The organism is Shewanella sp. 3_MG-2023, from assembly GCF_030548765.1.
Lineage (GTDB): Bacteria > Pseudomonadota > Gammaproteobacteria > Enterobacterales > Shewanellaceae > Shewanella.
Window position 1 is genome coordinate 1 of sequence record NZ_JAUOSH010000018.1, and the last position, 57,671, is coordinate 57,671.

General features: G+C 42.3%; 50 protein-coding genes and 2 pseudogenes (1 of these 52 running past the window's edge). 17 read left to right on the plus strand and 35 right to left on the minus strand.

What is annotated here, in order from left to right; all coding sequences use genetic code 11:
* Positions 1-171: 171 nt before the first annotated feature.
* Entirely contained in the window at positions 172-1,599 is a 1,428-nt protein-coding gene (gene ccoG / locus Q4591_RS11485) for a cytochrome c oxidase accessory protein CcoG (protein ID WP_303461127.1), read from the minus strand.
* Positions 1,600-1,767: 168 nt separating this feature from the next.
* Here ccoG and Q4591_RS11490 point away from each other — a divergent pair, with 168 nt between their 5' ends.
* The 3 genes from Q4591_RS11490 (at position 1,768) to Q4591_RS11500 (ending at position 3,505) form a co-directional block, all read left to right on the plus strand.
* Complete coding sequence (locus Q4591_RS11490; protein ID WP_102475837.1) at positions 1,768-2,115, plus strand: hypothetical protein; 348 nt, start codon at positions 1,768-1,770, stop codon at positions 2,113-2,115.
* 87 nt (positions 2,116-2,202) lie between these two features.
* Positions 2,203-3,105, plus strand: coding sequence for a 1,4-dihydroxy-2-naphthoyl-CoA synthase (locus tag Q4591_RS11495; RefSeq protein WP_102520252.1), 903 nt, complete (start codon positions 2,203-2,205; stop codon positions 3,103-3,105).
* Between the two features lie 190 nt (positions 3,106-3,295).
* Positions 3,296-3,505, plus strand: a complete 210-nt coding sequence (locus Q4591_RS11500; protein ID WP_102439900.1) for a DUF2061 domain-containing protein — start codon at positions 3,296-3,298, stop codon at positions 3,503-3,505.
* 50 nt (positions 3,506-3,555) lie between these two features.
* Here the strand turns inward: Q4591_RS11500 and Q4591_RS11505 are convergent, their stop codons facing one another.
* Positions 3,556-4,761, minus strand: a complete 1,206-nt coding sequence (locus tag Q4591_RS11505; RefSeq protein ID WP_303461129.1) for a potassium/proton antiporter — start codon at positions 4,759-4,761, stop codon at positions 3,556-3,558.
* 641 nt (positions 4,762-5,402) lie between these two features.
* Here Q4591_RS11505 and Q4591_RS11510 point away from each other — a divergent pair.
* The 4 genes from Q4591_RS11510 to pstB all read left to right on the plus strand — a co-directional run bounded on the left by Q4591_RS11510 (position 5,403) and on the right by pstB (position 8,823).
* Positions 5,403-6,212 (plus strand): phosphate ABC transporter substrate-binding protein, encoded by an 810-nt coding sequence (locus Q4591_RS11510; protein ID WP_303461131.1) that lies wholly within the window; start codon positions 5,403-5,405, stop codon positions 6,210-6,212.
* Between the two features lie 74 nt (positions 6,213-6,286).
* A complete protein-coding gene (gene pstC, locus Q4591_RS11515; RefSeq protein ID WP_076541861.1) occupies positions 6,287-7,198 on the plus strand; it encodes a phosphate ABC transporter permease subunit PstC in 912 nt (303 codons plus the stop codon).
* Complete coding sequence (gene pstA, locus Q4591_RS11520) at positions 7,198-8,061, plus strand: phosphate ABC transporter permease PstA (protein WP_076541860.1); 864 nt, start codon at positions 7,198-7,200, stop codon at positions 8,059-8,061. The genes pstC and pstA overlap by 1 nt, the downstream gene beginning before the upstream one ends.
* A 12-nt stretch (positions 8,062-8,073) precedes the next feature.
* A complete protein-coding gene (pstB, locus tag Q4591_RS11525; RefSeq protein WP_102475842.1) occupies positions 8,074-8,823 on the plus strand; it encodes a phosphate ABC transporter ATP-binding protein PstB in 750 nt (249 codons plus the stop codon).
* Positions 8,824-8,958: 135 nt separating this feature from the next.
* Here pstB and Q4591_RS11530 read toward each other — a convergent pair whose 3' ends face one another.
* Both Q4591_RS11530 and Q4591_RS11535 read right to left on the minus strand, forming a co-directional pair.
* Positions 8,959-11,109 carry a heparinase II/III family protein gene (locus Q4591_RS11530; RefSeq protein ID WP_303461134.1) on the minus strand — a complete coding sequence of 717 codons (2,151 nt, stop codon included), beginning with the start codon at positions 11,107-11,109 and terminating at the stop codon, positions 8,959-8,961.
* A 4-nt stretch (positions 11,110-11,113) separates the two neighbouring features.
* The gene (locus Q4591_RS11535) at positions 11,114-13,249 is read right to left on the minus strand and encodes a heparinase II/III family protein (protein WP_102475844.1); all 2,136 of its coding nucleotides are present in this window, start codon (positions 13,247-13,249) and stop codon (positions 11,114-11,116) included.
* Positions 13,250-13,685: 436 nt separating this feature from the next.
* On the opposite strand from Q4591_RS11535, the gene Q4591_RS11540 reads away from it, so the two are divergent.
* The 3 genes from Q4591_RS11540 (at position 13,686) to Q4591_RS11550 (ending at position 15,680) form a co-directional block, all read left to right on the plus strand.
* Positions 13,686-14,018, plus strand: a complete 333-nt coding sequence (locus Q4591_RS11540; protein ID WP_102437243.1) for a cupin domain-containing protein — start codon at positions 13,686-13,688, stop codon at positions 14,016-14,018.
* A gap of 18 nt (positions 14,019-14,036) precedes the next feature.
* Positions 14,037-14,978 carry a sugar kinase gene (locus Q4591_RS11545; protein ID WP_102437245.1) on the plus strand — a complete coding sequence of 314 codons (942 nt, stop codon included), beginning with the start codon at positions 14,037-14,039 and terminating at the stop codon, positions 14,976-14,978.
* A 78-nt stretch (positions 14,979-15,056) separates the two neighbouring features.
* Positions 15,057-15,680: a bifunctional 4-hydroxy-2-oxoglutarate aldolase/2-dehydro-3-deoxy-phosphogluconate aldolase gene (locus Q4591_RS11550; protein WP_303461137.1), complete on the plus strand. Its 624-nt coding sequence runs from the start codon at positions 15,057-15,059 to the stop codon at positions 15,678-15,680.
* Positions 15,681-15,936: 256 nt separating this feature from the next.
* On the opposite strand, the gene Q4591_RS11555 is transcribed toward Q4591_RS11550, so the two are convergent.
* From Q4591_RS11555 to Q4591_RS11580, 6 genes are all read right to left on the minus strand, one after another.
* Positions 15,937-16,647 (minus strand): 3'-5' exonuclease, encoded by a 711-nt coding sequence (locus Q4591_RS11555; RefSeq protein ID WP_102437249.1) that lies wholly within the window; start codon positions 16,645-16,647, stop codon positions 15,937-15,939.
* Positions 16,648-18,513 (minus strand): DUF294 nucleotidyltransferase-like domain-containing protein, encoded by a 1,866-nt coding sequence (locus tag Q4591_RS11560; RefSeq protein WP_102475846.1) that lies wholly within the window; start codon positions 18,511-18,513, stop codon positions 16,648-16,650. It abuts the gene before it with no gap.
* A 204-nt stretch (positions 18,514-18,717) separates the two neighbouring features.
* Positions 18,718-19,434: a FadR/GntR family transcriptional regulator gene (locus Q4591_RS11565; protein ID WP_076541842.1), complete on the minus strand. Its 717-nt coding sequence runs from the start codon at positions 19,432-19,434 to the stop codon at positions 18,718-18,720.
* A gap of 601 nt (positions 19,435-20,035) precedes the next feature.
* Entirely contained in the window at positions 20,036-20,860 is an 825-nt protein-coding gene (locus Q4591_RS11570) for a hypothetical protein (protein ID WP_102475847.1), read from the minus strand.
* A 50-nt stretch (positions 20,861-20,910) separates the two neighbouring features.
* Positions 20,911-22,530 carry a chondroitinase-B domain-containing protein gene (locus tag Q4591_RS11575; RefSeq protein ID WP_303461140.1) on the minus strand — a complete coding sequence of 540 codons (1,620 nt, stop codon included), beginning with the start codon at positions 22,528-22,530 and terminating at the stop codon, positions 20,911-20,913.
* 50 nt (positions 22,531-22,580) lie between these two features.
* Positions 22,581-24,140 (minus strand): polysaccharide lyase 6 family protein, encoded by a 1,560-nt coding sequence (locus tag Q4591_RS11580; protein WP_102475849.1) that lies wholly within the window; start codon positions 24,138-24,140, stop codon positions 22,581-22,583.
* A 283-nt stretch (positions 24,141-24,423) separates the two neighbouring features.
* Between Q4591_RS11580 and Q4591_RS11585 the strand changes: the two genes are divergently transcribed.
* The 3 genes from Q4591_RS11585 (at position 24,424) to Q4591_RS11595 (ending at position 28,124) form a co-directional block, all read left to right on the plus strand.
* Positions 24,424-25,383 (plus strand): polysaccharide lyase family 7 protein, encoded by a 960-nt coding sequence (locus Q4591_RS11585; RefSeq protein ID WP_102436352.1) that lies wholly within the window; start codon positions 24,424-24,426, stop codon positions 25,381-25,383.
* Between the two features lie 345 nt (positions 25,384-25,728).
* Entirely contained in the window at positions 25,729-26,979 is a 1,251-nt protein-coding gene (locus Q4591_RS11590; RefSeq protein WP_102475882.1) for an alginate lyase family protein, read from the plus strand.
* Between the two features lie 74 nt (positions 26,980-27,053).
* The gene (locus Q4591_RS11595; protein ID WP_102436354.1) at positions 27,054-28,124 is read left to right on the plus strand and encodes a polysaccharide lyase family 7 protein; all 1,071 of its coding nucleotides are present in this window, start codon (positions 27,054-27,056) and stop codon (positions 28,122-28,124) included.
* 170 nt (positions 28,125-28,294) lie between these two features.
* On the opposite strand, the gene Q4591_RS11600 is transcribed toward Q4591_RS11595, so the two are convergent.
* Together Q4591_RS11600 and Q4591_RS11605 are read right to left on the minus strand one after the other, a co-directional pair.
* Positions 28,295-28,729, minus strand: a complete 435-nt coding sequence (locus tag Q4591_RS11600; RefSeq protein ID WP_303461144.1) for a hypothetical protein — start codon at positions 28,727-28,729, stop codon at positions 28,295-28,297.
* 311 nt (positions 28,730-29,040) lie between these two features.
* Positions 29,041-30,819 (minus strand): transporter, encoded by a 1,779-nt coding sequence (locus Q4591_RS11605; RefSeq protein ID WP_102436358.1) that lies wholly within the window; start codon positions 30,817-30,819, stop codon positions 29,041-29,043.
* Between the two features lie 545 nt (positions 30,820-31,364).
* Between Q4591_RS11605 and Q4591_RS11610 the strand changes: the two genes are divergently transcribed.
* Entirely contained in the window at positions 31,365-31,616 is a 252-nt protein-coding gene (locus Q4591_RS11610; RefSeq protein WP_102475883.1) for a hypothetical protein, read from the plus strand.
* Positions 31,617-31,790: 174 nt separating this feature from the next.
* On the opposite strand, the gene deoD is transcribed toward Q4591_RS11610, so the two are convergent.
* From deoD to Q4591_RS11625, 3 genes and pseudogenes are all read right to left on the minus strand, one after another.
* Positions 31,791-32,501 (minus strand): purine-nucleoside phosphorylase, encoded by a 711-nt coding sequence (deoD, locus tag Q4591_RS11615; protein ID WP_102436360.1) that lies wholly within the window; start codon positions 32,499-32,501, stop codon positions 31,791-31,793.
* A 56-nt stretch (positions 32,502-32,557) separates the two neighbouring features.
* On the minus strand, positions 32,558-33,784 hold the full coding sequence (locus Q4591_RS11620) for a NupC/NupG family nucleoside CNT transporter (protein ID WP_102520260.1): 1,227 nt from the start codon (positions 33,782-33,784) through the stop codon (positions 32,558-32,560).
* Between the two features lie 474 nt (positions 33,785-34,258).
* A pseudogene (locus Q4591_RS11625) lies at positions 34,259-34,915 on the minus strand (hypothetical protein); the annotation flags it as partial.
* A 26-nt stretch (positions 34,916-34,941) separates the two neighbouring features.
* Here Q4591_RS11625 and Q4591_RS11630 point away from each other — a divergent pair.
* The 3 genes and pseudogenes from Q4591_RS11630 (at position 34,942) to Q4591_RS11640 (ending at position 37,148) form a co-directional block, all read left to right on the plus strand.
* A pseudogene (locus tag Q4591_RS11630) lies at positions 34,942-35,150 on the plus strand (hypothetical protein).
* A gap of 203 nt (positions 35,151-35,353) precedes the next feature.
* Entirely contained in the window at positions 35,354-36,160 is an 807-nt protein-coding gene (locus tag Q4591_RS11635) for a helix-turn-helix transcriptional regulator (RefSeq protein WP_303461192.1), read from the plus strand.
* 112 nt (positions 36,161-36,272) lie between these two features.
* On the plus strand, positions 36,273-37,148 hold the full coding sequence (locus Q4591_RS11640) for a hypothetical protein (protein ID WP_303461149.1): 876 nt from the start codon (positions 36,273-36,275) through the stop codon (positions 37,146-37,148).
* A gap of 112 nt (positions 37,149-37,260) precedes the next feature.
* Here Q4591_RS11640 and arsJ read toward each other — a convergent pair whose 3' ends face one another.
* From arsJ to mnmG, 20 genes are all read right to left on the minus strand, one after another.
* A complete protein-coding gene (gene arsJ, locus Q4591_RS11645; RefSeq protein WP_303461152.1) occupies positions 37,261-38,490 on the minus strand; it encodes an organoarsenical effux MFS transporter ArsJ in 1,230 nt (409 codons plus the stop codon).
* 17 nt (positions 38,491-38,507) lie between these two features.
* Positions 38,508-39,530, minus strand: a complete 1,023-nt coding sequence (locus Q4591_RS11650; RefSeq protein WP_303461154.1) for an ArsJ-associated glyceraldehyde-3-phosphate dehydrogenase — start codon at positions 39,528-39,530, stop codon at positions 38,508-38,510.
* Positions 39,531-39,595: 65 nt separating this feature from the next.
* Positions 39,596-40,453, minus strand: coding sequence for a metalloregulator ArsR/SmtB family transcription factor (locus tag Q4591_RS11655; RefSeq protein ID WP_303461156.1), 858 nt, complete (start codon positions 40,451-40,453; stop codon positions 39,596-39,598).
* A gap of 174 nt (positions 40,454-40,627) precedes the next feature.
* Positions 40,628-42,457: a glutamine--fructose-6-phosphate transaminase (isomerizing) gene (glmS, locus tag Q4591_RS11660; RefSeq protein ID WP_102436372.1), complete on the minus strand. Its 1,830-nt coding sequence runs from the start codon at positions 42,455-42,457 to the stop codon at positions 40,628-40,630.
* Between the two features lie 39 nt (positions 42,458-42,496).
* Positions 42,497-43,267, minus strand: coding sequence for a DeoR/GlpR family DNA-binding transcription regulator (locus Q4591_RS11665; RefSeq protein ID WP_102436374.1), 771 nt, complete (start codon positions 43,265-43,267; stop codon positions 42,497-42,499).
* A 211-nt stretch (positions 43,268-43,478) separates the two neighbouring features.
* Positions 43,479-45,599, minus strand: coding sequence for a TonB-dependent siderophore receptor (locus Q4591_RS11670; protein ID WP_303461158.1), 2,121 nt, complete (start codon positions 45,597-45,599; stop codon positions 43,479-43,481).
* Between the two features lie 163 nt (positions 45,600-45,762).
* Positions 45,763-47,127, minus strand: a complete 1,365-nt coding sequence (gene glmU, locus Q4591_RS11675; RefSeq protein ID WP_303461160.1) for a bifunctional UDP-N-acetylglucosamine diphosphorylase/glucosamine-1-phosphate N-acetyltransferase GlmU — start codon at positions 47,125-47,127, stop codon at positions 45,763-45,765.
* Between the two features lie 211 nt (positions 47,128-47,338).
* Positions 47,339-47,767 (minus strand): F0F1 ATP synthase subunit epsilon, encoded by a 429-nt coding sequence (locus Q4591_RS11680; RefSeq protein WP_303461162.1) that lies wholly within the window; start codon positions 47,765-47,767, stop codon positions 47,339-47,341.
* A gap of 33 nt (positions 47,768-47,800) precedes the next feature.
* On the minus strand, positions 47,801-49,192 hold the full coding sequence (gene atpD / locus Q4591_RS11685; RefSeq protein ID WP_102436380.1) for a F0F1 ATP synthase subunit beta: 1,392 nt from the start codon (positions 49,190-49,192) through the stop codon (positions 47,801-47,803).
* 34 nt (positions 49,193-49,226) lie between these two features.
* Positions 49,227-50,087: a F0F1 ATP synthase subunit gamma gene (gene atpG, locus Q4591_RS11690; RefSeq protein ID WP_102436382.1), complete on the minus strand. Its 861-nt coding sequence runs from the start codon at positions 50,085-50,087 to the stop codon at positions 49,227-49,229.
* A gap of 49 nt (positions 50,088-50,136) precedes the next feature.
* The gene (gene atpA, locus Q4591_RS11695; protein ID WP_102436384.1) at positions 50,137-51,678 is read right to left on the minus strand and encodes a F0F1 ATP synthase subunit alpha; all 1,542 of its coding nucleotides are present in this window, start codon (positions 51,676-51,678) and stop codon (positions 50,137-50,139) included.
* Positions 51,679-51,692: 14 nt separating this feature from the next.
* Complete coding sequence (gene atpH, locus Q4591_RS11700) at positions 51,693-52,226, minus strand: F0F1 ATP synthase subunit delta (RefSeq protein ID WP_102436386.1); 534 nt, start codon at positions 52,224-52,226, stop codon at positions 51,693-51,695.
* Between the two features lie 16 nt (positions 52,227-52,242).
* Complete coding sequence (atpF, locus tag Q4591_RS11705; protein WP_076541804.1) at positions 52,243-52,713, minus strand: F0F1 ATP synthase subunit B; 471 nt, start codon at positions 52,711-52,713, stop codon at positions 52,243-52,245.
* 28 nt (positions 52,714-52,741) lie between these two features.
* Positions 52,742-53,011 (minus strand): F0F1 ATP synthase subunit C, encoded by a 270-nt coding sequence (gene atpE / locus Q4591_RS11710; RefSeq protein ID WP_303461164.1) that lies wholly within the window; start codon positions 53,009-53,011, stop codon positions 52,742-52,744.
* A gap of 32 nt (positions 53,012-53,043) precedes the next feature.
* Positions 53,044-53,865, minus strand: a complete 822-nt coding sequence (gene atpB / locus Q4591_RS11715; protein WP_076541877.1) for a F0F1 ATP synthase subunit A — start codon at positions 53,863-53,865, stop codon at positions 53,044-53,046.
* A 12-nt stretch (positions 53,866-53,877) separates the two neighbouring features.
* On the minus strand, positions 53,878-54,261 hold the full coding sequence (locus Q4591_RS11720; RefSeq protein ID WP_102436388.1) for an ATP synthase subunit I: 384 nt from the start codon (positions 54,259-54,261) through the stop codon (positions 53,878-53,880).
* Between the two features lie 226 nt (positions 54,262-54,487).
* Positions 54,488-55,387, minus strand: coding sequence for a ParB/RepB/Spo0J family partition protein (locus Q4591_RS11725; protein ID WP_102520266.1), 900 nt, complete (start codon positions 55,385-55,387; stop codon positions 54,488-54,490).
* A 22-nt stretch (positions 55,388-55,409) separates the two neighbouring features.
* Positions 55,410-56,192: a ParA family protein gene (locus Q4591_RS11730; RefSeq protein ID WP_076541796.1), complete on the minus strand. Its 783-nt coding sequence runs from the start codon at positions 56,190-56,192 to the stop codon at positions 55,410-55,412.
* Between the two features lie 56 nt (positions 56,193-56,248).
* A complete protein-coding gene (rsmG, locus tag Q4591_RS11735) occupies positions 56,249-56,872 on the minus strand; it encodes a 16S rRNA (guanine(527)-N(7))-methyltransferase RsmG (protein ID WP_303461166.1) in 624 nt (207 codons plus the stop codon).
* A gap of 121 nt (positions 56,873-56,993) precedes the next feature.
* Positions 56,994-57,671, minus strand: partial view of a tRNA uridine-5-carboxymethylaminomethyl(34) synthesis enzyme MnmG gene (gene mnmG, locus Q4591_RS11740; RefSeq protein WP_102436394.1) — the final stretch only. 1,212 nt of this gene lie beyond the right edge of the window; only the last 678 of its 1,890 coding nucleotides appear in the window; its start codon lies off the right edge, out of view; it ends in the stop codon at positions 56,994-56,996.

Here is a 57,671-nt window from a genome sequence, read left to right on the forward strand (position 1 = left end):
TTGAGGCTATTGGCCTGTCGCCGTGTCAGTGGATGCGCATTATAGGCAAGTTAAGATTTAGCGCAAGGGCTTTTATGAAGAAAACGATAGAAAATGGCTTGTTCGTTGCTATTTCAAACGAAACGCACAAAAAAGGGACTAACCGTCCCTTTTAAGACGCTATATCAGGCTTTACTCACCAAAGAATCTTGATTCTTGTTTGATGACAACGGCCTTATCATCAATGGTCGCGGCTACGATTAAGTTAATTTTAGTCACGGTTCGCTCTAACACCCCTGGATCGACAGCAATACTAATAGGTAAGGTGAGCACTTCACCCGCTTGCACTGATACGGTTTGTGGACCGCTCCATTCATATCCTTCAATACCATCCATCGAAAGTGCATATTGCTGTGCTTGCTCAGTTTTATTAAGTAGCTTTAAGGTATAGGTGTTCTGCACTAAGCCATCGTTGGTTATTCTATATAAAGCATTTCGGTCTCGGATAACATCCATTCGCACAGGGGCAATTGTGGCGCTGGCATAGATAAACACTAAGATCATGACTGTTAACGCCACACCATAACCCACCAATTTCGGTCTTATGATGCTTTCTTTAACGTTTTCTAATTTATTTTCGGTGGTGTAGCTGATAAGTCCCTTGTCATAACCCATTCGCTCCATTGTGGTATCGCAGGCATCAATACAGGCGCCGCAGTTAATACACTCATATTGCAGCCCATTACGAATATCAATACCGGTAGGGCAAACTTGGACACATAGGTCACAGTCAATACAATCACCTAAGCCCATTTCTTTAGGGTCTGCTTTGCGTGAACGTGGGCCACGGGTTTCACCACGTTTTGCGTCATAACCGACTATATAAGTGTTCTTATCAAACATGGCTGCTTGGAAGCGCGCATAAGGGCACATATGAATACACATGATCTCACGCATCCAGCCAGCATTACCGTAGGTTGCTAAGGTAAAAAATACTACCCAGAAATAAATGCCAATATCGGCATTAAGGGTAAATACATCAATATAGACTTCACGGCTTGGCACAAAGTACGACACAAAGGTCATCGCTGTAAGTAATGATATGAGTAACCAAGAAGTGTGTTTGGCTGTTTTACGCCATAGCTTATTAAAGCTCCAGGGCATCTGATCTAGCTTGATACGTTTATTTCGCGCACCTTCAAACTTCTCTTCTAACCAGATAAAGATAAATGTCCACACGGTTTGCGGACAAGTGTAGCCACACCAAACTCGCCCGAGATAGGTGGTAACAAAAAACAGTCCAAATGCGGCAATAGTAAAGAGTGCTGCCAATAGGGTTAAATCTTGCGGCCAAATAGTGAGATTAAAGATGTGGAACTTCTGTTCACCCAAATTAAACCACACGGCTTGTCTATCACCCCAAGGCAACCAAGGCAGGATAAGAAAGAAAGATAAAGTCGCCCAGCCAATACGGCGTCTTACCGTGGTCCACAGTCCTGTGACAGCACGGACATAGATACTGTTACTCGGATTAAAGCGATCCGCTTTACTGGCGTCGGGTTGATGAATCTTGATCCGGGCTTGCTTAGCGTAATCTTTAGTTTGAGATTCTTGTGTCATCTTGATGCCTTACTACTCAAAAAAGGGGCAAATTCTGTTTAGGTTACAGAAAACGTTATTAATTTAGATAAAAATAGCCTGTAACTGCTACGCACTCGTTTATAGAGTGTTAATTGAGTGTATTATACTCGCATTGTTTAAACTTATTCACTTTAATTGGACTAAAAGATGAGAGGCTGGATCCTTATAGCACTGATTGGCGGCGTTATTTACTACTTTGCCACCGAAACCGACAAATTAGATGAACCTATTGCTGCAGTTGAGTCGGTATTCAACGATACAGAAAAAAAACTAAAATCAATGACGGGCACTAAGATCACCAGAAAGGAAGATATCATCCCCACCATTCCCAGTGAGGTGATTGAAAGACTGACAGCTAAAGAACTCACTGAACTGAAAAGCGTGTTTACTGACAATGAGTCTGTGAGTGCATTTAAAGATGAGTATTGCGGTTTTGGGCTGACACATCCTGCTATTAGTAAACAAAACCTGCAATTTATCTGCGATAAAATATAATTTTTGGCTTTCCTGCCCTATGTCAATTGACCTGAGAATTATTTCAGCCTAGCCTTTGGATAATCTATTGAAAAAGGCTAGCAAAAAATGACTCAGCAGGTTTCCGACATATTCGACCCAACACTTTGGGACACTGTAACTGACTTCGATTTTGAAGACATCACTTATCATCGCGCAAAAGATCAAGGTACGGTGCGTATCGCGATTAACCGCCCCGACTGTCTTAATTCATTCCGCCCAAAAACCGTTGATGAACTCTACACTGCGTTAGATCATGCCCGCCAATGGTCTGATGTCGGCTGTGTATTAATTACAGGTAACGGCCCATCAGCAAAAGGTCAGCACTCTTTTTGCGCCGGTGGCGATCAGCGTATCCGAGGTAAAGATGGCTATAAATATGAAGGCGCAGAAGAAGGTAAACCTGATGTGGCACGCATGGGCCGCTTGCACATATTAGAAGTACAACGCCTTATCCGCTTTATGCCTAAAGTGGTTATTGCTGTAGTACCTGGCTGGGCTGTTGGCGGCGGCCATAGCTTACATGTTGTGTGCGACCTCACCTTAGCTTCTAAAGAACATGCGGTATTTAAGCAAACGGATCCTGATGTAGGCAGTTTTGACTCAGGCTATGGTAGTGCTTATTTAGCGAAAATGATCGGCCAAAAACGTGCTCGTGAGATTTTCTTCCTTGGCTTTAATTATACCGCTGATGAAGCGTTTGATATGGGCATGGTTAACCGCTCTATCCCCCATGCTGAACTTGAAACTGAAGCATTAAGCTGGGCGAAAGAAATCAACAGTAAATCCCCAACCGCGATGCGTATGCTCAAATATGGCTTTAACTTGCCAGATGATGGTTTGGTTGGGCAGCAATTATTTGCTGGTGAAGCCACTCGTTTAGCTTATGGCACAGACGAAGCGCAAGAAGGCCGTGATGCATTTTTAGAAAAGCGCGACCAAGACTTTTCTAAGTTCCCTTGGCATTACTAATACTTACTCTTGCTTACTATCGTTAACTTAGAAGATGTCAGCCACTCATAGTAATAGCAGCAAATTAAGCCGACCATTTCTCGGTCGGCTTAATTGAAAAATCAAATAACGCCTATCGATAAACTGACCTTTACAACCTAGATGATAACAATTATCATTTGCATCAGGTTAATAAAACAGGTCATTTATCATGAAAAAAACAATCACTTTCGCCATCTTACATTTCTGTGTCGCTTTTACTGTCACTTATCTATTAACAGGCAGTATTGTTATCGGCGGCGCTATCGCACTATTAGAACCTGCTGTAAATACCGTAGTATTCTATTTTCATGAGAAAGTCTGGAAACGCATTGAGCAAGCTAAAGCTGAAGATACCTTGCAACAACTCAGCGCAGCTTAACCCCCATTTATAATGGCTTAGCCAATTACAGTATCAAATGATCTGATCGATCACTCTGCTTTATGCTGCTCTTTTTGCTCTAACCCAAGTTTATTGGCCAAGGGTGCAATAGCGCCGCCCTGAATAAACACAGACATCAATACAAAAAAGAATACCATGTGGACGATTTCTATCGCACCTGGTACGCCTGCCGCTGCAGGTATTAAGGCAAACACAATCGGAGTTGCCCCTTTTAGGCCTATTATTGAAATAAATAAACGCTTTTTCCAGCTGGCCTTCACAAACGGCAAGTAACATAACTGCACCGCTAACGGTCTCGCGACCAAGATAAGTAATAGCCCCGGAATAATAGAAATCCAAAAGACGTTCATTAATGTCTGCGGGAATATCTGCAGTCCGAGCACGATAAACATCAACGCCTGCGCCAACCAAGATAAACTATTAAAAAAGTGTAAATTAACCAGTTGGCCGCGCTTAATGCCATTACCTATCACCACACCAGCAATATAAGACGCCAGTAAAATATTACCGCCAAGCATCTCGGCGCTATAAGTAGCAATAATAAAGCTCGCTAACACAAATACCGGAATAAGCCCGAATTCAGCCAAACTAATTCGATTAAGCAGTAATACTGCTAATTTACCAATTAAGAAGCCCACCACAATGGCAACCAAAATCTGGCTCGCTAGGTGCAGTGATAAGGTTGAAATAGCAACCGCTTGATGAGAAGCCAGTGTCATATCGGTTAATACAATCACCATTAGCATTGCCACAGGGTCATTGGTGGCTGACTCGAACTCCAGCACAGTATCGGTTTGCTCTTTTAACTTAAGCTTTTTAGACTCTAAAATTGAAAATACTGCCGCCGCATCAGTTGAAGATACGATAGCGGCAAATAACAAGCAGGTGATTAGATTAAAATCCAGCAGTCCATAAAGAATTGCCGCAAAGATGAGCGTGGTAAATATCACCCCAAATGACGCTAATACTCCGCCTTCTTTATAGGCCACTTTAATTTTATCGGTGGAGGTATTTAAGCCACCGACAAATACAATCACATTAAGTGCCAACCCCCCTATCCATGCAGTTTGGTCGAGATTGTCATACACGAAATTAAACTCACCATTACCCAAGGATAAACCGACCCCCATAAATATCAGCAACGAAGGTATGCCTAAGGTGCGAGATGGATGGTGCAATAAAATGCCAATAACAATGAGTACTGAGATGCCAATCATGACCATTTCTGTTGTCATACATTTACCTTATATAGTGTGAATAATGTCGATGCACTCTGCTGTTAGAGTGGGCGTTGCATGCGGTGTGCATATCTTAGTTGCTCGTAAACTTGGCAATGAAAAGGTAAAAAGACGATGTTGCAGTGTACATTGCGATGACTTAACCCCACTCAAACGGCGGTTTAGCTTACTAATTGTATATTATTTTAGCGCCTTAATTGATTGTCATAAAACTTTCATATTAGCCCAAATGTTAATAACCACTGCATAAAGAAAAACCCAAATATCGACACAAGGTTAAAATAAACTTAATTCACAATTAACTTAACACAGCAAAACAACTAGCTGACAAGCGCCGAACGCACCCAAGCACCCACTACAACTATATCCACATAAAGCCTGCAAATTTAAGAAATTAAAAGCCAACTTCCAAAATGCCTCACTCGACCACCCGTTACCGGTAACAACCAATTAACACCAACAAAACAACAACCTAACCACAATTAATCCAAATTAATTTGCTCGCTTTTGACTGTAACTTAACTGTCATATTGATCTGTCTTAATGCACTCGCTTCAAATCGAACCTTAAAAGAGAAGCGCCCTAATGTTGATATCCAAATGGATTAAACGAACTACCTATATTAAGTGGAACTTGTGATGAAAAAAGTGATTGGTTTACTAACAGCTGTTGGTTTAATGGCAGCACCTCTTGTTCAAGCTGGTACAGTTACAGTGTCTGGTTCAACCTCTGTTGCCCACGTTATGGAAGTGCTGGCAGAAAATTATCAAAATACGACAAACAAAAATGTTGAAGTACAGGGCACCGGCTCATCAGCAGGTATTCGCGCCGCTAAAGATGGCACCAGTATGATTGGTATGTCATCTCGTAATATCAAACCAAATGAATTAACGCCAAAAACAAAAGAAATCGTTATCGCTCGTGATGGTATTGCTACTGCAGTAAATAAAGCAAACCCAGTTAAAGACCTGACTCAAGAACAAATTTCTAAAATCTACCGTGGCGAAATCAAAAACTGGAGCGAAGTTGGCGGCGAAGCACGTCCAATCGTTGTTGTTACTCGCGAAAATGGTTCAGGTACTCGTGGCGCATTTGAAGAAATCATGCAGCTACAACGTAAAGTTAATGGCCACACAGTAACTGCTATTACTCCTTCCGCTCAAGTCGGTAACGGTAACGGCATGATTAAAACCATCGTTGCTAACAACCCATACGCTATTGGTTATATTTCACTAGGTAGTGTTGATGATTCACTCAACGCATTATCAGTCAATGGTGTTGCAGCTACCGATAGCAACATTGCCGCTGGCGACTATCAAATTGCCCGCCCTTTCATTGCGTTAATAAATGAAGACGCACCAGCAACAGCAAAATCATTTATTGAATTCATTATGTCTGCAGACGGTCAAGGTATCGTTGCAGAAGAAGGCTACATCCGCGTTCAGTAATTACTGATTGAATGCATGGCATAAGAAGGCCTAGACCTTCTTATGCTGCTTTTTGTTTATATAGAGGTTGTAACATGGAAACGGCTAGCAAAATAGACATGACGACAAAGGTGTCACTGTCTCCTGCCAAGAAAATTGATTGGGTAGAACTACTCTTTCACGGGTTATTTTTTCTCAGCGCCATGGTCGGCGTGGTATCGGTCATCACTATTGGCTGGTTCGTTTTCTATGAAGGATTACCCGCATTTAAAGAAGCGGGAGTGTTAAACCTCATTTTTGGTAAAGAATGGCTACCACCTGCGCTTTACGGTATCGCCGCCATGATTGTCGCCTCGCTTGCTTCAACCATGGGCGCGGTAATGATTGGCGTACCCGTCGCAATATTAACCGCAGTCTTCTTAGCGGAAATTGCCCCAAAGTGGCTCGCCAACATTGTTAGACCTGCTGTTGAGCTATTAGCGGGTATTCCGTCGGTGGTTTATGGCTTTTTCGGTTTGATTGTTATCGTGCCAGCTATTGAAAGCATTTTTAATATTCCTGCAGGTAACACTCTATTAGCGGGGATTATCGTGTTGGCGATTATGATTTTGCCAACCGTTATTACGATTTCAGAAACATCGTTAAGAGCACTCACCCCGACTTACAAAGAAGGTGCTTTAGCCTTAGGGGCATCGCACATTTACAGTATTTTTAATGTGTTAATTCCTGCAGCTAAAAGCGGAATTTATACCGGTGTGGCTTTAGGTGTCGCCCGCGCCATTGGTGAAACCATGGCCATTATCATGGTGATGGGTAATGCCCCTGCTATGCCAGGCTCGCTACTTGAACCTGCACGTTCATTAACGGCTAACATCGCAATGGAAATGTCTTATGCAACCGGCATCCACTCAAGTGCTTTATACGCTACAGGCATTGTATTACTGGCCTTTATCGTTTGTTTAAATGCTGGACTACTTTATCTAAACCGTAAAAGAGGGCATGCATAATGACTCAAGTATCAAACAAGCAATCCCGAGTGTTTAAAGACAAGGCTGCACTGGCAGGCGTTTGGGCATCTGCAGCGCTCACCATCGTATTTTTACTTTGGGTCGTGTGGCACATTTTATCTAACGGCTTAAGCCATGTCAGTTGGGAGTTTATTACCAGTAGCTACACACGCATTGGCGAAGCATCAGGTATTTGGGCGATGATTGTATCAACCGTTTATATGGTTGGATTGTCACTGGGTATCGCAGCGCCACTGGGGATTATGACCGCTATTTACTTAACCGAATACGCCAAACCTGGCAGTAAATTGGTTGAAGTGATCCGTTTTTGTATTGAATCATTAGCCGGTATTCCATCGATTGTTTACGGTCTGTTTGGTATGACCTTCTTTGTGACAGTACTCGGCCTTGGGTTCTCTATCCTTGCTGGCGCGCTGACACTGTCAATGCTGATTTTACCTGTGATAATCCGCACCACTGAAGAAGCGCTAATGGCGGTACCTATGAGCTACCGTGAAGGGGGTTATGCACTGGGCAGTTCAAAGATTTATACCATTTGGCGCCTCATTTTACCTAACGCATTACCGGGTATTGTGACCTCAATTATTTTGAGTACAGGCCGCGTTATTGGTGAGTCGGCACCGGTATTTTTAACCGCAGGCATGGTGACACAAATTCCTGAATCAGTATTAGATTCTGGCCGCACCTTAACCGTGCATTTATATAAACTCACCCAAGAATTATTTACTCAACATGAGTGGGATCAGGCCTATGCCACAGCCACCATCTTGATTGTATTAGTGCTAGTACTCAATCTAGCCACCAAAATTATCGCAGCTCGATTTGATAAACATTCACATTAAGGCAATTTAAAAATGAACAAGCTTGAAGTCAATAATCTCAACCTTTTCTACGGCGAAAACCAAGCGCTGAAGAATATTTCATTGCCTATTCCTGCTAAACAGGTCACGGCGTTAATTGGTCCATCTGGTTGTGGTAAATCAACCTTATTGCGCACCTTAAATCGCATGAACGACTTAGTGGCAGGGGTAAAAATTGATGGTGATGTGTTATTTGAAGGCGAAAACATATATTCAGACATTGATGTAAAACAACTGCGGATGCGCGTGGGCATGGTATTTCAAAAACCCAACCCATTCCCGATGAGTATTTATGACAATGTTGCCTTTGGCCTAAAAGCGCAAGGCGAAAAAGACAAGCAAGTCATTGCTGATATGGTTGAAGAATCATTACGTGGTGCAGCATTATGGGATGAAGTGAAAGAACGCCTTCATAGTCCAGCACTTGGTTTATCAGGCGGTCAGCAGCAACGTTTGTGTATTGCCCGTGCCATTGCTATGCAACCTGAAGTGATTTTGATGGATGAACCAACCAGTGCGCTTGATCCTATCGCTACCCATAAAATTGAAGAGTTAATGGACGAGCTACGTAAAAAGTTCACCATTGTAATTGTGACTCACTCAATGAATCAGGCAAAACGGATTTCAGATAAAACCGCCTTCTTCTGGATGGGCGAGTTAGTTGAACACGCGGATACCGCCACCTTATTCCAACACCCAGTAGATAGCCGCACTCAAGGTTATGTTAGCGGTGAATTTGGTTAAGCTGTCTACTAAATAGTTTATCCAAGCCTGCTTATACTGCCCGCTAAAGACAAAAAGCCCGAGACTAACATGGTTAGCTCGGGCTTTTTTGATTGGTAATAAATAAGACTGCTTATTAGGCAGCCTTATTGGCCATTAACCAATATGCACTTCACCTTTCCAGCTTACTGTTTTACCAGCAATTTCAAGGCTTGTGTGGCTGTCTGCATTGACATCAGCTTTGTTTGATACAAACACATTAACCTCTTGGCCTGACACCAGCGTCAGTTTCACAGCTGATGCATCAGCTGTGTGAGTGAGTACTTCAACCTTGCTCACTTGACCGCGAGCATCAGTGCTCGCTTCAATCGCTTCATTGAAATAGCCATGGGTTTCATAGACGTTAGCAAATAAATGCGTCTTGCCTTGCTGACGTAACAGCATTACCGGCTCGCTGCGTAAGTTAAAATCAGGATCATTGGCGCCAGTACGGGCAAAAATGACTTCACTGTCTTGGGTTGCGCTGCTCACCATTGAATAGTAGCTGCTGCCCATTAACCAGCTTACCAAGCTGCCTTGCTGATCAACCCTGCCTGAAGCAATGTTCCACAAGTGCTGATAACCTGATTTTTCACCGACAGGCTTAAGCTTAGACGCCGTTTGGTACTCAAAATCAGTACGGATAATTTGACCGCTGTGATGCATTACATAATCATAGGTATGCTGCTCGTCACTGGTTAAGCGGAATAAATCCAATACGATTGGCTTAGCAATGCCGGCAACTTCGAACATCACTACTGTGCGTTGTTGATCAACCCCTGGGTAGTAGCCACGTACAAATGCACTCATGGCTTGCATGTTGTTATCACCTGCCACAAAGAAGTGCGGTTCACCCCAACGTGCTTCAGCAGTGGCGGTGTCACCTTGGTTTTGACTGGTTTCATCAACCACAACTGTATTGTGAGCAACAGTTTGCTTACAGTAGCTTTTGTTTTCAGGAATATAACGACCGCCAAATTTTGGCTCAACGTTAACCCAACGGCCAAAGCCATAATCGTGAGTCACTTCTTGACCGTGATTAAACAGGCTGAGGTGTAAACCATCAAAATGACCGTGATCTAATGCTGAATGCAATTTATGGTCACTGCCGTGTTGGCCGTACCATAGTAGCGCCATGCTATCGTCAGCTTTAACATCACGATGACGTAAAATTGAAATACCGCCGCGCTCGCCTTGTGGGCCGTCAGTGAGCTGTAAACTACCCCAGTTAAAGCCTGCGAGTTTTTCAGAGTTTGCTACACCGTCAGATAATGCGGCACCTGAACCATGTACCCAAACCTTGTCTTGATGCACAGCCATTGATTTAAGGTTGTCATCTTGGGAGTAACGCTTAAAGCACACGCTAGTGGCAATTAAAACGCCTTCATCTTTAATGTCCATGGTTTTAGATGAATCATTAAGGGCTGGCAACACACCATTAGGGAACGCGGTAGACATCACGGCGTAAGTGGTGGTTTTAATCACTTGATCTTTCAAGTTATAGATATCGATTTCAGGCTGACGACGTTGAATAGTCTCAGCAAATAAGTAAATCGGTCTAAGCGAGAAACGGTGATAATACGGACCTTCCATATAGTAACCATCTGGCGAGAACAGTTGCGTCAGCTGAGCAATAAAGCCACCTGATACGCTGTCACCCGCTAAGCCATAAAGTGCTTTATCAACACTGGCTTGGTCGTTAATGGCGTAACCACAAATACCCACACCCGCCACAGCCCAAAGGCCATGGTTATGGACGATGTCAAAATCGTGGGCATAAGTATCAACAAACAAGTCAATCATAGGACGGAATAAGTCGTTTTCGATTAACTGTTGTTCGTCAGTGGTTAACTCATGACGAATACACGAATAAGCACAAGATGCATACAGCATCCACATGTTTTCATTCAGTGTCTGATGGAAAATACGCCCTGGTGGGTTTGAGTCACGGCTAGTGTTCAGCTCAAAGCTGGTATACACCTTAGCGTACTCAACCAACATGGTTTTAGCGTAATCAAGGTAGCGCTTATCTTGAGTGATCAAGAATAAACGCCCTGCTAAATCCAGGTGGATGTAGTTTTGCTTGTGGCGGTTATGCTCATAACCGCCCGCTTCACCGTGGCCAGGAATTTCAATGCCGACAGGTAGATAAGCTTCTAGAGCTGCCACTTCAGTAGCAATAGAGCGGCCCATTAAGCTGTCTGTATTTAGATGAGTACGTAACTCAGCAGCTTCTTCAAAGCTCATTAATAATGGTTGGTAACTCATGGTATTAACCTCTTACTTCAACAGCAAAGTAACCCTGCCATTGGAAATCTTGATTGTTAAATGTCACGCTAGTTTTGCTCTCGTCAGTCACGCCAACTTGGTTACTGACCATCACAATGATTGAGTAATCTTTAGCGATAATTTCGATGACCGATCCCTGCTCATTGGTGCCAATAACCTTAACCTCGGTAATTTGGCCGCGGGCTTCAGTACTGGCTTCAATGGCTTCATTAAAGTAACCATGAGTCTCAAGTACGTTGGCAAATAAGGTATCTTTTGCATTGCGACGTAATACTAAGCCTGGCTCGCTGCGTAAGTTAAATGATGGGTCATTGGCGCCGCTGCGAGTAAAGATAACTTCGTCTTCTTCGCTTGATGCCGTAAGCCAAGTGTAATAGCTGCTACCTTGTAACCAGCTCACTAAAGTGGTGTCTTTTGCTTTACCTTGACCAACATTCCAAAGATGTTGATAACCAAAATCATCACCTAGCGTCGATAACTCGGCGTGAGTTTGATAATCAAAGTTTGTCCGCACGATTTGACCATCGTAATGCAGTGCGTAGTCATATTGATGCGCCACCTCACTGGTTAAACGGTATAAATCAACCAAGATGGGTTGTGCTAAACGCTCGTCGTTTATCATGAGCAAGCTACGTTGCTGATCAACCCCTTCATAGAAGTCACGACAAAATGCACTCACACCTTGAATTTCTTTATCATCACCGCTAAAGAAGTGTGGTTCACCGTGGCGGCTATCAGCTAATTTAACGTCAAAGTTGTTTTGACACTTTTGATCTACCGCTACCGCATTATGGGCAATAGTTTGGCGAGCATAAGATTTGTTTTCATCTAAGTAACGACCACCAAATTTTGGCTCCACGTTAACCCAGCGACCAAAGCCGTATTCACGTAATACTTCTTGGCCATTGTTAAAGAAGCTCACTCCTAAGGTATCAAAGTGACCATGGCCCATGCCGTGTTGACCGTAGTTCATCACTAACTGGCTCACATCGCCTTTATTACTTTGCATACGTAAAAATGCCTGCGCGCCACGATCACCATTTGGGCCTTCGTTTAGCTCAACACTGGCCCAGCAAGGGTTTAAAGCAGCATCATTGTTATCAAAAGCGCTTGAAAGTGCTTGGCCACAAGCATTAACCCACACTGTATCTTGAATCTGCGCCATGCCTAAGATGTCATCATCAATACCATAGTGTTTCGCGTATAAGCTCAGCGCCACAATCACACCCGCATCGCAAATATCCATGGTCAGTGAAGCATCATTTAATGCAGGGAATACCCCATTTGGATAAGCTGTTGCCAGCATTGCTTTAACGGTTTTACCAATGACTTGACCGTTAAAGTTAAAGATATCTAGCTCAGGACGGTGACGGTGAATCGCCTCAGCAAACAAACATAGTGGACGAATGGCATAACGATGATAGTAAGGACCTTCCATGTAGTAACCAGAAGGAGCAAACAACTTACTGATTTGCGCTAAATAACCGCCTTCAATGTCATCACCTTTAAGACCGTGAATAGACATTTCAACATATTCAGGCTTATCGATGGCTAAACCACACATGGCAACAGCTGCTACAGCCCAGATGCCGTGGTTATGGATGCGGTCAAAATCGAATGCATACTTATCAGTAAACATATCTAACATTGGCTGGAATAAACCATCGATAATGGTTTGCTGCTGCTCAGCAGATAACCAATGGCGAATACAGCTATAACCTAAGCTAGAATAAAGCAGGAAGACATGTTCATTGAGGATTTGATGAAACAAACGACCCGGTGGGTTAGTGTTCAATTGCTCATGGTAATCAAGCTTCAAATACTTATCTGCATAAGCAAGTAACAGGTCAGCTGTATACTGAGCGTACTTGTCTTCACCTGTTACCAGAAACAAACGTCCTGCTTGGTTAATATATTGATAGTTTTGTTTGTGACGATTATGTGCATAACCACCCGCTTCACTATGGCCAGGGACTTCAACCCCTAACGCCATAAACGCGTCAGTATCTTCAATTAACTTGGTTAAGCTTTTACCCATTAGGCTATCTTTACCTAATTCATTGGCGATTGATGTGATTTCCGACTGTTCAAAAAGTACCGCTTTAATGGCTTGCGACATATTAACCTCAAACTAAAAGTGCTCATCTGAATCTAAAATAATACAAATAAACAAAAATTTCAGCATATATAAACTAATAATAGACTTGGATCACTGACTATTAGTTTTAGTTTTCACTATCAACTGTGCTTATTAAAATAATGAATAAATTACATAATTTATTTTTAACCCGATAAATCAATCAGATAGATGTATGACCTGTAAAATAATATAAAACAAATACGAAGCCGATCACAGTTACGGTAGATTTGTATTACAAATAAAAGTATTTTACTAGTACACTTAGATCAAACTAAACAAGGTGGCGTTCGATTAACGTACAAATTGAGCGGCAACTTTAGCCAAGATAAATAGTCGATACCACAAAGTTCAATCAAGCACTAAGGCCTGATGAATATAGCTTACTTGCTGCTATCGACAATAAAAGGAGATTGTAATGAACGCATTTTATGAAGACGACAAAACCGCTTGGGAAGACCTAGGTGATGGTTTGAGCCGCAAAATAATTGGTTATACTCCTGATTTAATGGCTGTATTTGTAAAATTTGATAAAGGTGCCATCGGCCACCCGCATACTCACGACATTCACGATCAAATTGGTTATGTGGCTGCAGGCAGCTTTGAAGCTGAAATCGATGGTGTTAAAAAAGTGCTTAAAGCTGGCGATGCTTATATTGCGCCTAAAATGGTGATGCATGGTGCCGTCGCGTTAGAGCAAGACAGCATTTTAATTGATATGTTCAATCCTGCTCGTCAAGATTTTCTATAAAACCAAATAGGAGCTGATATGTCTATGTTAAAGGTCGGTATCATTGGCGAATGCATGATTGAACTGCAACAACGTGATGGCGAACTTGTCCAAAGCTTCGGTGGTGACACCCTGAATACTGCGGTGTATTTATCTCGATTAACTCAAGATAAAAATATGACCATCAGCTACTTCAGTGCCTTAGGTCAAGACCCCTTCAGCCAAAACATGCTTAAAAGCTGGCAACAAGAAGGCATAGATACCCAGCACGTTCAAATTATGTCTGAAAAGCTGCCAGGTTTATACGCTATCGAAGTCGATGACGAAGGTGAGCGAAGCTTCCATTACTGGCGTAATGATGCCGCGGCAAAATTCTGGTTAGAACACGCTTCAGCAACACTGCTAACAACGATCAGTCAATACGATGTGTTGTACTTATCAGGTATTAGCTTGGCGATTTTAACCCCTAAAAGCCGAGCAATACTGTTCGACGTCCTGCAAAAGTGTAAAGACAATGGCGGCAAGATTATTTTTGATAATAACTTCCGTCCCAGATTGTGGCAGTCACATCAACAGGCCCAAGAAAGCTATCTTAAAATGTTGGCCCTAACCGATATTGGCTTACTCACGTTTGAAGACGAACAAGCCTTGTTTGGTGACACGCAACTGGCAACCTGTATCGATCGCAGCCTCAGTGCAGGCATGAGCGAAGTAGTCATTAAGCGCGGTGCAGAAGAGTGCCTCATCGTCACCAAAGACGGCCAAGTTAGTGTGCCAGCCACCTTAGTAGAAACTGTGGTTGATACCACCTCAGCGGGCGATTCATTTGCAGCTGGGTATTTGTCACAACGTTTACTGGGCGCAAGCCAACAACAGTCAGCGCTTACCGGTCATGCATTAGCAAGTGAAGTGATCCAGCACAAAGGTGCCATCATTGATATCAGCGTAATGCCAGCAATACCAATGGCCTTTGATTCATAGCGCTAAGTATTTTCTGCAACAGTTTTAGGTAATCCATTTGGGCGAATTACCGCTAGTTATTATTCAAAAGGAAACAATATGAGCACGCAAAACGAAAGACTAAAACAGCTAAAAGTTATCCCGGTCATTGCCATAAAAAATGCCGATGATGCGGTGAAACTCAGCCAAGTTTTAGTTGAAAATGGTATGCCTTGTGCGGAAATTACCTTCCGTACTCCAGCAGCGGCTCAAGCCATTAAGAATATGCGCGCAGCTTACCCTGATATGTTAATTGGTGCGGGCACGGTATTAAATTCAGCAACGGTAGATGCGGCTATTGATGCAGGCGTGGATTTCATTGTTAGCCCAGGTTTTAACCCAAGCACGGTTAAATACTGTCAGCAACGCGGTATGCCGATTATCCCTGGTGTAAACAACCCATCATTAGTTGAGCAAGCAATGGAAATGGGTTTAGACACAGTTAAGTTTTTCCCAGCAGAGCCTTCTGGCGGCATATCAATGCTAAAAGCATTAACCGCAGTTTACCCAGTAACAATCATGCCTACTGGTGGCGTTTCACCAAAAAACATCAATGACTACTTAGCTGTTGATGCTGTGGTTGCCTGTGGTGGAACTTGGATGGTGCCAGCGAATTTAGTTGATAATCAGCAATGGGATGAAATTGGCCGTTTAGTTCGTGAAGCGGTAGCTGCACTAAACTAATACCTGTGGTGAATATAATGAGTTGCTGCAAATGAGCAAGTTGCAGCGCTTATTAAAAGATTAACAGAAAGACCAAATCATCATTTTAAATCCGATATAAAAGCTAGTGCAGAAACTAGCGAAAACCTAATCCCCATGCTCAAATAATAATAAAAAAATCATACTCCCACTCCGGTGGTATTCTTTCCCCAATATGGATATTGGGGATTTTTCGCTTTATGCCTGCAGCTAACTAAACCACGATTAAACCACAACGTTAAGGGCGATAGACCTGCTTAATCTCTCCTGTTTGATTGCCAAATAATTTCGTGCATAAGGCCAAATAAAGCTCTGCGGTAGCCACTGCATCAACCGAGGCACTATGACCATGGTATTCAGGTAAACCGTAACGCTGTCGTATCGATATCAGTCGATAATCACCATCTTGTTGACTAGCTTTGTTCAAGGTCATCGACTTTTCAATCGCTAAGGTATCAAGCCACAACAGTGGCATGGGTGGTAGCTGATATTTTTTCATCAAATAATGATCAATAAACTGCTGCTCAACTTGCTTACCATGCACTAACAGTAACTTACCCTGCATCTGCCGAAACAGATGCTCCATCACAATATCCAACTTCTGCGCCCGATTAACCATCTGCGGCATAATGTGGTTTATCACCGCGGTTTCTGGCCTCACCACACCTTTAATATAGGTATGGCCGACACTGGCTAAGTCAATTCGCTTGCCACGCATAGTAACGTAACCAACACTCAAAATATGATCTTGCTTAGCATCCAAACCACTGGTTTCAATGTCTAGCGATAAATAGGTGAGTTCAGTGACCTTAGCTCCAAGCTCTGGCAACGGCTGGGTTAATAACGCCAATAAAAAATCCGGTAATTGCGGATGCGCAGCAATATAATCCTGCCTGGCTTTATTGAGTCGCGTTAGTGGGTGAAAGTGGTTTAGCCATTTTTTTATCATTTAATTACCACTAAAGCGAAGCTTGGCCGCATCCTGAAGGTTACTGATAATTCTAAAAGCATCTTTTAAATGTTTACGCTCAAATGAGCTGATCGAGCTCGGCTCCATGTGATTATTGGGTTTTTGCCCCTGACGCAATGCCGATAGTTGATGGTTATAACGCACTTGAGTCACAAAATAGAAGGCCTCAATAATATCTTTAAAGTCATCTTCATGGAGTAGCTTTTGATTCACGGCATACTCAAAACGATGTCGAGTCCCTGACTCTGAACACCCCACAGCTAACCCATAAATACGTGCTAAATCGACAATTAAATTCAAGGCATACTTTTTAATATTAAGCACCTTAGTGTTATTACCGCTTTTTTCTACCACCAATTTATTAAAAATCCCTAAAGGTGGCTGCACTCGAACGGCATCAGTAACCAGCGAATGCAAAAACTGATGATCTTGGGCAATTAATTGATGTAAGTGCTGCTGCAGTTCAGCGGAAAAATTAGCATTGCCATGTAAGCTTCGCACCTCTAAAAATACGCTGACATTCATCAGCATGCCATATTGGGGATTGCTGACCCACTTGCGGTAAAACTGTTTCCATACAGATAAGGTCTGACACCATTTAGGGTTCGATGCCATGTAATGACCGGTACAGGTGGGATAGCCGCAACCATCCAAGCCTTGATTAACGAATTCACTAAGCTTAATAAAGTAAACTTTATCTTCTTCTGTCGCACTGTCATCCATAATAATGGCGCTATCTTGATCTGACAGCATATGAATTTCATTGCGGGCGTGGGAGCCTGCAACCACCCAATTGTAATCACAAGGTGGTGCGCCAAATTGCTCTTCGGCCATTTGAATTAAGCGGCGATTATAGGCATCCATGATCATCGACATCACTTGGCCGATAATTTCGGCGCTTACCTTGCCATCAACTAGGGCCTCAAAAATCGCTTGCCGCTCTGAAGTTAACTCTGCCAACCCTGCTGTAGTCTCGGTGTATTTGATTTTCTCAATTAAGAAAATCGCCTGCATCCGATGTTTTTGCACCAAGTGCGACGAGGTTAGTAACCCCAAAACTTCATTGCCACGTACCACAGGTAAGCTGCGAATACCCGACTGCATCATTAAAGATGCCGCTTTTAAAATTAAATCATCAGGGCCAATGGTAATAGCAGGCGTAGTCATTACCGTATGAATAGGCAAACTAATATCAAGGCCATCTGCAATGACTCGCTTGGTCATATCTCGGTCGGTAATAAGGCCAACAATGTTAGCGTCTTTTTTGATAACCGCGGTTGAGGTGCGGCAGGTATCACGCATTTCTTTGGCGACATCTTGAATGCTCATATCAATATCAACCACTGCAGCATGACCACTGGCCACTTCAGAAACTTTCTTTAAAAATAGGCCTTTCTCTTTATTGGACCACACCACATTTAAGGCCGAACGTAAGCGCAGTTGCGCCGCTGAGGAGATACTTTCACTAAACTGTTGATGTTGGGCGGTCAGTTTAAGCAGTTTTGAATGAGGAATTAAATACAGCAAGGTGTTTTCGATGGCGGTCGCGGTATAACCATCGAGGATATTCTTTAGGGGCTCTAAAAAGGTAAAACCGAATAAGTCTTCAGGGCCCATTTTTGAACGCAACACCCCGTCAGGCTTACGCTGCTCCATGGAGCCGGTACGAATAATATATAAATATTTTTCATTCGAACCGTCGCTGAATTGGATCTGCTCACCACGGCCAAGGTAGGTAATACTAATGCAGCTGGCAACATCTTTTAAAACGTCCCCTGACAGTTGATCAAACGGGTCAATTTGCCCAATAAAATCAACAATATTAGGAATTAGCGATTCATCCATTATCTTCTCTCAATCAGCGACGGGTAGATACCAAGGTCAAAAACCTTGGCATTTGTATGATTTAATATTAACGCATTTTGAGGAATAAAACGTTAACCAGACAGCAATCTTCTGCGAAAAACTGCTACTTTTTAACTTATAGAACAGCTCACAAAAAAAGGCCAACCTGTCAGTAACAAGTTGGCCTTTTTTAGCGATTAAAGCTTACTGCTGAATCGCTTCTAATTCTTGGTCACTTTGATTTAGCAACTCTTCACTGGCTTGACGAGCCTTTTCTGCATTACCCGCCATAATCGCTTCGTAAATTAAACGATGCTCTTCAATACAGGTAGTGCCACGCTTTGAGGCATGGTGGAAGAAACTCTTAAACATGGTGGTCAACACATTGGCAAACGGTAAAAAGAAGCTGTTACCAGTCGAAATAAAGATTAACCGATGAAACTCTAAATCGGCATCGACCCAACCTTCATGGTCAAACCCTTTAGAAATTCGATCCATTTCTTGAAATAGTGCGGATAACTGCATCCGCTGCTCAACCGTGGCATTGCGGGCGGCGCAAGCACAGGCTTCAGGCTCTATCGCTTTACGCAGCGATAAAAACTCTTGATAGAGATGCTCGGTTTTTTCCATGTCAATGAGCCAGTCAAGTAATTGAGAATCAAGATAATTCCAATACTCTTGCATTCGCACTCGGGTACCGACTTTGGGCTTAGACTCCAACAAACCTTTAGAGGTCAATAGCTTAATCGCTTCTCGCAATGCGGTACGGCTGACACCAAACTGAGTACAAAGGTCCATTTCCCCAGGGATAATCTCACCCTGTGGCAAATCACCAGAAATAATACTACGAGCCATTTCACATGCCACTTGCACATGTAAGCTGCGTTTTTCGCCACCAATTGGTGTAAATTTTGTGCTCATGTAGTAATACCCACCTATGATTTACACATTAATTAATACAAAAGACATAATAACTTGTATCACAAAGATACAAAGCAAAGGAGCCTTGCTGATAAGCAGAGGTTTAACAATGGCAATTGATAACCACAACATTTTAGCTAAGTTAGGCCTTGACGCAAATATTAAAGTCAGCAGTATAAAATGTTTTTACTCTATATATTAGATGATTAGCAAGTAATGACAGTGAAATCTATTACACTTGTCAGCCAATAAAGTTTGTTAAACTATGTCTTTTACAATGAACTATAACGCCGACTGATACTCTTTTAACTAGTATATGGCATCGTTTAACATTCACCAGTTTTAGACCAGTAATAATATTAATGTAATTATAATAACCTTAATTGAAGATTAATACTTAATCCTTGTTCATAGTTAATACTGACAAGCTCACAAAAATCAAAAATAATCTTTATTTCAGTGTTAAGGGTAAAAAAAATGCTGCCTGTCACCAAGGACAAAGCAGCATTTCAAGTCAGACTTCTTGTTAATTAATCACTAAAAACCAAGGAATTAGATAAAATCCCAATAGTTATTTATTCATTAAATTAACAGCTAAACATTAGAAGCTGTATTTATAACCAAGCTCGATAGCGTTATCACGCTTACCGTACCAATCGTAACCACTGTTTTCTACCATATGGCTGTCTTTAAGCATCTCAGTTTTCAGCTTAAATTTACCGTATACTGTGTGCTTTTTCGCATGTGGGAAACGGTAGTTCGCGGTAAACTCGTGCTCAAATAAACTGCGATCACCATTACTGTATACATGCTGCTCTACACCACTGTCGTTCTTGTATGATGAGATTTTGCTATAGTGGATCAAGTTATAAACAAAGCGGAAGTTATCCCAACGGTACGTCAGCCACATGTCGTAACGCATTTCTTTGTTTTTGTCATCGCGGTAGTAGCTATCGGCCGGATCATCTTTTAGTGAGATACGGTCAAGGTGCTGACTATAACGTGCACGCACTTTTACCTGCCAATCGCTATTAATTTTATAACCATAGTAACCACCAAATCGGATACTGTTGGCAGTTTCTTTGGTTTGATAATCTAATACTGGGCCCGCCTGGTGCTCGTTATTATCGCCCCAACGCGTTTGATAATCTGTTTTGAATGTCAACTCGTACTGCTCAGGGGCAAAACCCACTTCTTTTTCAGACTTGCTGCGATCATATTGCCACGCTTGTTCAACACCAAACTTAAAGCCGTTGCGCATACGATGGCCAAACTCGACTTTAGGGCGGTCGGTACGACCATCAAGCAGTTTATGTTCCCATTTAATGGCAATGGTACTTTTACCAGGGCGTAGATCATCATCATCTTCTGCTGCAGCGTTAAAGCTTAAGGCACCTAAAACAGCAATTGCTAAATACTTTTTCATTCTGATATTCCTAATTATTTTTTTAATCAAATCCAGTTAATAACGCGAGCTTATTCAGCTGACTCTGGGCCAACCTCTGCTTCAGTAAGGATCACTAAGCCTGTTGCGCCTTTACCAGCAACATTACCTTCTGGAGTTGCAAGGAATAATTTTGAATCTTCAGCAGATTCTGTTAATTCAGCAGTGCCATTACCTAAGTTTTCACGCTCTCCTGTCACTTCTTCGTAGTTATCATTGCTTGATAACGTGGTTACCGCAAACATGTTGCCAGACCAAGTAGAACCTTCACCAAGTAAGCAGTCATCACGTACACCCTTGTCACTAGAATCAACACCGTCAACACCGTTTGCCACTAGGTTGTCGGTAAGATTAACCACTGAGTCATCGGTACATGCACCAGATTTACCAAAGATGAAACCTTGTTTGGCACTCACAATCGTGTTGTTAGCAACTGTTGATGGGGCTTTGAGCGTTACGCCAGCATCGATTTCTTCATCTAGTACTGAAATAGCGCCCACTTCATTACCGGTTTTAGAACGGCTATTGTTGTAGACATAGTTATTAGTCACTGTGTGGCCTTTAGAGATAATACGAATACCCGCTTCGTACTTACCATCATCTTCACCTGAGCCATCGTTGATCATAATATTGCTAGCTACAGTGTTGTTTTCACCACCTTCTAATGACACAAAGCCATTGCTGCTAATAAAAGTGTTATTTTCAATAGTGTTACTACTTAAACGCACATAGATCATCCGGCGTGATGCATTTACGTCAGTAAATAGATTGTCGCTGATGAGTGTATTGGTCACATAGTCTGTTTTAGATGAGCTTGAAGTGCCTAAACGAATCGCAAACACGTCATTGGTGCCGCTAAAAGGGTTATCAAGGGCTAAGTTGCTGAAATGGTTGTGACTAATAACCACATCTTTATGTGATGAACTCGTACCTTGAACAGTAATGAAAGAGCCTTCTTCTGTCGGTTTGTTAGTAAAGGCGTTATAGATGATTTGAGTGCCTTCACCGCGCACCATAATCCAATCTAATGGATCATCCTGGCCATTTGATGCAAGGTTTTCACCATCAATGGTCAGTTGTGATAACACCACGCCAGCAGGCTTACTCTCAACGGTTTCATAAGCCTCACCCATTGATGATGAAGTACCTACGTTGATTAGGGTGGTGGTTGAACTGTCTTTACAGATTGGAGTAACGTCTTTAAAAGTAATGTTACGTAACTGAATGTTATCAGCAGAGATAACCACACAACCTTCGCCACCTATAATTTGTGCCGCCGCGCCATATTCAGAGCCTTCTAGGCCATCATAAGTCGGTTCACCACCTAATAATACTAATGGGGTTTCACTGTCTAAGACTAAATTGCTTAAACCGCTAAAGCTGGCAGTATTATCTAATAAGATAACGATTTGACCATCTTCATTAACGTCAGTCGCGCCGTCAATAGCCGCTTTAAGAGTGCTCAAATCAGCATCACTAAATACCAAATCAGGGACTAAATCCCCTACCGGTTCAATTGGGTCGGTTGGATCTGTTGGATCAGTAGGGTCTGTTGGATCTTCAGTTATCGGCTTATCATAAAAATCACAGGCAGATAGCGTTGTTACAGCGAAAACAGCACTAATAAATAACGATAATTTATTAAGTTTCATACAACTTCCTTTTTTCTAAGTTTATTATTTTAATCGAATTCTTTTTTGCATTACTTTTGGATTGTGTAACTGGCACCAACATCTGCCATGGTCAGTACTTTTAAGCCCTTCGCGCCCACATCTAAATCTGCCGCTTCAAGCAAACCATTCGGTGCAACAATAAGCTTTGGCTCAGCAGTGCTAATACCTTCTGCTGGTAAATCTACCGCTTGGATAGGACCAAAATAGACTTCGTTGTTATAGGTAGGGTTAACCAGCTTAGCTACTTCATCATTACCTTTTAGGGCTAAAGACTTTTTCACTGCGGCGTAAGATAAGTTGTTATTAAAGGTCATATCGACACCAGCAAATACCGTCGATACTTTTTGATTGTCATAGAGGCTTACGCGGTGTTTTTTGTCTGAATATAAGACGTTTTGACGCGAGTTAATAACAGTGTTGTTTTCGATTAACACCTTGTTTGGCGTCGCTTGTTTGTTTAAGCCTTTACCTTTGACGTCTTGGCTTAATCGCTCACCTTGTTGCACATCGGTAATGCCGGTATTAATGGCGATGCCACCACGGACATTGCCGGTACCCATGACTCGCTCAATGTAGTTGTTACGAATAATATGGCCTTCGTCATATAAGCGAATACCACCTGAGTAACGTTTGCCATTACCAAGGATGACATTGTCTTCAACCACATTGTTGATACCGTGACGCAATGACACCATTGAAGCGCTGTTAATAATGGTGTTACCACGTAGCACGTTGCCAGCTGACTTAAATGACACTAACTCTGTTTCACCATCACACTCGTAAAATAGGTTACCTTCAATGGTGGTTTTTGATGGATAGATTGAGCTTTTTGAATCGCCGACACGAATGGCTTCCCAGCTATTTGAGTTGTAACGGATCGCATCGCTAATATCGAACTCTTCATACTGGTTATGCTTTTGGTCATAAAACAAATTACCTTTAATGACATGGTTATCTGCAGTTTCATCACCTTTAGCTTTCTGAATACCTATCAAGGTGCCGCGTTTATGCTTACCTTCGAAGGTGTTGTTCAATAATTGATTGTTTTTGCCGTAAAGCGATAACCATAAATACTTTGGATATTCATCACGCTTAGAATCTGGCTGATAAGCGTATTTATCATTGAAGAAGTAAAACATCGAGTTTTGTAGAGTGTTGTTATTACCGCGGAAAGTGATGCCGCCCATACGCTCAGCAGGGCCACCTTCGGTAAAGACCACACCATCGAGGGTAATATTGTTACCCACAAGGTTTAGCTGCACTAAGCCGGTAAACCAAGTTTGCCCTGGTACTTTTGCTTTAATAACAACGTTACTCGCGGTGATATCGAGACGACCTAAATCAGCATATTTGCCCGGTTCAAGAATTAACTCTTCCCCATCAGCAAGTGAAGCCAGCTTGCTTTTTAACGCTGCGCTATCAATGGCCTTGATTGAGCCTGAAGTAATCACTGCTTTTTCGTGAGCAACAATATTGTCTATTGCGACCTTATTAGTCTGTGTACCCTCATCAACTTTTGAATAGTTTTCGGTGGCACATCCGCCCAGTAAACTTAACGTAACTAAACCTGCAATTAAGCTAATCTTCATTAAACCGTCCCCTTATTTGTATTATGTTATTGTTTTATTTTTGTCGCATCATATCTGTGATATTGCGCAAACTTTTTTAAACTTTTTTATTATCAAAAGTGCAACAATCAAAATTAAACCATATAAACTATAAAAAACAGCAACTTAAAAAACTTGACCATTTAAGTCAAAAAACGTTAATCTTGTTTTTTGACGCGGGTCACATTTATGGTTCGGATAATAGCAATCAAAAAGCACTGGATCTATTGTATTATTTATTAATTAGAGGGGATTTGGATAAAAAATGACTAAAAAGACATCAGTGCCGCTTTTAACCAGTGTTATTTTTATGCTAATTGCTTGCGGAGGTGGCAGTTCAGAAACGGTTCCGCCTGAAGAAACGGTTCCGCCTGAAGAAACGGTTCCGCCCGAAGAATGTGAAAGTTGCAGCTGGAACATAGATCAATGGAAACTCACCCTACCTGTGAGTAAAGATGATTACTACGGCACGGGTGGCGACTCTGCCGCAGAGCTAATTCCAGCTGATTGTAGCGGTAAAACTCGACTATCAAACGACACCAACGAACCCTACTTCTGGGTTGATGACAGTGATGAGCGCATGTATTTTCAGGTCAACTTAGGTGATAGTGGCGCGACTACCATCAATTCATCTTATGTACGTTCAGAATTAAGAGAGCTATATCACTATCAAACCCAAGACCCTTGCAGTAGCAGCAATCAAAACTGGGCTATAAATCAACAACATCAACTATCAAGCAGCCTGCGCATAGAGCAATACCCACAGATAAATGGCCAAGATCCTAAAGTGATTGTCGGCCAAATCCACGCTTATCAAATAAAACAAGCACTGGTTAAACTGCAATGGGATGGACCAAACAAACCAATCCGCGCCATTTTGAACGATAGCTTTGCCCCTAATAACGACAGCTGTGATAGCTGCCAGTCGTTCAGTGTTGAACTAGGCACAGTGGATGCCGGTACTCAGTGGCACTATGACATTGTGGCCAACCAGCAAGGATTAACAATCACCACTGAGATCAATAATACCACCACAGCAAGAACCCTAGCTTGGGGCGAGCCTGTACTGGCAAAAGACGGTAAGTATTACAGCTTAACAGAAGCTTGGTTAGAGGAGACTTACTACTTCAAAGCTGGAATTTATCCGCAAATCCAACCTGACGAAGACTACCAAAATCAGATTTTTGAAGTGTCATTTGACAAGATCACAATCCAGCACCAGTAGCGTTAAACGTAAATGGCAGCCGTAATATAAGGCTGCCATTAACTTATAAGCGTTAATTCCATTCAGCCCAAACGCCGCATTAATGTATGACAAATTTACAATAAGGGTTAGCAGCACTATTTACTATAAACCTTATATAAGCAGTGGCTGACGCCATATAAGATTACACTCAAACCATTAATTAAAAACCAAATAAACCTAAGTTAGTAGCAAATGGCGCAATAGTTTGCCATTAACACAATACAATAAGATCTGGATCACAGCATCGAAACCGCTAGACAACTACCCTATTTGTATTATTTTATCTTTATAACAAATTCTATGAAGGATGATATTGTGACCCAAATGACCCTACGCCCAATTGCACTACTTATAAGTGCATTAGCACTCAGTCACCAAGTACAAGCCGCCGATTTTGTGTTCTTAAATGAAGATGTTTTGCAGCAAAATCGCACCATCCTTCAAAGCAAAGATGCTAGCGCCTCAATGAAGCAAGCTTATGAACGCTTGCTTGAAGAAGCCGACATCGCCATGAAACAAGCGCCTTTTAGTGTGGCTGAAAAAGGCATGACTCCACCAAGTGGCGACAAACATGATTACATGAGTATCAGCCCTTATTGGTGGCCAGATGAAACCAAAGCTGATGGTTTGCCGTGGATCCGCCACGATGGCAAAACCAACCCAGCCTCAAAAACCACAGAAACTGACTCTAGACGCATTGGTAACTTTACCCGCTCAACCCGCGCGGTCGCCTTAGCGTATTACTTTAGCCAAGATGAAGCCTATGCCAAAAAAGGCATCGAATTTGTGCGTACATGGTTCTTGAATGAAGCCACTAAAATGAACCCTAACGTCAACTACGGTCAAGGGGTTCCCGGCAGAGCAGAAGGACGTCGAGGCGGTATTATTGATACCCGCACCCTTGCCGACAGAATGCTAGATGCCATTGCTATTTTGTCGCAATCAAAGCATTGGACTGAACAAGATGAGCAGCAAATTAAGCAGTGGTACAGCGAGTACTTAGATTGGCTAATTGTTGATGATCTGTCTGGCGGCCCTAAAGGTGAGGCGGCAGCGGCTAATAACCATGGCACTTGGTATGACTTCCAAGTGGCCAGCATCGCTTACTTTATTGGTAATGATCACCTGACTAAACAGATGGTGCAAAAAGGAAAAATGCGGGTTGATACCCAGTTTGAAGCTGACGGCTCACAACCCCATGAGATTGAGCGTACTCGTGCCTACCATTACCACTATTTCAGTATTGTGCCATTAGTGGGCATTGCTGAACTCGGTGAAAAAGTCGGGGTTGATTTGTGGAACTATGAAAACGACAAAGGCGGCTCGATGGCTCAAGGTATCCAGTTAATGGCCAACTACCATGATCCCGCAGTGAAATGGCCTTACTCACAAAAAGATGACCGTCGCCGCGTTGAGCGCATGACTAGCATCTACTTAAAAGCCGGTGAGTCACTGAATAAACCTGAGTGGATAAAGCTTGCCAAAGACACCGACTTTAGCCAGTTCAGCGTTAAAAAGAACTTAGCCGAAGTGTGGGAGCAGCGTGACATTGAGCTGCTTTATCACAAGCAATAATCATTAATAAAATCCTAACACCCAGTCGCAAACGCTACTGGGTGTGTTATTTATAGTGTCAAACAGGAGGCAAGATGCCACACCGTTTAATAAAAACTACCATTGCTACAGCGATGACAATAGGGCTTTGTTCAAGCGCCTATGCCGCCACAGACTTAGCCACTCAGCAGCAAGCCTACAAAGCCAAACTCAGCCAAGCATTAAGCCCGACGCTGGCACCTGCGCAAAATTTTGATTTATCGCAAATGAAAATCAATCTGCCTATTCCTGATCATCGCCCTGCGCGCCAAGGTCAAGTAATGGAAATTGAAGTGGATGAACTTAACGATAGCGTGCGCCCGTACACTAACCACTTTTGGTTTTACAGCCACCCTGAAACTGGCGCCATGGTAATGGCATCACCTAACACAGCACCCACTACTAAAAACAGCGCCAATGCCCGCTCTGAACTGCGGATCATGCTCAATGGTGAAGGGACCAAGGTCAACCCCAAGCACCCAAGCAATAACTTTGTCATTGATACTCACCCTAACAAGCAAGCTTATGGCGCTATCGGCGGCCAGTTAAGTGCCACCGTTGCGGTTGATTGGGTTAGTGTTAGTGGCGATGACAGTAAATTCCCATCCCACTCGGTGGTGGTTGGCCAAATTCATGGATCAAGTAAAGTTGAACCACTTAAAATTTACTACCGCAAAATGCCAAACCATGAATATGGTTCACTGTTTTGGAACTATGAAGTTTACCCAGCAGATATAGACCAACGCTACGATATCCCTATTCCAATTTGGGGCAGCGATACGTTAACCAAGCAAAGTGACGACCCAGTTGATGGCATCAAGCTAGGGGAGCTATTTAGCTATGACGTCAATGTTGTCGGCAGCTTGATGACGCTAACCTTTGTCAAAAATCCTGGTACCGATGCCGCCCAAACCAAGGTATTTAAAACCGATTTAAGTCAGCCTTACCCAGGTCACCCCATTGACCAAGGTTATGGCAGCGACAACATGTACTTTAAAGCCGGTGCTTATAACCAATGTAATCAAGGTACTGCGCACCCAGTTTGGGGCACGGGATGCACTAACAACGGCGTCGCCGCAGGAGATTACACCCAAGTGAGTTTTTATAAGCTGAACTTGAAACAGTAGTGTTGTGGGTCATTTAAGTCAGTAACTAAGCCAGCTACAAGCCAAAAAAAGCCAGCTACAAGCTGGCTTTTTTTGGCTAAAAATAACACTCATTAGCTAGCATTTATCGTTAATTTCGAGCTTGAGATCTTGATTTTTTAAACTGCAAACGAAGTTTGATAACTAAAAACCTATCGCCATAACCTTATTGTGCCCAGCAGGTAAAAAGCACCGAAAATACAACAAATGACAGAACTGACAACCCAAAATGTTAGCGAGTTTTGGTGCACCAGGGGATCGGATGTGAAAAACGGTACAATTAACCCTGCAATACCGCGCACTAAATACACTGCGGAGATTAAGACTAAGCAGGTTTTTAATAGAGGAAGCTTGAAAATAACCCCAGCGCCAGATAGGGCGTAAAAGCCCCAGCCCGCTAGAATAGCAGCGATGATAAGCGTGACTATCGTTGGGTATGAGTCACCAGCTGCAGCCATCTGCGCCATCCCCTCTCCAGCACCGAAAAAACGGTACCAATCCGGCCCGCCGAAAATACAGCCGATGTGTAATAACGCAGCGAAAAAGCTTAAGTACGCAGCAACAATAAGTAAATTATTTCTTTGCATCTAAATCCCTTTAGAACATAACGTTTATAGCCAGCCAATGACTGTACATTCAGCAAAGCTATTGATTAATAAGTACTCTAGCAAATCAAAATCGAAATCGAAATCGAAATCGAAATAACGAGTAGGCTTAATGGCCAACACTCACTTCTAATTACAACGTTAATCTTTTTAAATCAGCAAACCAAGTTTGAAATACTCAATTTCCCATTGGCAAATAGCCAAAAAAAAACCACCTAGATAACTAGGTGGTTTTCATGGTCAACATTTTGTAGGGAACTGAGTTAACGGTTCAATCTAACCATATTTAAAGCTTAGCTATTGCTTGCTTCTGCCTCAAGGGCTGCATCTTCAATCTTGTCGTCTACCGCTTTAATCAACACTAGACCCACGGTAAGTACAATGCCGCCACACAAGATAAAGATAAAGCGTCCGGTCATTTCGTTAGGAATGAAGAACATCGACATGATCCCAATACCTGCCACCGAAATCAGTGAACCGAGCATTTTACGTTGCTTGTTATCTAATTTCTGCTGCTCTTCACCTTCTGAAATCAACGGTGTATCAAGGTTCTCGAAGAATTTATCTACATCTTTTTGACGCTCTGCAGTTAATGGCTTGTAGAACAATGTTGATGCCACGAAGAAGCCAGCAGTAAACACTAAGTGACCCACTAAACCAATGGCAACCACAAGCTCTGACCACTCACGAGAGGTTAACTGATTGTCTAAGTTAAACGCAGTTTCTATCATTTCTGGGGTAATAATAAAGCCCACAAAGAATGAAACAAAACCACCGACAACTAAGGTACCCCAACCAGCCCAGTCCGGCGTTTTCTTAATAAAGAAGCCACAGAAAGCAGGGATAGTCATCGGGAAACCAATCAAGGCGCCCACGTACATCATGGTATCGAATAAGCTTAACCCTTTGAGCGAGTTGATAAACAATGCCACCAAGATAATCGCAACACCAAAGAAAGTAGAGGTTAGCTTAGAAACCACCACTAGCTCTTTCTCGTTCGCTGTTGGGCGAACAATCGGCTCATAGAAGTTTTTAACAAAAATACCTGAGTTCTTATTCAGACCAGAATCCATAGAAGACATGGTTGCTGCAAACATGGCCGCAATCAATAACCCAACCATACCTGCAGGCATGTAAGTTTCTACAAAGTAAAGGTAAGCAAAATCAGAGGCTTTGCCAGCTGCATCTGGGTAAGCCAGTGCCAAGTTAACCCCTTCACCAGCTATAAACCAGCTTGGCATGAACCAAATTAATGGGCCCATGGTCATTAAAATACACGCTAACAATGCTGCTTTACGGGCATTTTTAGAGTCTTTTGCAGCAAGGTAACGGTATGAGTTCAGCATGTTATTGGTAATACTGAACTGCTTTAAGAAGATAAACACACCCCACATAGCAAAGATGCTCAAGTAGTTCATGTCGTTACCAACAATGAATGACTCAGTTGGGAAGTTTTCAATGATGTTATTTACGCCACCACCTTGAATAATTGCCACTACCGCACAAGTAACGGTTACGGCCATAATCACCAGCATTTGCAAGAAGTCTGAGGCGATAACCGCCCAAGAACCACCAGTCACTGACATCACTAATACCACAAGACCCGTTAGGATAATGGTGGTGGTCATGTCAAAGCCAAAGATGCCAGAGGCAATAATAGCCAAACCATTTAACCAAATACCCGCGGTAATAACGCTGTTTGGCATGCCAGTCCAAGTAAACACTTGCTCGTTAACTTTACCGAAGCGCATTCTAATGGCTTCAATTACGGTAACAACGCGAAGTTGGCGGAATTTAGGAGCGAAGTAGAGGTAGTTCATCAGGTAGCCAAAGGCATTGGCTAAGAACAATATTGCGACGGCAAAACCGTCGGTGTACGCTTTACCTGCAGCACCGGTAAAGGTCCAAGCACTAAACTGCGTCATAAACGCCGATGCACCAACCATCCACCACAGCATGTTTCCGCCGCCACGGAAGTAATCACTTGTATTGTTAGTGAACGTTCTAAACATCCAACCAATACCAATCAGGAATAAGAAATATATTCCGACAACAATCGTGTTAAGTTCCATTGTTCAACCTTAATCTAATACGCTTGAGTTGACTATAATCTAAAAGCCCTATTTAATTGTACTACAATATAGCAAATGTGTGATCAAACACATAATAGTTATTCGGCTATTTTATTTGCAGTCGCATTTTATGATTTAGATTCATTTTCAACAAAAACCAAAAAGAAAATAAAATGATAAAAAACAGGAGTATATCAAGTTTAAGTGAGTGAGTTCACACATTTTATCTTAAAGAAAAAACACAAATAATTATTACATTATGACAGTTAAGAGTAGTTACTCTTTCACCACAACCACCCAATTGTAGTATTTATTAACTATTTAGAGAGAGATTTCACTCACGAAGATTAAACAAAGTCACTTTCAAACCACCTCAAAAAGCTGTTATGTGTGTAAAATACACTTAATTAATATTCAAAAAGTTTGACAGCACTGCACTCATAGTAAGTGACAGCAACAAGCATTAAAATAGCACCTAAGTGCGTTGCCCACTTTCTCAATTAGCAGCTTAAAAGATGTCGCTAACCTTACTGAATGAGACTTTAATGGCAAAACCCAACCCTAAAGGCCCTAGTCGCACTGTCGATATCTTCTGTGGCAAATGTAAAACCCAACTTTTTAAGTACCGCAAAGGGGGCAAAGGCGCATTAGTAAAATGCTTTAAAGAGCGCATTGTAAATGATTACACCACCAGCCCATGTATATGTCCGCAATGTGAAAGCACTTTTGCCAGAGACACCTTGGTTCGTGGTACCCCTGCCTTTAAGATGATTGGCGGCAAGGTAACCATGAAATAAAGTCTATTAAGTCGCTGCGTTATTCAAGTCATCGCTTAACAAGCTAATCGACCCGCTGCTGATAAAGCCCATAAAAAATGCCGCCCATTACCATAAGGTATTGGGTGGCATAACGGTTTCATACTAACAAGCAGTCTCACCTAGCGTTTACATCCAGGTAAGCACTTATCATCATTAGTCTAAATGGCTTACCGCTTCTAATGTCAGCTTGATCATGTCATTCAAGGTCTGTTGACGCTCTTCAGCGCTCAAGTGTAAACCTTGTCTTAAATGATCGGTCACTGTCATCATTGCTAATGCATTAGCGCCGTATTCCGCAGCGACGCCGTAAAGCCCAGCCGCTTCCATTTCAACGCCTAAGATGCCGTACTTTTCCATTAGGTCGTAACGTTCTTCATCTGCACTATAAAATAAGTCAGAAGAATATAGGTTACCGACATGGTAACTTGCACCTTGTTTTTCAGCTGCATCAGCCGCTAAACGCAACATGTTAAAGTCAGCAATCATAGCAAAATCGGTATTAGCAAAGCGCGAACGGTTAACCGCTGAGTCTGTGCTTGCACCCATTGCCATAACCACATCCATCAATTTAATTTTATCGCTCACAGCGCCACAAGAACCGATACGGATAATGTTCTCAACGCCGTATTCGGTGATCAACTCTTTAGCATAGATAGAGATTGACGGAATGCCCATACCAGAACCCATCACTGAAATCGGCTTACCTTGAAACTCACCGGTATAACCCAGCATGTTACGAACATCAGTCACTAGCTTAGGGTTATCAAGGAAGTTTTCAGCAATATATTTAGCACGTAGAGGGTCGCCAGGCATTAAAACTGTCTTAGCAAAAGCACCTTCTGGGGCATTAATATGTGGGGTCATGTGTTACTCCAATAAAAAGCCTGCTACTGATAAGCAGGCGTAAAAAATTAAGGTTATTAGCCGGCTAAGCTAAATAATAAACCGGCAATAGTACCGCTCATTAAGTTTGCTAGTGCAGCGGCAATTAAGGCTTTCATGCCAATTTCACCTAGGTCATGACGACGCTCTGGGCACAATGCCGCTAAACCGCCAATCACCATGGCGAGTGAGCCAATGTTAGCGAAGCCACAAAGGGCAAAACTGATAATAATTTGGGTTTTTGGCGACAGCTCAGAAGCCACTTTTAAGAAGTCGAGATAGGCAACAAACTCATTAATCACCATTTTTTGGCCGATAAATGAAGCCGCTTGGGTCGCTTCAGACCAAGGCACACCCATTAACCATGCAAGTGGCGCTAATAAGTAACCTAAGATGGCTTGTAGCGTTAGATCTGCAATACCAAACCAACTACCTACGCCACCGATAAGACCGTTAACCATTGCAATCAATCCCACAAATGCAATCAGTAGCGCAGCAACCATCATCACCTGTTGCATGCCCATCGCTGCGCCATTGGCGGCAGCATCAAGTACATTGCTCGGTTTGTCTTCTTGCTCATCCATGACCTTACCAATGTCATTGCGAGGCGTTTCAGTTTCTGGCCACATAATTTTGGCAAACAACAGTCCTGCTGGTGCAGTCATAAAGGCAGCGGTCAGCACGTACTTAATATCAACACCCATTTGGATATAACCAATCATGGTGCCACCAGCAACAGAGGCTAAACCGCCAGTCATCACTGCAAATAGCTCTGAGCGGGTCATGTGTTTTACAAAAGGACGCACCATTGAAGGGGCTTCAATCGGTCCCACAAAAATATTGGCGGTTGCCGATAAGGACTCAGCGCGGCTAGTGCCAAGTATTTTTGATAATGCGCCGCCAATAATGCCAATAAACAGCTGCATGATGCCAAGGTAATACAGCACGGCGATGAGCGAGCTAATAAATACCACAATAAATAACACGTTAATTAAGAAGATGAATCCAACACTGAATTTGGCTAAGTCACCAAACACGAAGCTTAAGCCTTCATTGCCGTAGCTAATAACGTGCATCACGCCATTAGAAGCGCTATCCAATATGGTTTGACCCATTGGCACGTACATTACAAATGCACCAAAGGCGACTTGGAATGCTAACGCACCGATAACCGTTCTTAGGTTAATAGCCTTTCTTCGTTCTGACAGTAAAACAGCTAAACCAATCAAGGCACACATGCCTAGTAAACTGATGAAAACATCCATACATTTTTAACTCACTAAACTCTACGATACGAGCAGTTTAGCGAGCAATGGCACGGACTCAAGCAATAGATACCAGTCGGGATGATTATTTTTATTAGACGATTAAAAGCCTGATAACGCCTTATAAATAACAACACAAAGCCTAAATAGCGCTTTCATAAGGAGCAGGCAGGTAGCAATCAAATTACAACTTAAAAACATCACCAACATCAACCTCACAAGGGTGACCAACTGAATCAATAGCGGCGTGATTTCAAACAGAATAAAATGTCACTTTACCCGATCAAATGATTACAATTAAGTAATTTTACAACACTAAAAAACGTTAAAAATTAGCCCCAAAATGCTTCACTTTCGAAGTACTCAAACAAGAACAATGATTCAAATAAGATAGATGAAGATGAAAAAGCCCGTTAAACGGGCTTTTTATTTAGAATGACCATTAAATAGCACTGCGGTAACTGTAACGATAAATCAGTTCGTATTCAGTTTGGTCACAGGTAACTTGGTCGATAGCCCTGCTGCAATAGCAACAAAGGCCGCAGAGATCCACAAGCAGGCTTCTAGACCATAAAACTGAAACACTGCCCAGATAATACCGTACCGATTAATCGCCCCATGGCGTTAGCCATATAGTAAAAGCCCACATCAAGGGACACTTCATCACGGGCGCCGAATAAAAACATTCGCGCCGCCGATAATAGGTTGATTGAGCGACTTTTTGAAAATACCTCTTTAAACTTAGGCTGACTCTTGGCTTTACCTAAATCCTGTTTAAGGGTGATTAAGCTAAATAGCCATACTAGCGTCAACAATGACGCCATTAAGATAATCGCGCCCTTGAACTCAAGTAATGTGAGTAATAAGCCGCCTAAGAAAAAACCCACCCCTTTTAAGGCATTTTTAGAGCCGGTAAGAATCGCGACCCATTGATATAACTTGCCCTCAGCCCCTGCTGGCACCAAGAGTTTAATGGCGCTTTTAGCACTCATTTTATTTAAGTCTTTGGCAATACCTGACAGTGCTTGCGCCAGCATGACATAGCCAATAGTCAGCCGGCACAGCTAACATGGCTAAAGCGATAATTTGCAGCCCCAACCCCATATTCATGGTTTTATTGAGCCCAAAACGCTAAAGGCCCGAGTCGCACTGTCGATATCTTCTGTGGCAAATGTAAAACCCAACTTTTTAAATACCGCAAAGGGGAAAAGGTGCATTAGTAAAATGCTTTAAGGAACGTATTGTGGATGATTTTACGACCACGCCTTGCGAGTGCCCCCTATGCGGAATTACTTTCGCCAGAGACACCTTAGTTCGCGGCACTCCAGCTTATAAAATGGTTGGCGGCAAAGTCACGATGAAGTAATTAGCTTACTTATTTAAGAGATATTAACCAAAAAACATTTACCAAGAGACATTTTCCAAGAAGTAACTAAGAAGATTTAATAAGTTGCTTTGCACTGACAATACCCACTACACTTTTATGATTAAAGTTAGTGGAGTCACACTCTGAATATTCCCAATATTGGTTTTAATCATCAACAATCAGATGATGAAGAGCTAGAAATTATCGACTTAACTTCGATATACCGAAGAGCCGATATTGATCACGACCCTCAACTTCCTCATAAAGTTAACTTCTTTATGCTCATTTATATTGAGCAAGGAGAAGGCACTCATATGGTTGATTTCAAAAACTACTCATTTGCACCAGGTTCATTGTTATTCGTCCAGCGAGAACAGGTTCATGCTTTTGATTTTTCATCAGAGCCCCAAGGTAAGGTGCTCATTTTTACCCAAGCCTTTCTTGATCATGTACACGCCAATATGCGCTTACCTAAATACACTCCCACCCACCTAAACCAATTACACTCGCCTCAACTCATATTAGATACACAGTCCCGCCATAGGACCGAAACCTTAATCAATGAGATGCTGACCGAAATAAATCAGCCACAAACAGAACAACTGGTAGTGATGTATTTATTCTCTGCATTGGCATTAATACTCCATCGACTTAGACCAGAAGCAAGACACGACAAGCTATCCCAAGATCAAAGTATAAAACTGGCACGTTTTTTCGAACTAATGCAGCAATACGCCCGCAAAACACGTGATGCCAACTGGTATTCAAACCGAATTAATGTCACTTATAAAACCCTTAACCAAATCTGCAAACTCGCAACGGGCTTAACAGCAAAGCAAATGATTGATGCTTTTACCGTGATAGAAATCAAACGCCATATCGTCATTAGCCAAAAGCCATCCCAACAAATCGCTTATGATTTTGGTTTCGAAGATGCCAGTAACTTTGTTAAATACTTTAAAAATCAAACAAATACCACACCAAATCAGTTTTTAAAACAGCGCACATAACGTTTAAAAAGTCTTCCAAGGTTCGATATTCACCATTTTTACACTCAAATACACTCTGCTAATTGTCTCCACATTTATCTAATATTGTTCTCAAGCAACTGAGGACAAAATAATGAAAACAATTTCAACCTTATTCAAACGTACCCTTATCACTGCAAGCGTATTGAGCTTAATTGCATGTTCATCTACCCAGGAGATATCTACAATGTCTAACGAAGCCTCTAACAAAGAAAAAGCCGTTGCTGTCATTTCAAGTATTGAAACAGGCGACCAATCAGCCATTGGATACATCAACCCTGAGCAATACACCCAACATAACTTAGCAGTAGCCGATGGTTTAGCAGGTTTTGGTGCGGTGCTACAACAACTTCCAGAAGGTAGTGCTAAAGCCAGAGTAAAGCGTTCATTTCAAGATGGTGATTACACAGTAACTCATACTGAATATAACTTCTTTGGCCCTAAAGTTGGCTTTGATGTATTCCGCTTTGAACAAGGGAAGATTGTGGAACATTGGGATAACTTACAAGAGATAGCGCCTGTAAACCCAAGCGGTAGAACCCAACTTGATGGCGCAACAGAAATAACAGATTTAGATAAAACTGACGCGAATAAAGCGATTGTGGCTGATTTTGTGCAAACAATTCTGATGAACGGCGATATGTCTAAGATTAACCAATTTATTGATAACGAAGACGACGCCTATTTACAGCACAACCCAGCAATTGCAGATGGACTAAGTGGATTGGGTAAAGCATTAGGTGAACTTGCTGCAGCCAACATGCCTATGGTCGTCAGTAAGAACCATAAAATTTTAGGGGAAGGTAATTTTGTGCTATCCATTAGCGAAGGCACCTTTATGAATAAGCATGTTTCTTTCTATGATTTGTTTCGCTTAGACAATGGCAAGATTGTGGAACATTGGGATACCATCGAAGCCATCCCAGCACAAAGCGAATGGAAAAATACTAACGGCAAGTTTGGCTTTTAGGTCCCTGTTGAATAGTTCACATCAATTGGGGTATTTATACCAATCTAGTGACTAAAAAATAATGCCGTTTGACACTCAAACGGCATTAGTTGTCTTTTTAATCATTAACAATCTAAGCGTTACAAGAAGTGTTTGTTGGGAGTTTAATCGATAACAGCGCTGCAATAGCGACAAATACAGCTGATATCCATAAACAGGCTTCAAGACCATAAAATTGGAACACAACACCAGACAATACCGTGCCAATAAGTCTACCCATGGCATTGGCCATATAGTAAAAACCGACATCTAACGATACGCTTTCACCATCAGCGTAACTGACTATCAAATAGCTATGTAACGAGGAATTTATCGCAAACACTGCACCAAATATGAGTAAACCGGCGATAATGGATGTTTGAACATAGAAATCAAAATGCAAAGCCAAAGCGATAGCGGCTGGAATAACAGTTAAATAACTCGCCCATAAAAAAGCAGCGCGACCCGTTGGTACTTTCCCTTGTTTCTTACCTGTAAAATAAGGTGCTATTGATTGCACAATACCGTAGCCAATCACCCAGCTCGCCATAAAGCCGCCAACCCACCAGTGATCCCAATTAAAGGTCACCGCTAAAAACACTGGCAAGGCCACCACAAACCACACATCTCTGGCGCCGAATAAAAACATTCGCGCCGCCGATAAAATATTAATTGAACGGCTTTTTGAAAATACCTCTTTAAACTTAGGCTTACTCTTGGCTTTACCTAAATCCTGTTTAAGAGTGATCAGGCTAAATAACCATACTAGCGTCAACAATGACGCCATTAAGATAATCGCGCCCCTGAACTCAAGTAATGTCAGTAATAAGCCGCCTAAGAAGAAACCCACCCCTTTTAAGGCATTTTTAGAACCGGTAAGAATAGCGACCCACTGATATAACTTGCCCTCAGCCCCTGCTGGCACCAAGAGTTTAATGGCGCTTTTAGCACTCATTTTATTTAAATCTTTAGCAATACCTGACAGTGCCTGCGCCAACATAACATAGCCAATACTAAGCATGTCAGCCGGCACCGCTAACATGGCTAAGGCGATAATTTGCAGCCCCAAACCAATATTCATGGTTTTATTCAGCCCCAAACGCGCCCCAAGCCAACCGCCCACTAAGTTAGTGACCACGCCAAAGATTTCATAAAACAAAAACAGCATGGCAATATTGAGCGGGCTATAACCTAAGTGGTGAAAATACAGCACCACCAGCATCCGCAGTGCACCATCGGTTAAGGTAAACGCCCAATAATTACCGGTTATCACCAAGTACTGCTTAATCTGTGGTGATAAATTGCTTAATGATAAAAGCCCCATTAACTCATAACCTATATCTAGTTTTTGTCAGCCAAACCAACCATGCGTACCAATTCCGCAGTGCGATTTGCATAGCCCCACTCATTGTCGTACCACACATACAGTTTTACTTGAGTGTCATTGACCACCATAGTGGATAAGGCATCAATAATGCTTGAGCGCGGGTCGGTTTTATAATCGATTGAAACCAGCGGACGCTCCTCATAACCTAAAATATCTTTAAGCTCGTTTTCTGCAGCCTGTTTTAGTACTTGGTTAATCTCAGCAATATCGGTTTTACGCTCAACTTCAAACACGCAATCGGTTAGGGATGCGTTGGTGAGTGGCACTCGAATCGCATGGCCATTTAGCTTGCCTTTTAGCTCAGGGAAAATATGGGTAATTGCTGTTGCTGAACCAGTGGTGGTAGGGATTAAGCTAGTACCACATGCACGGGCGCGGCGTAAATCTTGATGCGGTGCATCAATAATGGTTTGAGTATTAGTGATGTCATGAATGGTGGTCATTGACCCGTGTTTGATACCAATTTTTTCATGAATAACTTTAACCACAGGTGCTAAACAGTTAGTGGTACAAGATGCAGCGGTAACGATAGGATGAATAGCTTTATCATAAAGGCCTTCATTAACGCCCATGACAATATTCAATACGCCATCTTCTTTAACTGGCGCAGTGACAACTACCCGTTTTACGCCTTGGTCTAAATATGCTTGTAACAATGCTTTGGTTTTAATTTTACCTGACGCCTCAATAACCACATCACACTGTGACCAATCAGTATCTTGGGTGGCAACATTTTGGGTGCACGGGATGGCTTTGCCATTTATCAGCATAGCTTGAGCGCCATTCACTTCAGTATGGGTCGCCTCGTGGTGCCAGCGGCCATGGACTGAATCAAAGGTCATCAGGTGCGCTAGTGTTGCGGCATCGCCTGCAGGATCGTTGATATGCACAATTTCAACCTCATCCCAATCAAATGCGGCGCGCATTGTTAAACGTCCCATACGGCCAAAGCCATTAATACCGATTTTAATAGTCATTAGAAAATCCTCTGCTGTTTCTTAAGGTTAATTATTAAATTTGTTCTGTAATTCTTTGCTTAGCGCTAGTTACAAGAGTTCGCCTTGCTAAAGTTTGCCTTGCTTGGCCGACCTTGCATCTGTGCTAGCCTTTGCAGCGGCGCGGCTATTAGGGAAATATTATTTTCTGTGGTTTGCGCTATCACAGATTTGGCCCACAAAGGTAGCTCGGCATTAATCCGATAAAATACCCACTGCCCGTGTTTTCTATCGCTGATAATGTTGGCTTTTTTAAGCACCGCCAGATTACGCGATACCTTGGGCTGACTATCTTCTTCCAATGCCTGCATCAACTCACAGACACATAACTCACCATGATAGTGGGTCAACATTAAGGTTTTTAAGCGAATGTCATCAGTTAAGCATTTATAAAAAGCGCTAGGTTCGAGCTGCTTTACTGGCTCAGTGCTGGTGGCAGTTTCAGAACTAATAGATTTAGAGTTAATAGATGTAGAGCTAATAGGCTCTGCTTCCACTAAAAGAAACATCGACAAGCGATCATTGATTTCATTCAGGGTCGCGGAAAAAGGCTGACAACCTGAACGCGCTTTAGGATCGGGAAAATCCCAAGCCAGTTGTTTACCGGCAGCTTCATAACTGCGGCACTCCGCAGTAGCCCGATTACACAGGGTAATGACGTAATCAAACTGCTGCGCTTTAAAGTCATTGATAGAGTTTGCAACAAGCTGAGCTGTATCAGCGGCATCAATGCCAAAACGATTCAGGGCATCAACAGCGCGAGGGTCCACTGCTTCAGGCTGAGTACCAGCGCTATAAACCTCAAAGCGATCACCCGCGCGATGCTTTAACAACACTTCAGCCATTTGCGAGCGGGCTGAATTGCCCGTACACAGAAATAACACTCGTTGTTTGTTAATACTCATATTTATACCCATTCAAAACTTATATAAAAGATTGTATATACGAAATACCATATATTCTAGTTTTATTTTGAGCTTAGAATGATAAGTTTCAGCTAATATTCAAACTCCCATAAACAAAAAAGCCCCAACATCTGCATGTTGAGGCTTTTAAAATGCTAGTAATTAACTCTCGATTTATTCAACCGTTACCGATTTGGCTAGGTTACGTGGTTGATCCACGTCTGTACCTTTAATTAGTGCCACATGGTATGACAATAACTGTAGTGGAATGGTATAAATCAGCGGCGCCATAAACTCATCACAGTGTGGTACTGGGATCACCTTCATGGTGTCATCAGACTCAAACTCGGCATCTTTATCGGCAAACACATACATTAAGCCACCACGAGCACGCACTTCTTCGACGTTTGATTTAAGCTTTTCAAGCAGCTCGTTGTTAGGTGCGACAACAATAACTGGCATGTCAGCATCAATAAGCGCTAATGGGCCGTGCTTTAGTTCACCAGAGGCATAGGCTTCTGCATGAATGTATGAAATTTCTTTCAGCTTTAGTGCGCCTTCCATTGCGATTGGGTATTGATCACCTCGGCCTAAAAATAGTGCATGGTGCTTGTCGGCAAAGTCTTCGGCTAGCTCAGCAATGGCATCATCTAAACCAAGGGCTTGCTCAACTTTCGCAGGCATAGATTGTAGGCTTTGGGTGATAGCGGCTTGCATTTCTTCGCTCATGCCATTGTGACGACCAATTGCTGTGGTTAGCATTAATAAACCAGCCAATTGCACGGTAAAGGCTTTAGTTGAAGCCACACCAATTTCAACGCCGGCTTTCATCATGTAAGCCATATCAGATTCACGCACTAATGATGAACCAGGTGCATTACAGATGGTTAAGGTGGCTTTATAGCCCATTTCTTTTGCTAGACGCATTGCCGCTAAAGTATCAGCTGTTTCACCTGATTGTGAAATCGTCACCAACAAGCTGTTAGGGAATAAGTGCGATTTGCGATAACGGAACTCAGAGGCTATTTCAACATTACAGGATACGCCTGCCCAGTCTTCTAACCAGTAACGCGCCGCCATACCCGCATGGTAACTGGTACCACAGGCAATGATTTGTACGTGTTTGATGTCTTTTAAGAACTCGGCTGCGTTGTCACCAAAAGCAGTATCTAATACTTTACCACCAGCAATACGGCCTTCTAAAGTATGGGCGATGGCAGTTGGCTGCTCGTAGATTTCTTTAAGCATGTAGTGACGGTATTCACCTTTATCACCGGCATCGTGGGTGACTTCTGACTCTTTCACTTCACGCTCTACTGCATTGCCATCAACATCAAAAATATTCACTTCACGGCGAGTCACTTCGGCTACATCACCTTCTTCTAAAAAGGCAAATGAACGGGTAACAGGTAATAAAGCCAGCTGATCTGATGCGATAAAGTTTTCACCTAAACCGTAACCCACGACTAACGGGCTACCACTACGGGCAACAACCATGCGAGAGTTATCACGGCGATCGACAACTACAGTTCCGTAAGCACCTTCTAGTTGTTTAACAGCAGTTTGCACAGCGGCAACTAGGGTGTCATGTGTTTTCAACTCGTGATGAACAAGGTGACAAATCACTTCGGTGTCAGTATCTGATGCAAAGCTGTAACCCAAACCTTTTAGCATTTCGCGCAGTTTATTATGGTTTTCAATAATACCGTTATGCACTACGGCAATATCGCCTTCAGACACATGTGGATGAGCATTACGCTCGCTTGGCTCACCGTGGGTTGCCCAACGGGTGTGCGCAATACCTGTGCCGCCAGCCAGTGGTGCTGCGGCTAACGCATCTGATAACTCTTGTACTTTACCGACGCGGCGAGTACGGCCAAGTTGATCATTATTGATGATGGCAACACCTGCAGAGTCATAACCACGGTATTCAAGGCGCTTAAGGCCTTCTACTAAAATTTCAGCCACATCTCTTTGCGCTACTGCGCCTACGATTCCACACATAATTTATGTCCAATTATTTAATTTAGTAAAAATGAAAAACTATTCTTTGTGAGGAGCCAAAATGACTCTCACACCATATTCTGTAATTGTGGCCACAGTCTCTGCAGGTAGCTTGTCATCAGTGACTAATACACTGATATTGCTCCAAGGTAATTCGAGGTTGGGGATCCTGCGGCCAAACTTGTCCGATTCAAGCATCACGATAACGTCTCTTGAGACCTCTGCCATCACTTTGCTTAAGCCAGTTAATTCGTTAAAGGTGGTGGTGCCACGGGCTAAATCAATGCCATCTGCGCCAATAAATAGCTGGTCAAAGTTATATGAGCGTAGTACTTGTTCCGCTATTTGACCTTGAAACGACTCTGAATGCGGATCCCAAGTGCCGCCGGTCATCAATAATGTCGGCTCATTTTCTAACTCATGGATGGCGTTTGCCAGTTGCAATGAGTTCGTCATCACTAACAAACCGCGCTTATGATTGAGCTGTTGAATTAACCCTGAGGTGGTACTGCCGCTATCAATGATAATGCGGTTGTGATCGTTAATTAATTCAGCCGCAGCTTTGGCGATTGATAATTTATTAGGGGCTATTTTGCTGCTAAATGCCTGAGTGACTTCATCAGGTATAGCAACTGCGCCACCATAGCGGCGTAATAACAGTCCGGTTTTTTCTAAAGTGGCTAAGTCTTTACGAATGGTGACTTCAGAAGTTTCGAACCGTAAGGATAACTCATCAACACTGACTTCACCTTGGCTATTCAACAGGCTAATAATGCTATGGCGTCGCTGCTGTGTGTTTCTTTTATTCATGTTCAGTAGCTTAAGTTTCGGTTCGAAAGACATATTATAACTAAACGAAACTTTTTTACTAGCCTTTGAAAGTTAGCTATTTCAAATTTAGCCCAACAAAAAGCCCCTATCATTGATATAGGGGCTTGATATTGATAATCAAAAGTTAAAGTAAGCTAGCAGTGTCACTGTAACAATTGTGGCAGTAATTTACTTAATGCCTTATTAATACTTAGAATTTTGCTTCAAATGCTAAGCTAAAGTTCCGTCCCTCTCCAACGGTGACATCAGTTTCTGAACCACCATCAAGATAGTCGGTATCAAATAGGTTTTTGATATTCATGCGTACGCTAATATCGCTTCCCATTACCGGCATTGAATAGGCAGCACCTAAGTCAAAACGAACATAGTCGTCTTTTACAATGGCATTACTGGTATTAGCAAAACGTTCGCCAACATATATTGCCCCGAAATTAAAGGCTAAGTCTTGGGTCATTTCGTAACGAGTCCAGATATTCGCCGATAATTCAGGCGCATCTACTGGGGTTTTGCCATTCAAGCTATCTTGATCTGGGCGGATATACTCTGCATCTAAATACATCATTGAACCGGTCATAAACCATTTATCGCTTATCTGGCCTTGTGAACCTATTTCAAAACCTCGATGGCGCTGCTCACCTGATTGAGTGGTAATGGTTTGCTCAGAGTTTTCAATCTGCTCTTTTACTGTGACATTATTCACTGTGATATCAAATACAGCGCCAGTCAGCAATAAACTGCCGTCAAATAGCTCCCACTTGGCACCAAGTTCATACTGTTCGCCGTATTCAGGATCAAGGTTCATTTGGTCATTAAGATCATTAATATCGTTAACCATACCTTGTGGTGTGAAGCTTTTTGAATAATTAAGGTAAATGCTTGCGCTTTCTACTGGCGAGTAAATAAGCCCAAACTTAGGTGACACTGCATAGCTATTGTTACCAGCACCTTCTTTCTTTTGCTCGTCATAACGCATACCAGCCAGCGCTTTCCATGAGTCATTGATTGTTATTAAATCTTGAATATAAAAGCCGTAATGCTTGTATTCACTTTCAGATTTAGTGTCATCATTACGATAATCAAGTTGAGGGTTAGGCATGGGCAGCCCAGGCATCACAACTTGATATTTGTCGCCAGATTCTTTGAGCTGACCGTAATAATAATCAAGCATATTGGCGCCAATTAACAATTGATGACCTAAATTACCAGTTTGAAAATTACCCGTTAAATCAACAAAGCCAGTCTTATGCTGCCAATCATCATAACGATCAAATGGACTGATATAGTAGCCATCTGTTAGCGGATCATCACCACATGCAGTACATAGGCTTGGCGATGAATCTAAACGCTGACGGTTAAATTGTTGGTCGTTATAACCAGCTTTAATTTTCCAATCATCAGTTAAATGATAAGTTAATTCAGCACCTAAATTACTAATGGTGTTATCGGTAAATGCCCAAGGCATATCCCAAATCGTGTCACGTCCACCAATAAGTTCTCCATCAGCATCTAACCAACCACCACGATCGATTCCGGTTTTGTCTTGGGTATGGTCATATTTAACCGACAACAACAAATCATCAGTGACATCAAACTCTACATTTAAATAGCCTAACCAACGATCTCGTTCTTGATTAGAGTCATCGCGGTACTCTCGCCAATACTGGGTATCTTGTTTCACCAGCACGGTGCGATAGCGCAGCGTTTGCGCTTCATTCAAACTGCCACCCGCATCAAGTTGCAAACGAGTAGAACCATGCTCATCAATGTCAAAACCGATATCGATCATTGAATCATAAGTCGATTTTTTGGTAACCATATTAATCAGTCCACCGGGACCTGACTGACCGTACAACATGCTTGAAGGCCCTTTTAACACTTCAACTTGCTGTAATGTTTCGATTGGCTGTACATAGTGAGACCACTGCTGCTGACCATTAATCAAGAAACCTGAGCCTGAAGATAGCTCAAAACCGCGAAGGTTAAATACCTGACGATTCCACTTTTCACTGCCGCCAGTCACACTGGAGTCATTAACTAGCACTTCTGATAAATTCGTGGCTAATTGCTCGTCGGTAATAAAATCAGGAATGACGGTAACTGATTGAGGGGTATCTAAAATGCTAATATCACCGCGCATTGCGCCAGATGCCGTACCGACTTTATAGTCATTGAATTGTCTACCTGTGACTTCAATATGCTCGATACCTGGAGAGTTGGCTTGATTGGTATGGCTCTGCTCTTCTGCTATAACAGACATTGATAAAATTGCACTCGTTACCGCAAGTGACAAACAAGATAGCTTTGTTAACATCTTCACCCTCTAAAGTTTCGCAATTGTGTATTTATGTGGCGCAACTATAAATGAGAATGATTATTATTAAAGTTTATTTACATTGCCTTTACCTTTGTGTTTTTTATGTAAAAAAAACGACAAGCAACTATGCTTGTCGTTTGATATTTAATCGTTTTTTAGTCTATTTGGCTTTTTTAACTGGTCTTGCCCAACCACTGATATGGCGCTGTTTAACACGAGTAATAACTAACTCGCCTTCAGCGACATCTTTAGCAATTGTTGAACCAGCACCCAAAGTGGCATTTTTACCTATGGTCACTGGGGCAATTAATTGAGTATCACTCCCCACAAATACGCCATCTTCTATGGTGGTTAAGAATTTATTCGCACCATCATAGTTACAGGTAATAGTACCTGCACCAATGTTAACCCCTGCGCCAATATTGGCATCGCCTAAATAAGCCAAATGGCCAGCTTTAGAACCTTCACCTAACACTGCCTTTTTCATTTCAACAAAGTTGCCAATATGGGCATTATCTTTTAGCTCAGCGCCTGTACGTAAACGAGCAAATGGTCCAGCACTGGCTGCAACTCCAAGCTTTGCCCCTTCAACGATTGAGTAAGGCTTAATTTCAGCATTATCAGCGATAACGCAGTCAGTTAATATCGCGCCTGCGCCAATAGTGACATTGTTACCTAAAGTCACTTTGCCATTAAAGATGACATTAACATCAATCATCACGTCCATACCCACGGTCACATCACCGCGGATATCGATACGGCTAGGATCACGTAAATTTGCGCCAGCCAGCATTAACGCTTCAGCTTCACGGGCTTGATAAGCACGTTCTAATTGCGCTAACTGAACGCGGTTATTAGCGCCTTCAACTTCCACTGCTGATTGTGGCTGCGCGGTATCAATTGCCACTCCATCTTCGTGGGCCATAGCAATAATATCGGTTAGGTAATACTCACCTTGGGCATTACTGTTTGAAAGACGCCCTAGCCACGCTTTTAATTGCTTACCAGGTACCGCCATAATGCCGGTATTCACTTCATTGATAAGTAGTTGCTCAGCATTAGCATCTTTTTGCTCGATAATACCAACAACCTTGCCACCTTCGCGCACGATACGGCCATAACCGCTTGGGTTAGCTAAATTAACCGTTAATATTGCTAAACCATTTTCAGGGCGAGCAGCAAGTAGGCTTTCTAAGGTAGATTGCTGAATTAACGGCACATCCCCATATAAAATCAGCACAGTGTCATCATCGTTAATGTTTGGATTGGCTTGCGCGACGGCGTGGCCTGTACCTAATTGCTCAGCTTGCAATACCCAATTAACCGCTTGCTCACCTAAAGAAGCTTGTAGCTTGCCTGCGCCATAGCCATAAACCAATTGAATAGCGTTTGAGCCTAATGAGTTTGCAGTATCAATAACATGTTGCACCATGCTTTTGTGGGCAATAGGGTGCAGTACCTTTGGCAAGTCTGAACGCATCCGTGTTCCTTTACCAGCAGCTAAAATTACAACATTTAATGACATCGGGATTCCTTTATACAAGTATTCAATTTTGGCTAATGCAGTTTATTGACGCTGATTTTAACCTAGATTATGGGGGACAGGAAATCAGCATGGAAATTATTACACTATTAGTCAAAAATTGGCGTATAAGCACGACTATTATGATGCAATTGATTCAAATTCTAGATACAAAAAAGGCGACCCTAGGGTCGCCTTTTCAAAACAATAACCTTTATCTGGCAATGTTCTTTTTGATGGTTTCAACAACACGAAGTTGAGCTAATGATTTAGCTAATTCAATTGTTGCAGCTTCATAATCAAAGTCAGCACCAGCATTAGCGATATTCGCTTCAGCCTTTTGCTTAGCTTCTAATGCAGCTTGCTCATCAATATCATCGGCACGCAAAGCGACGTCAGCAAGAACAGAGATTGAAGCAGGTTGTACTTCCAGGATTCCACCTGAAAGATACATCACTTCTTCACTACCATCTTGCTTGATCATGCGCGCCATGCCAGGTTTGATTCTAGTAAGTAATGGAGCATGGTTAGGCATAATGCCTAACTCACCCTCGGTGCCGCTCACTTCTAAGAAGCCTACTTCACCGCTGAACATGCTGTTTTCAGCACTTACTATATCAAGTTGGACTGTCATGGCTGCCATCAAGTTCTCCTAAAATACTAAGCTAATGCTCAGTTATTTTGCTTTGTTAGCTTTCTCGACAGCTTCGTCGATTGAACCAACCATGTAGAACGCTTGCTCAGGAATGTGATCGAACTCACCATTCAAGATACCCTTAAAGCCACGGATGGTGTCTTTAAGAGAAACGTATTTACCTGGAGAACCTGTAAATACTTCAGCAACGAAGAAAGGCTGTGAAAGATATTTTTCAATCTTACGAGCACGGAATACAGTTGTTTTATCTTCATCAGATAATTCATCCATACCTAGGATCGCAATAATATCTTTCAGCTCTTTGTAGCGCTGAAGTACAGTTTGAACGCCGTTCGCAACATCATAATGCTCTTGACCAACTACTAATGGATCTAATTGACGTGAAGTCGAATCCAATGGGTCAACCGCAGGGTAAATACCTAGCGATGCAATGTTACGAGACAGTACAACAGTCGCATCTAAGTGAGCGAAGGTTGTTGCTGGTGACGGATCGGTTAAGTCATCCGCAGGTACATATACCGCTTGTACAGAGGTAATAGAACCAGACTTAGTTGAAGTAATACGTTCTTGTAGAACACCCATTTCTTCAGCTAGTGTTGGTTGGTAACCTACTGCAGAAGGCATACGACCTAACAGTGCAGATACTTCAGTACCGGCTAAGGTATAACGGTAGATGTTATCAACAAATAACAGTACGTCACGACCTTCGTCACGGAATTTCTCAGCCATTGTCAAACCAGACAATGCAACACGTAAACGGTTACCTGGAGGCTCGTTCATTTGGCCATAAACCATGGCTACTTTGTCGAGTACGCCAGAATCTTTCATTTCGTAGTAGAAGTCGTTACCCTCACGAGTACGCTCACCAACACCAGCGAATACAGAAAGACCTGAGTGTGCTTTTGCGATGTTGTTGATTAATTCCATCATGTTGACGGTTTTACCAACACCAGCACCACCAAATAAACCAACTTTACCACCCTTAGCGAATGGACATACAAGGTCAATAACCTTGATACCAGTCTCTAAAAGTTCAGTTGAGCTTGATTGATCTTCATATGAAGGAGCTTCACGGTGAATTTCATAACGCTCTTCTTCACCAATTTCGCCACATTCATCAATAGGCTCGCCCAATACATTCATGATACGGCCAAGGGTTGCAACCCCTACCGGAACAGAAATTGGTGAACCTGAGTTTGCTACCTCTAGACCACGACGCAGACCATCAGAAGAACCCATAGCGATGGCACGAACAACACCACCACCTAGTTGTTGCTGAACTTCCAGCACCAAACCATTACAGTCGCCTTCACCTGTGATCTTCAGAGCGTCATATACCTGAGGTACAGCATCTTGTGGAAACTCTACGTCCACAACCGCGCCAATTACTTGGACAACAGTACCTGTGCTCATGATTAATCCTCTAAACTTGTTTTCGTTACCTAACCTAAACCGCTGCAGCACCTGCAACAATTTCCGACAATTCTTGCGTAATCGCAGCTTGTCGTGCCTTGTTGTAGACTAATTGCAGATCATTGATCAGTTCGCCAGCGTTGTCTGTTGCCGCCTTCATCGCTACCATTCTGGCAGCTTGCTCAGAGGCAATATTCTCAACAACACCTTGATAAACTTGAGACTCCACATAACGAGTCAGTAATACTTCCAAAATTTCTTTTGGATCTGGCTCGTAAATATAATCCCAAGGATACTTAGCTACTTCTTCTTCTGACTTAGGCAAAGGTAGCAGCTGCTCGATCACAGGAGTTTGAGTCATTGTGTTAACGAATTTGTTGAACACAATAAACAAACGATCCAATTTACCTTCGTTGTAAGCTTGTAGCATCACACGTACGGTACCGATTAAATCGGCTAATTTAGGCGCATCGCCTAAACCAGATGCATGGGCAGAGATTTCTCCACCAAAGCTTTTGAAGAACTGCACACTTCGTGCACCAATAGGACAAAATTCAACATCTGCCCCTTGGTCTTTCCAGCTCTTCACGTCTGACACAACCTTTTTGAAAAGGTTAACGTTCAAACCACCACAAAGGCCACGGTCGGTTGACACAACAATGTAACCAACCCGCTTGGCATCTCTCACTTCCAAATATGGATGTTTATATTCAAGAGTACCTTGCGCAACGTGACCGATCACCTGACGCATATGCTCTGCATATGGACGACTTGAAGCCATGCGTTCCTGCGCTTTACGCATTTTGCTGGCTGCAACCATTTCCATAGCAGAAGTGATCTTCTGAGTGTTTTTAACACTCGCGATCTTGGTTTTAATCTCTTTAGCGTTGGCCATCTTTACTCTCCAATTCTGGACCGGAGGTGTCTTACGACACCTCTATTCATTACCAGGTTTGGGTTTCAATGAACTTGTCCATGCCCGCTTTTAATTCACTTTCAATGTCTGCATTGTAGTTGCCAGTTGCATTGATAGTTTTAATAAGCTCAGCATGTTCGCTGTTCATATATGAAAGCAGAGCGGCTTCAAAGCTACCGATTTTACTTAATTCTACAGTCTTCAAGTAGCCTTTTTCAGCTGAGAAGATTGAGATAGCTTGATCAGCAACGCTCATTGGAGCATATTGCTTTTGCTTCATAAGTTCGGTAACACGCTCACCATGCTCAAGTTGAGCACGAGTTGCATCATCTAAGTCAGATGCAAATTGTGAGAACGCAGCAAGCTCTCGATACTGTGCTAACGCGGTACGAATACCACCAGACAGTTTCTTGATGATCTTAGTCTGAGCCGCACCACCAACACGAGAAACAGAAATACCTGGGTTAACAGCAGGACGTAGTCCTGAGTTAAACAAGTCAGTCTCAAGGAAGATCTGACCATCTGTAATAGAAATTACGTTGGTCGGTACGAATGCAGATACGTCACCAGCTTGGGTTTCAATAATAGGTAACGCAGTTAAAGAACCGGTTTGACCTTTTACTTCACCGTTAGTGAACTTTTCTACATAGTGCTCGTTTACACGTGAAGCACGCTCTAATAAACGAGAATGTAGATAGAATACATCACCTGGGTATGCTTCACGTCCTGGTGGACGCTTCAATAGTAGTGAGATCTGACGGTAAGCAACTGCTTGCTTAGATAGATCATCATATACGATTAAAGAATCTTCACCGCGGTCACGGAAGTATTCACCCATAGAACAACCTGAGTAAGGTGCTAAGTATTGTAATGCTGCAGCTTCAGAAGCTGTTGCAACTACAACGATAGTGTTAGCTAATGCACCGTGCTCTTCAAGCTTACGTACCACGTTAGCGATTGTAGAAGCTTTTTGCCCTACTGCTACGTATACACATTTAATGCCTGAATCTTTCTGGTTGATAATTGCATCAATAGCCATCGCTGTTTTACCAGTCTGACGGTCACCAATGATCAATTCACGTTGTCCACGACCGATTGGGATCATTGAATCAACGGCTTTATAACCAGTTTGGATAGGTTGATCTACTGACTGACGTTCAATAACACCAGGAGCAATTACTTCAACAGGAGAGAAACCATCGTTGTCGATAGGTCCTTTTCCGTCAATTGGCTCACCAAGAGTGTTAACAACGCGGCCTAATAAACCACGACCTACTGGTACTTCAAGAATACGACCAGTGGTCTTAACTTTTGCGCCTTCTGCTAAATTAGCATAAGGACCCATTACTACGGCACCGACAGAATCACGTTCTAAGTTCAACGCGATTGCAAAACGGCCACCAGGCAGTTCGATCATTTCACCTTGCATTACATCGGCTAGGCCATGAATGCGAATGATGCCGTCACTTACTGCAACGATTGTACCTTCGTTGCGAGCTTCACTAACGACGTCGAACTGCTCGATCCGCTGCTTAATCAGATCGCTGATTTCAGTGGAATTCAGTTGCATGCTCAAACTCCCAATTACGATTGTAGCTTATCAGACAAGCGCGATAAATTACCGCTAACAGAGCCGTCAATGACTAAGTCGCCTGATTTAATAATTACACCACCAATCAGTGATGCATCTACGCTACAATTCAGCTTTACTTTGCGTGCGAGACGTTTCTCAAGAGAAACACTAATTTGCGTTTGTTGCTCAGAGCTTAGCTCAGTCGCTGAAACAACATCGGCTTCAACTTCTTTTGCCCACTCATTGCGATATTCAGCAAAAAGTAGCGATACTGTAGGTAGTATCTCTAAACGACCGTTTTCGGCCATAACCTTCAAAAGGTTTTGACCTTGCGCGTTCACTTGATCACCACATATTTCTATGAATAATGATGCAAGCTTGGCACTCGCTAATGAGCCACCTAGCAACGGCTTAATTGATTCGTTTTCACTTACCAATGCCGCGAAGTTAAGCATTTCTGCCCAAGCTTCAATTGCTTTGTGCTCAACAGCGAAATCAAAAGCTGCCTTTGCATAAGGACGAGCAATGGTGCTTATTTCAGCCATAACTCCGCTTCCTTAATTAAATTTCAGCAACAAGTTTATTAACTATGTCACTGTGAGCTTCTGGGTCAATCGAACGTTGAAGAATCTTCTCTGCACCAGTGATGGCAAGAGTAGCAACTTGCTTACGCAAGTCATCTTTAACGCGATTACGTTCGTTTTCAATTTCAGCTTGACCTTGAGCAATGATTTTCGCACGCTCTGTATCAGCTTCCATTTTTGCTTCTTCAACTATTTGAGCTTTGCGCTTATTAGCTTGCTCAATAATTTCGTTAGCAGTCGCCTTCGCTTCTTTTAGTTGCTCATTTGCTTTCGCTTGAGCCAACTCTAGATCTTTTGCAGCACGTCCTGCATCAGCTAGTCCATCGGCAATTTTCTTCTGGCGTTCTTCGATAGCGTTCATCAATGGTGGCCATACAAACTTCATGCAAAACCACACGAAGAGAGCAAAAGAAATCGCTTGGCCTAGCAGGGTAGCGTTAATACTCATAACGACAACTCCTTACTAAGAGGGACGATTAGCCAGCTAGAACTTCACTTAATTGACCCACAAACGGGTTAGCGAATACGAAGAATAATGCAACACCAACTGCAATCATTGAGATCGCATCAAGTAGACCAGCTACGATGAACATTTTAGTTTGTAATGCTGGAGCTAGTTCTGGTTGACGAGCAGAAGCTTCTAAGAACTTGCCGCCTAAGATAGCAAAACCAATACCAGTACCTAGCGCTGCTAAGCCAATCATGATTGCAACAGCTATTGCTGTAAAGCTAATTACAGTTTCCATTTTATCTCCGATAAATAACTAATTTTATTAAATTAATGTTCTTCATGTGCCATGCTTAGATATACAATCGTAAGCATCATGAAGATAAACGCCTGCAGCACAATAACCAAAATATGGAAAATAGCCCAAGGCACTGATAGTGCAAACTGAGCCCACCAAGGCATCAGTGCTATCAGAATAAAGATCAACTCACCTGCATACAGGTTACCAAACAGACGAAGCGATAATGAAATCGGCTTCGCAACCAAGGTTACTGTTTCCAATACTAAGTTTACTGGAATTAGTGCCCAATGATTGAAAGGTTGTAAGGTCATTTCTTTTGTGAAACCACCAAATCCTTTAACTTTAATACTGTAAAAAACAATCAACGCAAACACGCTCAAAGCTAAGCCAAGAGTTACGTTTAAGTCAGTTGTTGGTACAATTTTAAGGTAAGGAACACCTAATAATCTGTTTGCGGCTTCAGGTACAAAGTCAACCGGAATTAAGTCCATTAAATTCATCAGGAAAACCCAGACAAAAATAGTCAGACCTAATGGTGCGATAACTGCGTTACGCCCATGGAATGAGTCTTTAACGATTTTATCAACACCTTCCACGCACATTTCAACGAAACATTGAAATTTGCCTGGAACGCCAGTTGTTGCTTTTCGTCCTACTTTGTAGAAAGCCCACAAAAATAGAACCCCAAGACCTACTGAAAACAAAAGTGAGTCAATGTGCCAAGTCCAAAACCCGGCATCTTGACATGCATAGTTAAAAGCGATTCCGCCATCGGCAGAACACATTTTCGCATTAGTCAGGTGATGCTGGATATACTCGGAAGCATTTAATGCTTCACCAGTTGTCGCCATGATTAATCTCACTTAATTTTGCTTGAAGTATAAAGGGGCCGTCCAAGGTATTAATAATGCCAACAGATAGCTGATGAATAACGGCATAAATGACGTATTTAACAGGCCAAATGCACAGGCAAATAACACTATGGTTAGCAGCAACTTTACCGCTTCCCCCAAGAAAAACGACCAAACGACTTTTCTTGATGCTCTAGCTCCCGCATGAGAGAAAGCAAGGGTTGCGAATACAAAATTAGGGAGTACAGCAATGAGACCTCCTGCTAAAGCAGAAAATCCGTACTGAGCTCCCCACAGAGCGAAAAAGAAAATTGAAGTTCCCCCAGCTATCGCCGCCTGTAGCAACACGATCCGATAGGCTGACCATAGGCCACGACGCGCTAAAACCTTACTCAATTTTTTATCTCCGCATTAATACTTAATTTTCCCTTAATTTATTAATGTATTTATTAACAAATCTATTGGGAAAAAAAAGCATGCAAAGTATACCTTTTCACACCTTGTTTGCAACTTTGATATGAGGTTTATCAGTGATATAAGCTGATATTTAACGTTTAATATTCTAAAAGTTAAAAATACGCCTTGTTGCTAAGTTACCTTTGAAATGATTTTGTTGAGGAATTTAGTGAATTTTACTGAGAATACCATCTAATTCAGCAAGATCTTGGTAGTTTATTACAATCTTACCTTTGCCTTTACTGCCATGATTAATGGCAACTTTTGCGCCTAATCGTTCAATTAACTGTTGCTCTAAGCGGCTTACATCATGGTCTTGAGTTACTTTTTCAGGCTCTTTAGCCGGATTTAGCGCTTTATTGACTAATCGTTCAGTTTCACGAACTGTCATTTCTTTAGATGCGACCAATCTAGCTAAGCTAGTTTGCTCCTCACCTTCAATGGCAAGCAAGGCTCTGGCATGACCCATATCAATATCGCCATATTCCAGTAAACGTTTTACAGGCTCATTTAAACTGTTTAAGCGTAATAAATTAGACACACTTGCTCTCGACTTTCCGACGGCATCAGCCGTTTGTTGATGAGTCAGTTCAAACTCTTCGAGTAAACGTTGTAATGCAATGGCTTCTTCCATGGCATTTAAGTCTTCACGTTGAATGTTCTCAATCAAAGCAATGGCAACGGCAGCTTCATCAGCAACCTGTTTAACGATACAAGGTACTTTGTTTAATTGAGCAATTTGAGCGGCTCTCCAGCGGCGTTCACCGGCAATAATCTCATACTTGGTATCATCAACCTTACGCACAACAATCGGTTGAATAACCCCTTGTGAGCGAATCGACTCAGCCAGTTCATCAAGTGCTTCAGGTGACATATCTTTACGAGGTTGATATTTACCTGATTGCAGTAAGTCGAGATCAAGCATCAGTAAACCATCTTCAGTAACCACTTGTGGCTCACTGATTTCAGCTTTAGGTTGTGTAAGTTCAGCTTTGCGACTCGCAGCACTACTGTTACTCAATAATGCATCTAAGCCTTTTCCTAAACCGCGTTTTTTTAACGTCATTTTATTCCCTTACACTTAATACTTACTTAGATTCTGTTTGTTGCTCAGCACGGCGAATGATTTCACCAGCCAGTGCTAAATAAGCTTTCGCCCCTGCACTGGATTTATCGTAATACATTGCTGGCGCCCCAAAACTTGGCGCTTCAGCTAAACGGATATTACGGGGGATCACGGTGCGATACACTTTTTCACCAAAATGTTGTTTTAATTGATCAGACACGTCATTGGATAAACGATTTCGCGGATCGTACATGGTGCGTAAAATCCCTTCGATGCTAAGGCTAGGATTAACCATAGCCCCCAGTTTAGTGATGGTATCAATTAAGGCGGTCAAGCCTTCCAATGCATAATACTCACATTGCATTGGTACCAGTACCGAGTCAGCAGCTGACATAGCATTGACGGTCAACATATTTAATGAAGGCGGGCAATCAATAAAAATGTAATCGTAATCATCTTTAACAGCTGCAATGGCATTTTTTAAACGAATTTCTCGGGCAAAAAACTCCATTAATTTAATTTCGGCAGCAGTAACATCACCATTGGCTGCGATCAGATCGTATTTACCTGAGGTATTTTTGATCACTATGTCATCGAAGGGCTTTTCTTCGACTAATAATTCATAAGCGGTGTTTTCAACGTCGTATTTATCGACGCCACTGCCCATAGTGGCATTACCTTGTGGATCAAGATCAATTAACAACACTTTGCGCTTTGTGGCTGCAAGTGATGCTGCTAAATTTACACAAGTTGTTGTTTTTCCTACGCCACCTTTTTGATTGGCAACGGCAATTACTTTACCCACAAGTTCACCCTAATGACTGATTTACGATGTCCGATAATATAAATTATTAGCTATGGTTATTTTTTATTAACCAGCTTTAATAGATGTCTTTGTTCATCTAACTTTGGCACATTAAGCACTATCGTTTCTGCTATTTCAAAATCCTGAGGAATTGTCGCTAACTCCGTATCACTAAGCTGACCTTTTAGGGCGTAAAAAATACCATCTGCAGCAGGAAGGTGATGGCACCAGCTGAGCATATCTTCGATTGATGCAAAAGCGCGACTGATGACGCCATCAAATTTTTGCTCAGGCTCATACGCTTCTACACGACTTTCAATTGAAGTGATGTTATTTATTTTTAATTCAAATTGAACCTGTTTTTGAAAACGGATCCGTTTGCCTAAACTATCGAGTAATACAAACTCTTTATCCGGATTTAAAATGGCTAATGGGATCCCTGGTAAACCAGGTCCAGTTCCGACATCAATAAAGCGTTGCCCCTTAAGATAAGGAGAAACCACCAAACTGTCCATCACATGTCGGATTAACATCTGTTCAGGATCTCTAACCGAGGTCAAGTTATAGGCTTTATTCCACTTATTCAGCATGGCAACAAAATCAACCAGTTGTTTTTGCTGTGTATCTGTGGCTGAAATATTTGTTTCAGCTAAATAGGTTTTAAGTTGAGTTGCTAGCACGCTGGGTGACCTCGAAAAGCAATGGGAATAATAAAATCATCGGGTATTATGAATGGCGAAAATGACTAAGGGAAGCCTCAAAGCTTCCCTTATTGGTCAAAAGACAACTTTTTGCTGGGATTTATGCGCTTTTACGCAATAAACCACGCTTTTTAAGATGAACCAGCAAGATTGAGATCGCTGCCGGCGTCATTCCTGAAATTCTTGATGCTTGACCAATGGTTTCAGGTTTATGCTCATTCATCTTAGCGATCACTTCATTTGAAAGGCCTGGAACTTCTTGATAATCAAGATCAAGCGGCAAGATTGTGGTTTCATTACGAATCGCTTTATCAATTTCACCTTGCTGTCTTTGAATATAACCAGAATACTTCACTTGAATTTGAACTTGCTCTGCAGCACGTGGATCTTCAATCCCCGGTCCAAAACCTTCTAAACTCATTAATTTCTTATAATCCATTTCTGGACGACGAAGTAGATCTTCAAATGATGCTTCACGAGAAATTGGGGTATTAAGCTCTGGGTTTAATACATCAAGCAAAGGTGAATTATTATGAACCCAATTACTGCGTAAACGTTGCAACTCAGTTTCAATCGATTCCATTTTTTCACTGAATAATGCCCAGCGATGATCATCAACTAAACCTAATTCACGACCTTTTTCTGTCAAGCGCAAATCAGCATTGTCTTCACGTAGTAGCAAACGATATTCAGCACGACTGGTGAACATACGGTATGGCTCTTTGGTACCTAAGGTTGATAAGTCATCAACTAACACCCCTAGGTAAGCTTGATCACG

Bases quoted from the DNA above. Each gene is read 5' to 3' on its own strand.
- Q4591_RS11650 (WP_303461154.1), bottom strand. From the start codon at position 39,530: ATGACTATTAAAATCGGTATTAATGGCTTTGGCCGTATGGGACGTTTA.
- ccoG (WP_303461127.1), bottom strand. From the start codon at position 1,599: ATGACACAAGAATCTCAAACTAAAGATTACGCTAAGCAAGCCCGGATC.
- glmS (WP_102436372.1), bottom strand. From the start codon at position 42,457: ATGTGTGGAATCGTAGGCGCAGTAGCGCAAAGAGATGTGGCTGAAATT.
- atpA (WP_102436384.1), bottom strand. From the start codon at position 51,678: ATGCAACTGAATTCCACTGAAATCAGCGATCTGATTAAGCAGCGGATC.
- Q4591_RS11595 (WP_102436354.1), top strand. From the start codon at position 27,054: ATGCCACACCGTTTAATAAAAACTACCATTGCTACAGCGATGACAATA.
- atpD (WP_102436380.1), bottom strand. From the start codon at position 49,192: ATGAGCACAGGTACTGTTGTCCAAGTAATTGGCGCGGTTGTGGACGTA.
- Q4591_RS11540 (WP_102437243.1), top strand. From the start codon at position 13,686: ATGAACGCATTTTATGAAGACGACAAAACCGCTTGGGAAGACCTAGGT.
- atpG (WP_102436382.1), bottom strand. From the start codon at position 50,087: ATGGCCAACGCTAAAGAGATTAAAACCAAGATCGCGAGTGTTAAAAAC.
- Q4591_RS11620 (WP_102520260.1), bottom strand. From the start codon at position 33,784: ATGGATGTTTTCATCAGTTTACTAGGCATGTGTGCCTTGATTGGTTTA.
- pstB (WP_102475842.1), top strand. From the start codon at position 8,074: ATGAACAAGCTTGAAGTCAATAATCTCAACCTTTTCTACGGCGAAAAC.
- Q4591_RS11545 (WP_102437245.1), top strand. From the start codon at position 14,037: ATGTCTATGTTAAAGGTCGGTATCATTGGCGAATGCATGATTGAACTG.
- Q4591_RS11610 (WP_102475883.1), top strand. From the start codon at position 31,365: ATGGCAAAACCCAACCCTAAAGGCCCTAGTCGCACTGTCGATATCTTC.
- pstC (WP_076541861.1), top strand. From the start codon at position 6,287: ATGGAAACGGCTAGCAAAATAGACATGACGACAAAGGTGTCACTGTCT.
- Q4591_RS11560 (WP_102475846.1), bottom strand. From the start codon at position 18,513: ATGGATGAATCGCTAATTCCTAATATTGTTGATTTTATTGGGCAAATT.
- arsJ (WP_303461152.1), bottom strand. From the start codon at position 38,490: ATGGGGCTTTTATCATTAAGCAATTTATCACCACAGATTAAGCAGTAC.
- Q4591_RS11640 (WP_303461149.1), top strand. From the start codon at position 36,273: ATGAAAACAATTTCAACCTTATTCAAACGTACCCTTATCACTGCAAGC.
- Q4591_RS11590 (WP_102475882.1), top strand. From the start codon at position 25,729: ATGACCCTACGCCCAATTGCACTACTTATAAGTGCATTAGCACTCAGT.
- Q4591_RS11665 (WP_102436374.1), bottom strand. From the start codon at position 43,267: ATGAATAAAAGAAACACACAGCAGCGACGCCATAGCATTATTAGCCTG.
- Q4591_RS11605 (WP_102436358.1), bottom strand. From the start codon at position 30,819: ATGGAACTTAACACGATTGTTGTCGGAATATATTTCTTATTCCTGATT.
- Q4591_RS11725 (WP_102520266.1), bottom strand. From the start codon at position 55,387: ATGACGTTAAAAAAACGCGGTTTAGGAAAAGGCTTAGATGCATTATTG.
- atpE (WP_303461164.1), bottom strand. From the start codon at position 53,011: ATGGAAACTGTAATTAGCTTTACAGCAATAGCTGTTGCAATCATGATT.
- Q4591_RS11490 (WP_102475837.1), top strand. From the start codon at position 1,768: ATGAGAGGCTGGATCCTTATAGCACTGATTGGCGGCGTTATTTACTAC.
- Q4591_RS11575 (WP_303461140.1), bottom strand. From the start codon at position 22,530: ATGAAACTTAATAAATTATCGTTATTTATTAGTGCTGTTTTCGCTGTA.
- Q4591_RS11655 (WP_303461156.1), bottom strand. From the start codon at position 40,453: ATGAGTATTAACAAACAACGAGTGTTATTTCTGTGTACGGGCAATTCA.
- Q4591_RS11550 (WP_303461137.1), top strand. From the start codon at position 15,057: ATGAGCACGCAAAACGAAAGACTAAAACAGCTAAAAGTTATCCCGGTC.
- Q4591_RS11505 (WP_303461129.1), bottom strand. From the start codon at position 4,761: ATGACAACAGAAATGGTCATGATTGGCATCTCAGTACTCATTGTTATT.
- Q4591_RS11510 (WP_303461131.1), top strand. From the start codon at position 5,403: ATGAAAAAAGTGATTGGTTTACTAACAGCTGTTGGTTTAATGGCAGCA.
- Q4591_RS11495 (WP_102520252.1), top strand. From the start codon at position 2,203: ATGACTCAGCAGGTTTCCGACATATTCGACCCAACACTTTGGGACACT.
- pstA (WP_076541860.1), top strand. From the start codon at position 7,198: ATGACTCAAGTATCAAACAAGCAATCCCGAGTGTTTAAAGACAAGGCT.
- Q4591_RS11570 (WP_102475847.1), bottom strand. From the start codon at position 20,860: ATGAAAAAGTATTTAGCAATTGCTGTTTTAGGTGCCTTAAGCTTTAAC.
- Q4591_RS11585 (WP_102436352.1), top strand. From the start codon at position 24,424: ATGACTAAAAAGACATCAGTGCCGCTTTTAACCAGTGTTATTTTTATG.
- atpB (WP_076541877.1), bottom strand. From the start codon at position 53,865: ATGGCGACAACTGGTGAAGCATTAAATGCTTCCGAGTATATCCAGCAT.
- Q4591_RS11680 (WP_303461162.1), bottom strand. From the start codon at position 47,767: ATGGCAGCCATGACAGTCCAACTTGATATAGTAAGTGCTGAAAACAGC.
- Q4591_RS11555 (WP_102437249.1), bottom strand. From the start codon at position 16,647: ATGATAAAAAAATGGCTAAACCACTTTCACCCACTAACGCGACTCAAT.
- Q4591_RS11580 (WP_102475849.1), bottom strand. From the start codon at position 24,140: ATGAAGATTAGCTTAATTGCAGGTTTAGTTACGTTAAGTTTACTGGGC.
- Q4591_RS11565 (WP_076541842.1), bottom strand. From the start codon at position 19,434: ATGAGCACAAAATTTACACCAATTGGTGGCGAAAAACGCAGCTTACAT.
- Q4591_RS11670 (WP_303461158.1), bottom strand. From the start codon at position 45,599: ATGTTAACAAAGCTATCTTGTTTGTCACTTGCGGTAACGAGTGCAATT.
- deoD (WP_102436360.1), bottom strand. From the start codon at position 32,501: ATGACCCCACATATTAATGCCCCAGAAGGTGCTTTTGCTAAGACAGTT.
- Q4591_RS11530 (WP_303461134.1), bottom strand. From the start codon at position 11,109: ATGAGTTACCAACCATTATTAATGAGCTTTGAAGAAGCTGCTGAGTTA.
- Q4591_RS11500 (WP_102439900.1), top strand. From the start codon at position 3,296: ATGAAAAAAACAATCACTTTCGCCATCTTACATTTCTGTGTCGCTTTT.
- Q4591_RS11600 (WP_303461144.1), bottom strand. From the start codon at position 28,729: ATGCAAAGAAATAATTTACTTATTGTTGCTGCGTACTTAAGCTTTTTC.
- Q4591_RS11535 (WP_102475844.1), bottom strand. From the start codon at position 13,249: ATGTCGCAAGCCATTAAAGCGGTACTTTTTGAACAGTCGGAAATCACA.
- atpH (WP_102436386.1), bottom strand. From the start codon at position 52,226: ATGGCTGAAATAAGCACCATTGCTCGTCCTTATGCAAAGGCAGCTTTT.
- glmU (WP_303461160.1), bottom strand. From the start codon at position 47,127: ATGTCATTAAATGTTGTAATTTTAGCTGCTGGTAAAGGAACACGGATG.
- atpF (WP_076541804.1), bottom strand. From the start codon at position 52,713: ATGAGTATTAACGCTACCCTGCTAGGCCAAGCGATTTCTTTTGCTCTC.